This window comes from Serratia sp. Je.1.23.a (assembly GCF_051129805.1).
Lineage (GTDB): Bacteria > Pseudomonadota > Gammaproteobacteria > Enterobacterales > Enterobacteriaceae > Serratia > Serratia liquefaciens.
In genome coordinates, this window is record NZ_JBCPSR010000005.1 from 344,679 (window position 1) to 392,984 (window position 48,306).

The 48,306-nt window shown below is 57.0% G+C and carries 33 protein-coding genes, 1 tRNA gene, 2 rRNA genes and 1 riboswitch (1 of these 37 cut by a window edge); of the genes, 16 read left to right on the top strand and 20 right to left on the bottom strand.

Annotation, left to right across the window (positions count from 1 at the left end; all coding sequences use genetic code 11):
* Positions 1-229: the 3' portion of a nucleoside hydrolase gene (locus AAZT04_RS18960; RefSeq protein WP_116691094.1), read on the top strand. It extends 755 nt beyond the left edge of the window; 229 of the gene's 984 nt are visible here — the last part of the coding sequence; its start codon lies beyond the left edge, outside the window; the stop codon is at positions 227-229.
* Between the two features lie 55 nt (positions 230-284).
* On the opposite strand, the gene malM is transcribed toward AAZT04_RS18960, so the two are convergent.
* From malM to AAZT04_RS18980, 4 genes are all read right to left on the bottom strand, one after another.
* Positions 285-1,187: a maltose operon protein MalM gene (gene malM, locus AAZT04_RS18965; RefSeq protein WP_115060670.1), complete on the bottom strand. Its 903-nt coding sequence runs from the start codon at positions 1,185-1,187 to the stop codon at positions 285-287.
* A 95-nt stretch (positions 1,188-1,282) separates the two neighbouring features.
* Positions 1,283-2,575 carry a maltoporin gene (locus AAZT04_RS18970; RefSeq protein ID WP_046372520.1) on the bottom strand — a complete coding sequence of 431 codons (1,293 nt, stop codon included), beginning with the start codon at positions 2,573-2,575 and terminating at the stop codon, positions 1,283-1,285.
* A gap of 32 nt (positions 2,576-2,607) precedes the next feature.
* Entirely contained in the window at positions 2,608-3,717 is a 1,110-nt protein-coding gene (gene malK, locus AAZT04_RS18975) for a maltose/maltodextrin ABC transporter ATP-binding protein MalK (RefSeq protein WP_020837178.1), read from the bottom strand.
* Positions 3,710-4,681 (bottom strand): alpha-amylase family glycosyl hydrolase, encoded by a 972-nt coding sequence (locus AAZT04_RS18980; RefSeq protein ID WP_434681335.1) that lies wholly within the window; start codon positions 4,679-4,681, stop codon positions 3,710-3,712. The genes malK and AAZT04_RS18980 overlap by 8 nt, the downstream gene beginning before the upstream one ends.
* A gap of 358 nt (positions 4,682-5,039) precedes the next feature.
* Here AAZT04_RS18980 and malE point away from each other — a divergent pair, with 358 nt between their 5' ends.
* The 3 genes from malE to malG all read left to right on the top strand — a co-directional run bounded on the left by malE (position 5,040) and on the right by malG (position 8,776).
* Positions 5,040-6,233 carry a maltose/maltodextrin ABC transporter substrate-binding protein MalE gene (malE, locus tag AAZT04_RS18985; protein WP_020837180.1) on the top strand — a complete coding sequence of 398 codons (1,194 nt, stop codon included), beginning with the start codon at positions 5,040-5,042 and terminating at the stop codon, positions 6,231-6,233.
* 63 nt (positions 6,234-6,296) lie between these two features.
* Positions 6,297-7,874: a maltose ABC transporter permease MalF gene (gene malF / locus AAZT04_RS18990; protein ID WP_115060674.1), complete on the top strand. Its 1,578-nt coding sequence runs from the start codon at positions 6,297-6,299 to the stop codon at positions 7,872-7,874.
* An 11-nt stretch (positions 7,875-7,885) separates the two neighbouring features.
* On the top strand, positions 7,886-8,776 hold the full coding sequence (gene malG, locus AAZT04_RS18995) for a maltose ABC transporter permease MalG (protein WP_020837182.1): 891 nt from the start codon (positions 7,886-7,888) through the stop codon (positions 8,774-8,776).
* A 114-nt stretch (positions 8,777-8,890) separates the two neighbouring features.
* Here malG and psiE read toward each other — a convergent pair whose 3' ends face one another.
* Positions 8,891-9,298 carry a phosphate-starvation-inducible protein PsiE gene (psiE, locus tag AAZT04_RS19000; RefSeq protein WP_020837183.1) on the bottom strand — a complete coding sequence of 136 codons (408 nt, stop codon included), beginning with the start codon at positions 9,296-9,298 and terminating at the stop codon, positions 8,891-8,893.
* 221 nt (positions 9,299-9,519) lie between these two features.
* Between psiE and AAZT04_RS19005 the strand changes: the two genes are divergently transcribed.
* A complete protein-coding gene (locus tag AAZT04_RS19005; RefSeq protein WP_434681339.1) occupies positions 9,520-10,953 on the top strand; it encodes a capsule assembly Wzi family protein in 1,434 nt (477 codons plus the stop codon).
* 63 nt (positions 10,954-11,016) lie between these two features.
* Here the strand turns inward: AAZT04_RS19005 and pgi are convergent, their stop codons facing one another.
* Complete coding sequence (gene pgi, locus AAZT04_RS19010; RefSeq protein WP_046372516.1) at positions 11,017-12,663, bottom strand: glucose-6-phosphate isomerase; 1,647 nt, start codon at positions 12,661-12,663, stop codon at positions 11,017-11,019.
* Positions 12,664-12,936: 273 nt separating this feature from the next.
* Between pgi and AAZT04_RS19015 the strand changes: the two genes are divergently transcribed.
* The 5 genes from AAZT04_RS19015 (at position 12,937) to AAZT04_RS19035 (ending at position 24,513) form a co-directional block, all read left to right on the top strand.
* Entirely contained in the window at positions 12,937-14,745 is a 1,809-nt protein-coding gene (locus AAZT04_RS19015) for a cation:proton antiporter (protein ID WP_046372515.1), read from the top strand.
* A 52-nt stretch (positions 14,746-14,797) separates the two neighbouring features.
* Positions 14,798-14,990, top strand: a riboswitch (Lysine riboswitch).
* A 108-nt stretch (positions 14,991-15,098) separates the two neighbouring features.
* Positions 15,099-16,466 (top strand): lysine-sensitive aspartokinase 3, encoded by a 1,368-nt coding sequence (lysC, locus tag AAZT04_RS19020; RefSeq protein ID WP_129984041.1) that lies wholly within the window; start codon positions 15,099-15,101, stop codon positions 16,464-16,466.
* A gap of 144 nt (positions 16,467-16,610) precedes the next feature.
* On the top strand, positions 16,611-17,528 hold the full coding sequence (gene panS / locus AAZT04_RS19025) for a ketopantoate/pantoate/pantothenate transporter PanS (protein ID WP_020837188.1): 918 nt from the start codon (positions 16,611-16,613) through the stop codon (positions 17,526-17,528).
* A gap of 415 nt (positions 17,529-17,943) precedes the next feature.
* Positions 17,944-19,620, top strand: coding sequence for a ShlB/FhaC/HecB family hemolysin secretion/activation protein (locus AAZT04_RS19030; RefSeq protein WP_434681343.1), 1,677 nt, complete (start codon positions 17,944-17,946; stop codon positions 19,618-19,620).
* A gap of 45 nt (positions 19,621-19,665) precedes the next feature.
* Entirely contained in the window at positions 19,666-24,513 is a 4,848-nt protein-coding gene (locus tag AAZT04_RS19035) for a hemagglutinin repeat-containing protein (protein ID WP_262033151.1), read from the top strand.
* 36 nt (positions 24,514-24,549) lie between these two features.
* Here the strand turns inward: AAZT04_RS19035 and AAZT04_RS19040 are convergent, their stop codons facing one another.
* From AAZT04_RS19040 to AAZT04_RS19065, 6 genes are all read right to left on the bottom strand, one after another.
* The gene (locus AAZT04_RS19040) at positions 24,550-26,199 is read right to left on the bottom strand and encodes a Na/Pi cotransporter family protein (protein WP_041415041.1); all 1,650 of its coding nucleotides are present in this window, start codon (positions 26,197-26,199) and stop codon (positions 24,550-24,552) included.
* Positions 26,200-26,360: 161 nt separating this feature from the next.
* Entirely contained in the window at positions 26,361-27,353 is a 993-nt protein-coding gene (locus AAZT04_RS19045; protein ID WP_129984044.1) for an ABC transporter ATP-binding protein, read from the bottom strand.
* A 4-nt stretch (positions 27,354-27,357) separates the two neighbouring features.
* Complete coding sequence (locus AAZT04_RS19050) at positions 27,358-28,143, bottom strand: ABC transporter permease (protein WP_129984045.1); 786 nt, start codon at positions 28,141-28,143, stop codon at positions 27,358-27,360.
* A 17-nt stretch (positions 28,144-28,160) separates the two neighbouring features.
* Positions 28,161-29,000, bottom strand: coding sequence for an ABC transporter permease (locus tag AAZT04_RS19055; RefSeq protein WP_020837194.1), 840 nt, complete (start codon positions 28,998-29,000; stop codon positions 28,161-28,163).
* Positions 29,001-29,009: 9 nt separating this feature from the next.
* Positions 29,010-29,807, bottom strand: coding sequence for an alkaline phosphatase family protein (locus tag AAZT04_RS19060; protein ID WP_044553841.1), 798 nt, complete (start codon positions 29,805-29,807; stop codon positions 29,010-29,012).
* 11 nt (positions 29,808-29,818) lie between these two features.
* A complete protein-coding gene (locus AAZT04_RS19065) occupies positions 29,819-30,880 on the bottom strand; it encodes an ABC transporter substrate-binding protein (protein ID WP_020837196.1) in 1,062 nt (353 codons plus the stop codon).
* A 193-nt stretch (positions 30,881-31,073) separates the two neighbouring features.
* Here AAZT04_RS19065 and AAZT04_RS19070 point away from each other — a divergent pair, with 193 nt between their 5' ends.
* Positions 31,074-31,784 (top strand): UTRA domain-containing protein, encoded by a 711-nt coding sequence (locus AAZT04_RS19070; protein WP_129984046.1) that lies wholly within the window; start codon positions 31,074-31,076, stop codon positions 31,782-31,784.
* Between the two features lie 36 nt (positions 31,785-31,820).
* Here AAZT04_RS19070 and metH read toward each other — a convergent pair whose 3' ends face one another.
* Positions 31,821-35,501: a methionine synthase gene (gene metH, locus AAZT04_RS19075; RefSeq protein ID WP_129984047.1), complete on the bottom strand. Its 3,681-nt coding sequence runs from the start codon at positions 35,499-35,501 to the stop codon at positions 31,821-31,823.
* A gap of 363 nt (positions 35,502-35,864) precedes the next feature.
* Here metH and iclR point away from each other — a divergent pair, with 363 nt between their 5' ends.
* The 5 genes from iclR (at position 35,865) to AAZT04_RS19100 (ending at position 41,428) form a co-directional block, all read left to right on the top strand.
* Positions 35,865-36,695, top strand: a complete 831-nt coding sequence (gene iclR, locus AAZT04_RS19080) for a glyoxylate bypass operon transcriptional repressor IclR (protein WP_046372508.1) — start codon at positions 35,865-35,867, stop codon at positions 36,693-36,695.
* 235 nt (positions 36,696-36,930) lie between these two features.
* A complete protein-coding gene (gntK, locus tag AAZT04_RS19085; RefSeq protein WP_020837209.1) occupies positions 36,931-37,470 on the top strand; it encodes a gluconokinase in 540 nt (179 codons plus the stop codon).
* Positions 37,467-38,804, top strand: coding sequence for a gluconate transporter (gene gntU, locus AAZT04_RS19090; protein ID WP_020837210.1), 1,338 nt, complete (start codon positions 37,467-37,469; stop codon positions 38,802-38,804). Before gntK ends, gntU begins: the two co-directional genes overlap by 4 nt.
* A gap of 111 nt (positions 38,805-38,915) precedes the next feature.
* Positions 38,916-40,730 carry a phosphogluconate dehydratase gene (edd, locus tag AAZT04_RS19095; protein ID WP_308530070.1) on the top strand — a complete coding sequence of 605 codons (1,815 nt, stop codon included), beginning with the start codon at positions 38,916-38,918 and terminating at the stop codon, positions 40,728-40,730.
* 56 nt (positions 40,731-40,786) lie between these two features.
* The gene (locus AAZT04_RS19100) at positions 40,787-41,428 is read left to right on the top strand and encodes a bifunctional 4-hydroxy-2-oxoglutarate aldolase/2-dehydro-3-deoxy-phosphogluconate aldolase (RefSeq protein WP_434681350.1); all 642 of its coding nucleotides are present in this window, start codon (positions 40,787-40,789) and stop codon (positions 41,426-41,428) included.
* A gap of 27 nt (positions 41,429-41,455) precedes the next feature.
* Here AAZT04_RS19100 and aceK read toward each other — a convergent pair whose 3' ends face one another.
* The 7 genes from aceK to rrf (AAZT04_RS19135) all read right to left on the bottom strand — a co-directional run bounded on the left by aceK (position 41,456) and on the right by rrf (AAZT04_RS19135) (position 48,300).
* Positions 41,456-43,210, bottom strand: a complete 1,755-nt coding sequence (gene aceK, locus AAZT04_RS19105; RefSeq protein WP_434681352.1) for a bifunctional isocitrate dehydrogenase kinase/phosphatase — start codon at positions 43,208-43,210, stop codon at positions 41,456-41,458.
* A gap of 70 nt (positions 43,211-43,280) precedes the next feature.
* Complete coding sequence (gene aceA, locus AAZT04_RS19110; protein ID WP_020837214.1) at positions 43,281-44,588, bottom strand: isocitrate lyase; 1,308 nt, start codon at positions 44,586-44,588, stop codon at positions 43,281-43,283.
* 47 nt (positions 44,589-44,635) lie between these two features.
* The gene (gene aceB / locus AAZT04_RS19115) at positions 44,636-46,234 is read right to left on the bottom strand and encodes a malate synthase A (RefSeq protein WP_187961994.1); all 1,599 of its coding nucleotides are present in this window, start codon (positions 46,232-46,234) and stop codon (positions 44,636-44,638) included.
* 387 nt (positions 46,235-46,621) lie between these two features.
* On the bottom strand, positions 46,622-47,551 hold the full coding sequence (gene metA / locus AAZT04_RS19120; protein WP_041415044.1) for a homoserine O-acetyltransferase MetA: 930 nt from the start codon (positions 47,549-47,551) through the stop codon (positions 46,622-46,624).
* Between the two features lie 376 nt (positions 47,552-47,927).
* A 5S ribosomal RNA gene (gene rrf, locus AAZT04_RS19125) occupies positions 47,928-48,043 on the bottom strand.
* Positions 48,044-48,095: 52 nt separating this feature from the next.
* Positions 48,096-48,171 (bottom strand) — tRNA-Thr (locus AAZT04_RS19130).
* Between the two features lie 13 nt (positions 48,172-48,184).
* Positions 48,185-48,300, bottom strand: a 5S ribosomal RNA gene (rrf, locus tag AAZT04_RS19135).
* Between the last annotated feature and the right edge of the window lie 6 nt (positions 48,301-48,306).

The following is a 48,306-nucleotide window of genomic DNA, read 5'->3' on the forward strand; positions in this document are numbered from 1 at the left end:
GGTGATTGCCTGGTTGCTTGAGCCACAGTTGGTGACCACGGAGGAATATTATGTGGATGTCGCACTGGAAGGCGCTATGACGCGCGGCAGTTCTCGCCGCTGGCGTCCCGGAGGCCTGCGTCTGACGGTCGGCATGCCGGAGCCCGAAGGCAAGCCGTTGCGGGTGATGCAGCAGGTGGATAATGCCCGCCTGCTGGCGTTGATCGGCACCACCCTGGCCCGCGGATGAAAAAAGGTGCGCCGGGGCGCACCAATCATCGAGCCAGCATCGACAGCGTCGGGTACTACCCCTTGCCTTTCACGCTACCAATAAAGGTTTCACGTGCTGTGGTGGAACCCAGTTTTTCAGCCTCATTCATCAGTTTCAGCGCTTTATCGATATCGCCCGCCTTCACCGCCTGTTTGATGCCGTTGTTAAAGTAAGCTTCGGTGTCATTCAACATGGGTTCCGCCGGTTGAGTCGGCGCCGGAGCCGGTGCTGCTGCGACGGCGGCCGTTGATCCCACCACCACTGGCGTCGCCGCCGGTGCCGGCTGCAGCATGCCGATCATGATGTTGCCGCTGCCCTGCTCTGCCGTGACCTTCAGTTTGATAGTGCCGCTGGTGCTATGCCGGGCGATCGGATCCGGAATATCCGGCACCGCGTTGCCCACGCCCTGCGCATAAGCCTTGGCCGGGTTGGTCAGTTGCGTGGTTTTCGCCAGATCCTGACGGGTGGTGTACACCAGCAGATAAATTTGTTTCTGACCCAGCGCCGGGGTCAGTTTCAGCGTGCCCTCCAGCCGATCGGATGACATCGCACCCGGTGGTTGATACGGGAAGTAGCTGCTCGGGTAATAGGCCGCAGGGCGCAGGTGCTCATCCAGCACCAACACGCTCGGCGCGTAAAGTGAGTTGTTCTTGCTGATGCTGCTCAGCGTGACTTCCAGCGAACCGCGATCGGCTGGCAGCGTATAAGCGGCGATAGCGCCCTGAATGTCACCCTGATTGATTTGTGGGCTGACATTATCCAGTTTGATGTCCTGGCTGACCGGCGGCATCAGCGGTTGCCACGGTAGGCTTTGCAGCGTGCTGGCGCTAATGGCCGGCGCGATGGAAACATTGGCCGGCGTATCGGCATTGACCACCAGCGGTGCGCCAAGGGTCAGAGCCAGTGACAGGCAAAGTGACAGCAGATTCTTTTTCATTGTTATACCCCATGATATCCGGCGCGGCTCAGGCAAGAGAGACGACGCCGGCGAATACAGGCTGGGGAGAGCACCTGGCCCTCCCCGTTATCTCATTACCACCAGATTTCCATCTGGGCGCCGAAGGTGACTTCGTCGTCATTGCCGCGGCTGAAGGTATGTAAGCTGGTGTCGTTGTACGCGGTGCCCGAGGTGTAACCGGCGCCGGAGTCGTTATTGGCGTAGCCCCACTTCTCATCCCACTTGGCGTAGGTCGCGAATACGCGGATAGCCGGACGTGACCAGATGCTGTTGCCCGCCTGCCACTGTTGCGCCAGGGTCACTTTGTACTGACCGTTGCGATCGCCGGTGCGCTGGGATTTCACGTTGTCGTAACCGGCTTCCAGCAGGGTGCTCATGATTGGCGTCCATTTGTACATTGGACGCACGCCCACGGTGTACCAGGTGGTGCCGTTATTGTTGTCACGATCGACATCCTGGAACATACCGACGTACATCAGCGCCCATTGATCGTTGAAGTCGATGGCACCGTGGTCCAGCACGCGGATCATCTTGCCGTTGTTGTCGATGGTTGAGCCCTGGTTGCGGCCGTTGTTCTGCGAAGTCATGGAGTCGGTGGCGTACTGCACCACAAACTTGTTGTAGCCGGTCAGGATGCTCTGGGTATGTTCCGCGGTGAACATCCAGCCGTCTTTGCTGGCGCCGTCAGCCAAATGGTATCCGTCCTGAGTATTGGCGCGACCGTAGTCCACGCCCAACTCCAGGGTACCGCCCGGGTTCAACTCCAGGCCGGCCAAACGCACGTCGAAGGTGTCGTTGACGGTAGGACGTTGATCCCACTCGTTATCCAGGTAACCGTAAGAGCCGCCGGATTCTGAGTTGCGGGTCACGGCGGCAGACAGCTTGCCGAAGCCCAGATCGATATTTTCCAGACCGGCACCTGGGCCAGAGATATCCCAGTAGTAGAAGTCAATCATGTGAACATCATGACGCTGATAGAAACGCTTACCGGCCCACATGTTGGCACCCGGCAACCATTCAATCAGGTTTTTACCCTGCACATTCACTTCACGGAAGCCTGGCGTCACGTCTTCCCAGTCGGAACGTTGTGAAACGGAGTAAGCCAGGTTGGTATCGAAGTAGAAGCTTTTATCGCCTTCTTTCCACACTTCCTGTCCCAGTTTCAGCTCGGCGTAGGTCTCGCATTCGTTGCCGAGACGGTACTTGCTGCCGGCACCGGTAGCCTGGAAGCACTGTTGCTCGCCACCACTGCCGGTCCAGCCGATGCCGGAACGGGCGTAGCCTTTAAAATCAACGGCCATCGCCTGAGTGGTAAGCACACCAGCGGCGATTGCCAGTGCCAGAGGAAGTTTGCGCAGAGTAGTCATCATTATTCTCCTGTTATACAGACTGTGATGCTTTAAACGCCCGGCTCCTGGTGCAGCCGTTTACATGCCGTACCGTCCTCACGGAACAGATGGCAACGGTGAGGCGGCAAGCCTATGGCGAATGTTGCACCTTCTTCTACCAGCACCACGTCGTTCTGGCGGTAAACCAGGTTTTGACGAATTGCCGGGATTTGGATGTGGATTTGCGTCTCGTTACCGAGTTGCTCCACCACCTGTACGTCACCCGTAAGCAGTACTTCAGAGGCATCACTGGGCAGCAGATGCTCCGGGCGAATGCCCAGAGACATGTTGGTACCGGGCTGAACGTCGGTGCCTTCCACCGGCAACCACACCAACTGGCGGTTAGGCAGCTCGACCTGGACCTGTTGCGGTTCTGCGGCGGTCACTTTGACCGGCAGGAAGTTCATTTTCGGCGAGCCGATAAAGCCGGCGACAAAGCGGTTGGCCGGATAGTGATACAGCTCCAGCGGCTTGCCGACCTGGGCGACACGCCCGGCGTCCAACACCACGATCTTGTCGGCCAGCGTCATCGCTTCCACCTGATCGTGCGTCACGTAAATCATGGTGCGCTGCAGGCGCTTGTGCAGACGCGAAATCTCAATGCGCATCTGCACCCGCAGCGCGGCGTCGAGGTTCGACAACGGTTCATCGAGCAAGAACACGTCCGGTTCCGCCACCAGCGTACGGCCGATCGCCACCCGCTGACGCTGCCCGCCGGACAGCGCTTTTGGCCGCCTGTCGAGCAGGTGAGCCAGTTGCAGCACTTCCGACACCTGATTGACCCGCTGGCTGATTTCCGCTTTCTTGGCACCGGCCAGCTTCAGGCCGAACGACATGTTGTCGGCCACCGACAGGTGCGGATACAGCGCATAGGACTGAAACACCATGCCAATGCCGCGCTCGGAAGGCGGCACCTCATTCATGCGTTTATCGCCGATCATCAGGTCGCCAGAGGTGATGTCCTCCAGCCCGGCAATCATGCGCAGCAGTGTCGATTTGCCGCAGCCCGACGGCCCGACAAACACCACAAACTCACCGTCATCTATCGTCAGATTGACGTCTTTGGAAATCACAGCTTCGCCGAAGGCCTTATAAACGCTGCGCAATGTGACGCTAGCCATGCGTTACTCCCCTGCTTTCGCAGTTAACATTTCGTGTAAAAATGGCGGACGCAAAACCCGCCAAAACCCATTGATGACCCTCTTGCTGCGCACCGTGCTGCCATGCCAGTGGCAAGGTCGCCTCAGACGGCGCGGCCGCCTGAGTATAAGGCTGCAGGTTAATCAGCGCTTCAAGGCATTGATCCTGATGGGTAATAAGTAAACGAACCACGCCGTTATGCTGGCTGACCACGCTCAGTTCGCCCTGCTGGATCACCGGCAAGCGGCGCAGCGCCAACAGAGATTGGCAGTAACGCAAGGTGGATTGGTTGTCCTGCTGCTGGCGGCTGATGGCCAGCGCGCGATGTTCGATGGCCACCTGTTGGTACCAGTGGATCTCACCGTTGGTCACCTGTTCCGGCGCTTCATGCCAGGGCATCGGCGTTTGCGCACCCAGCGGATCCTGCAGGCCGGCGGCGTGTGGCAGACCCAATTCTTCGCCCTGATACAGGCAGATGGGCGCAGGCAACATCGCCAGCAGCGTCAAAAAGGCATCAGCCGAACGCAGATTACCCTGGCCCCAATGGCTAACGACTCGCGGCTGATCCGCATCACCGGTGCTCCACAGGCTGTCTGCCAGAGTGGCGCGGCGAGCATTCAACACCTCAATCAGTTTCTCTACGCTGAAGGGCACGACCTCCAGCGCCAATGGGCTACGAAGGTACTGCTGCGACACGGCGGCGCGACGAATGTGATGCGGCCCGTCGCAATACCACAGCGCCAGACCCTGCGCGGCGACCGCCGCCCCCTCTTGCTCCGCCAATGGCTGCGGCAGGACCAGGCCGTCTATCGACAGCTGGTTCAGGTAGGGCAGCGCCGCAATCATGCCGTGAGCATCACCCACGCCATCCCCGTTTCCATCACGGAAACTGACCGGGTGGATCCGGTACAGGGTTGGCTGAGTGACGGTAGGCATTGGCGACATAAATCCGGTTCCCTGCTGCACGTGGCGATAAAATCAATGTGGCCGATAGTGCGGTAAACCCCACAAAGGGTAATCATCCGTAACAGGATTTTTCATGGGGGAGGAGATGGGAGGATGAGAGAACGACCGCGGGGACGAGAAGTTCCACGCTTAAGACAAATCTGTGATCTGCCTGGCAAAAATCGTCCCCCTATTTTGTGTCTGACACCACAGAATAGGGAGCAATGTTAACTGGATCACACTACGCAGGCGTGGGGCGTAGAGGGGGGGAGGATGAGAATGTGTCGCTTTGTGACCCACTATTACCGCGAAACCTCTCTCCTTGACTTACGTGCCCACAAAAAAGAAGGATTGGATTATGACTCGCAGCTTTACCACCGCCCGCACACTGGTGCTTTCGGCTCTGACCACCCTGGTGCTTTCCTCTTCCGCCTTCGCCAAGATCGAGGAAGGGAAACTGGTTATCTGGATTAACGGCGATAAAGGCTATAACGGCCTGGCCGAGGTCGGCAAAAAGTTTGAGAAAGACACCGGCATCAAAGTGACCATCGAACACCCGGACAAGCTGGAAGAGAAGTACCCGCAGGTTGCCGCCACCGGCGACGGCCCGGACATCATCTTCTGGGCCCATGACCGCTTTGGCGGCTACGCGCAGTCCGGCCTGCTGGCGGAAATCCATCCTTCCAAAGCCTTCCAGGACAAGCTGTTCCCGTTCACCTGGGACGCAGTGCGCTACGACGGCAAGCTGATCGGCTACCCGATCGCCGTGGAAGCGCTGTCGCTGATTTACAATAAAGACCTGATCAAACAGGCGCCAAAAACCTGGGAAGAGATCCCGGCGCTGGACAAAGAACTGCGCGCCAAAGGCAAAAGCGCCATCATGTGGAACCTGCAAGAACCCTACTTCACCTGGCCGATTATCGCCGCCGATGGCGGTTATGCCTTCAAGTATGAAAATGGCAAATACAACATCAAGGACGTTGGCGTCGCCAACGCCGGTTCGCAGGCCGGTCTGCAGTTCATCGTCGATCTGGTGAAAAACAAGCAGATCAACGCCGATACCGATTACTCCATTGCCGAAGCCGCCTTCAATAAGGGCCAAACCGCCATGACCATCAACGGTCCGTGGGCCTGGTCAAACATCGAGCAAAGCAAAATCAACTACGGCGTAACCCTGCTGCCGACCTTTAAAGGCAAGCCGTCCAAACCTTTCGTTGGCGTGCTGACCGCCGGGATCAACGCCGCCAGCCCGAACAAAGAGCTGGCTACCGAATTCCTGGAAAACTATCTGTTGACCAACGAAGGCCTGGCCGACGTCAACAAGGACAAACCGCTCGGTGCGGTGGCCCTGAAGTCCTACCAGGAGCAACTGGCGAAGGATCCGAAAATCGCCGCCACCATGGAAAACTCACAAAACGGCGAAATCATGCCTAATATCCCGCAGATGAGCGCCTTCTGGTACGCCGAACGCAGCGCGGTAATCAACGCCGTCAGCGGCCGCCAGACGGTGAAAGCCGCGTTGGATGATGTGCAGACCCGTATCACCAAGTAACACACAACGTTGTGCGGGGTGCGGATCAGCGCCCCGCTGTGGCTTCACAGAAAGGAACGCCCTATGCAATTAGCTCACGCCGGGTCGCCTGCGCGCAAAAAGTCGAAGTGGTGGCAGAGTGACGTACTGAAATGGCTGGTCATCGGCCTGTTCAGCCTGGTTACCTGCTATCTGATTGTGTTGATGTATGCACAGGGTGAATACCTGTTTGCCATTCTGACGCTGATACTGGTCAGCGCCGGGCTTTACGTCTTCGCCAATCGCCGGGCTTACGCCTGGCGCTACGTTTATCCGGGCATCGCCGGCATGGGGCTGTTTGTCCTGTTTCCGCTGATTTGCACCATTGCCATCGCCTTTACCAACTACAGCAGCACCAACCAGCTCACCTTTGAACGCGCTCAGTCGGTGCTGATGCAGCGCCAGTTCCAAACCGGCAAAACCTTCACCTTCGGGCTGTATCCGGCAGAAAATCAACGTTGGCGCCTGCAGTTAACCCACCCTGACAGTGACCAAAAACTGATTTCCGAACCGTTCAGCTTTGACGCCAGTGCACCGCAAACGCTGAAACTGACGGAGGAAAGCGCAGAACCGGCCGGCGAACGCGCCACGCTGCGAGTGATCACGCAAAATCGTCAGGCGCTGAGCCAACTGGTGGCATTACTTCCGGACGGCGGCGAGCTGCGCATGAGTTCCCTGCGCCAATTCTCCGGCACCACCCCGCTCTACGCGCTGGACAAGGAAAGCAATACGCTGACCGACCAACAGACCCATACTCAATACCGGCCGAACCCGGACATAGGCTTCTATCAGGCGGTGAATGCCGAGGGCAACTGGGCCAAAGAGACCCTGAGCCCAGGCTATACCGTCACCATCGGATGGAAAAACTTCCTGCGCGTACTGCAGGACGAAGGCATCAAGAAGCCGTTCGTGTCGATTTTTATCTGGACCATCGTGTTCTCGGTCATGACCGTGATCCTCACCGTGGCGGTGGGTATGGTGCTGGCCTGCGTAGTGCAGTGGGAAGCGCTGAAAGGCAAAGCGGTTTATCGCGTGATGCTGATACTGCCCTACGCGGTACCGTCGTTTATTTCGATACTGATTTTCAAAGGGTTGTTCAACCAAAGCTTCGGTGAAATCAACATGATGCTTAGCCATCTGTTTGGCATCAAACCGGCCTGGTTCAGCGACCCTATCACCGCCAAAAGCATGATTTTGATCGTCAACACCTGGTTGGGTTATCCCTACATGATGATCCTGTGCATGGGGCTGCTGAAGGCAATACCCGACGATTTGTACGAGGCCTCGGCAATGGACGGCGCCACCCCGATGCAGAACTTCTTCCGCATCACGCTGCCGCTGCTGATCAAACCGCTGACGCCGCTGATGATCGCCAGCTTCGCCTTCAACTTTAATAACTTTGTCTTGATTCAGCTGCTGACCAACGGCGGGCCTGACATGATTGGCACCACCACGCCGGCCGGTTATACCGACCTGCTGGTCAGCTATACCTACCGCATTGCCTTCGAGGGCGGCGGCGGGCAGGACTTCGGACTGGCAGCCGCCATTGCCACGCTGATCTTCCTGCTGGTAGGCGCCCTGGCGATCCTGAATCTGAAAGCCAGCAAGATGAACTTCGACTAGGGAGAAAAATAATGGCCATGGTCCAACCCAAATCCCAGCGCCTGCGCCTGTGGATGACCCATATTCTGATGCTGTGCTTTATCGCCCTGATCATGTTCCCGCTGCTGATGGTGGTGACCATCTCGCTGCGTTCCGGCAACTTCGCCACCGGCAGCCTGATACCGGAACAGATTTCCTGGGATCACTGGCGGCTGGCGCTCGGCATGAGCGTGACCCACGCCGACGGCAGCGTTACCCCGCCGCCGTTCCCGGTGCTGCTGTGGCTGTGGAACTCAATCAAGATCGCGGTGATCACTGCGATCGGCATCGTCACGCTGTCCACCACCTGCGCCTACGCCTTTGCCCGCATGCGTTTTCGCGGCAAGAGCACGCTGCTGAAAAGCATGCTGATTTTCCAGATGTTCCCGGCGGTGCTGTCGCTGGTGGCGTTGTACGCCTTGTTCGATCGTCTGGGCCAATACATTCCGTTTATCGGCCTGAACACCCACGGCGGCGTGATCTTCGCTTACATGGGCGGGATCGCACTGCACGTCTGGACGATCAAAGGCTATTTCGAAACCATCGATAACTCGCTGGAGGAGGCGGCGGCATTGGACGGTGCCAGCCCTTGGCAGGCGTTCCGCCTGGTGCTGTTGCCGCTGTCGGTACCGATCCTGGCGGTAGTGTTTATTCTGTCGTTTATCGCGGCCATCACCGAAGTGCCGGTCGCCTCGCTGTTGCTGCGTGACGTTAACAGCTACACGTTGGCAGTGGGCATGCAGCAATACCTGAATCCACAAAACTATCTGTGGGGCGACTTTGCCGCTGCGGCGGTGCTGTCGGCAATCCCGATTACCGCCGTATTCTTGCTGGCGCAGCGCTGGCTGGTAGGAGGCCTGACGGCTGGTGGGGTGAAAGGTTAGGTTTTCTCGGGCTTCACTCAAGGGTGAGGCCCTACTGCGCTTGATGTACTTCAGTTATTTCCGATCAATACCTGTGTCTTCGGCGGCCCTATCGGGCCGCCATTTTTATTTCTGCTATTCCCGTTTTAAGCGGTCGGTATTGGCCAGGTAGAGCGTCACTACCAGTAACAATATCGCGGCGGAATAAATTAGCGTATCGATTGGGTTTTCATGATCCACAATGATCAATCGGATAATTGCGGTGATGCCGATATAAATAAAGTAGCGCAGCGGAAAGTGATAGCCAGACTCAAAATATTTAACAATCAACGCGATAAACTCAAAGTAGAGAAAGTAAATCACAATCCCTTCAATCAAGAGATAAGACGTAGACTCCTCGTTATTTACAAACAAAACTTTCGCCAAATGAATGGTTTCTTTCACCAAAAAAACGATCAGGATTGCTGCCAACAACAACAGCCCAACGTTCAGCACCCGTTGTAGCCCTTTGGCCACCATCACTGAGCGGGAGGTTTTTGCCATAATTATTCCCCATAAATACCACTGTAATTATCTACGCATCCTAACATAGGCATTATCTTAAAAATTAACATCTGTATGCCGATTGAAAAAAACGATTACCATTCAAACGGTTAAATTTAAATGTTTCATGTGGATATATTTGTAGCAAATTGAAATGTCAACTATGATGGGTCATAGATCTTTACATAAAACAAACACCTCGAATTAACAAGGGAATATTTATGCGCGCTAAGCTTAACGGACTGGTCGCCGCAGGCCTGTTTACCTGTGCATTAACCGGCCATGCCAGCGGATTGGTAACCCCTGATAATGACCTGCGCAACGACCTCGCCTGGTTGTCCGATCGCGGCGTAATCAACGTTAGCCTGTCCACCTGGCCACTAAGCCAGGAAGAGATCAGTTCGGTCATTTCACAGGCCAAACCGGTAACCAATACCGAGAAAAACGTCATCGACCGTGTTCAACGCCGCGTCGACGAACTGAAAGCCAATATTCGCGTCAGCGGCTACGCCGCTACCGATAAGCCCGGCACGCCACAGGGTTTCGGGCAGAACCAATATGCTGACCAAAGCCTCACCGTCGGTGCCGGTGCCAACGGCGAATTCTGGGACGTGCGACTCCAGGGTTCAGTCGAAGGCGATCAGCGCGTCAGCGACGGTTCCAAATTCAACCTCAACGGCTCCTACGGTGCAGTGAAAATCTGGAACCAGTGGCTGTCCTTCGGTGAGGTATCCCAGTGGTGGGGCCCTGGTTACGACGGCAGCCTGATCCGTTCCGACGCCGCACGCCCGGTCGCCGGCTTTATGCTGCAGCGCGCCGACCAATCGCCGTTTGAAACCCCTTGGCTGTCCTGGATTGGCCGTTGGCAGTACCAACTGACGGCGGGTCAGCTGTCGCAGTATACTTCCGTACCCGATACCAAACTGATTGGCGGCCGCTTTACCATGATGCCGACCAACTTCCTCGAATTGGGCGCTTCGCGCATCATGATGTGGGGGGGAGATGGCCGCCCGCATTCCTTGAGTTCATTCTGGGACGGGGTTATTGGTAAAGACAACACCGGTGATATAAAAAATGATCCCGGTAACCAACTGGGCGGATTCGACTTCAAAATGAAGCTGCAACCGTTAATCGGCCTACCTGTTAGTTTTTACGGACAAATAATTGGTGAAGATGAAGCTGGCATGCTGCCTTCACACAATGGGTACTTGCTTGGGCTAGAAGGTCATCCTGAATGGGGTCCAACAACTATCAACTGGCACATTGAAGGGGCTGATTCTCGTTCAAATGGCAAAAATGATTACATCATGTATAACCATTATGTTTATAAAGGCGGTTATTACCAACAAGGCTACCCACTAGGGCATCCGATGGGGGCAAATGGTCAAATGCTTTCCGGTCGCGTAGAGATGGTGCTAGATGACGGGCAACGCTGGAGTACCCGTTTGGTATACGCAAAAGTTAATCCTAAAAGTCAGAATGTTAACCAGGCCTTCCCGAAATCCGATACGCTGAAAGGCATTCAGTTAGGCTGGGGTTACAACTTCGACTCTCAGGTCAAGTTTGATACCAGCCTGTGGTACACCGATAACAACGCCAGCACCGCCGATGACGTAGGCGCAGGCATCAGTTTCGAAGTGCCTATCAATCTGTAATTCCTTCAGACGTAAAAAAACCCGCCAAGGCGGGTTTTTTATTGGCATTCATTCAGACGCTAATTAACGCCATTCTTTGAAGCGATTGATCAGTGCATTGGTTGAACTGTCGTGGCTGCTGACCGCTTCGTCACCGGCCAGTTCAGGCAGGATACGGTTAGCCAGCTGTTTACCCAGTTCCACACCCCACTGGTCGAAGGTGAAGATGTTGAGGATCGCGCCCTGGGTGAAGATCTTGTGTTCATACAGGGCAATCAGGCTACCCAGGCTGAACGGCGTAATCTCACGCAGTAGGATGGAGTTGGTTGGGCGGTTGCCTTCAAATACCTTGAACGGCGCTACGTGCTTAACCTCGTCCGGCGTTTTGCCCTGGGCTGCGAATTCTTGTTCTACCACTTCCAGTGATTTACCGAACGCCAGGGCTTCGGTCTGCGCGAAGAAGTTCGACAGCAGTTTGGCATGGTGGTCGCTCAGCGGATTATGGCTGATGGCCGGCGCGATAAAGTCACAAGGCACCAGTTTGGTCCCCTGGTGGATCAGTTGGTAAAACGCGTGCTGCCCGTTGGTGCCCGGCTCGCCCCAGATGATTGGGCCGGTCTGGTAGTCCACCGGATTGCCGTTGCGATCGACATATTTACCGTTGGATTCCATGTTGCCCTGCTGGAAGTAAGCGGCAAAACGGTGCATGTACTGGTCGTACGGCAGGATAGCTTCGGTTTCTGCACCGAAGAAGTTGTTGTACCAGATACCGATCAACGCCAGCAGCACCGGCAAGTTTTGCTCTGCCGGCGTTTGCGCGAAGTGTTTGTCCATCGCGTGCGCGCCGCTCAGCAACTGTTCAAAATTCTCGTAACCCACTGACAGGGCGATAGACAGGCCAATCGCCGACCACAGGGAATAACGGCCGCCAACCCAGTCCCAAAATTCGAACATGTTAGCGGTGTCGATGCCGAACTCGCCGACGGCCTTGCCGTTGGTGGACAGCGCCGCGAAGTGTTTCGCCACGTGTTTTTGGTCACCGGCGGTGCTCAGGAACCAGTCGCGCGCGCTATGGGCGTTGGTCATGGTTTCCTGGGTGGTGAAGGTTTTGGACGCCACCAGGAACAGAGTGGTTTCCGGGTTCAGCGGTTTGAGCGTTTCGGCGATATGGGTGCCGTCAACGTTGGAGACGAAGTGCATGTTCAGGTGATTTTTGTACGGGCGCAGTGCCTCGGTAGCCATATAAGGGCCGAGGTCTGAACCGCCAATACCGATATTTACCACGTCAGTAATCGCTTTGCCGGTGTAGCCTTTCCAGTCACCGCCAATCACGCGGTCACAGAACTGTTTCATTTTGGCCAGCACCGCATTCACTTCCGGCATCACATCTTTGCCATCAACGATGATTGGGCTGTTGCTGCGGTTACGCAGGGCAATATGCAGCACCGCACGGTCTTCAGTACGGTTGATTTTCTCGCCGGCGAACATGGATTTGATCGCGCTTTGCAGATCGGTTTCTTTCGCCAGTGCCTGCAGCTTCTCCAGGGTTTCCGCGGTGATGCGGTTTTTAGAGTAGTCCACCAGCATCTGATCGTTGAAGGTGGCGGAAAACTTGGAGAAACGCTCTTTGTCCTGAGCAAACAGATCGCTGATCTGTACGTCTTTCATCTGTTCAAAATGTTGCTGCAGGGCTTGCCAAGCAGCGGTTTGACTAGGATTGATATTTTTCATAGCAACACTCTTAGGCTTGAGAATAAATGTGACGTGGTTGACCGATTGTAGCCTGTTCGACCGTGATTATGATCTCTTTTCTTGCGATAGGCGCTAACTGTCAATTGCCGCCGCATCGTTTCAGCACTTCCCCTATACTTTTGGATAACAGCCTGTTATCAGGGTTGCTTAACTGTCACTAAACTGTGTCAGGTTATCACCACGTCAATGACGTAATTAGGCTAAGGATGCGCGGCCAGCCAGGCTGCGGTGTGAACGACGAAGGACATGACTATGGAATTATCTGCCCCATTGATGTTGGTGGTTATTGGCTTGAGCTCATTGCTGGCGCAGTGGCTAGCCTGGGTGTTACGCCTGCCGGCCATTCTGCCGTTGCTGGTGTTTGGCATCGTGCTGGGGCCTGTGGTGCATTGGGTTCAGCCGGACGCGTTGTTCGGCGATTTGCTGTTCCCGCTGGTGTCGCTGTCGGTCGCCATTATTCTGTTTGAAGGGGCGCTAACGCTACGGGTCGAGGAAATACGTGGCCTCGGCGGCGTGGTGCGCAATCTGGTAACCATCGGCATGCTGATGACCTTCCTGGTGATCGGCGTGGCCTGCTGGTGGTTGCTGGACTTTCCACCGGAGTTGGCGGCGCTGATCGGCGCGGTCACAGTGGTCACCGGCCCTACGGTGATCGCCCCGTTGATGCGGGTGGTGCGACCGAATGCCAATATCAACCAGGTACTGCGCTGGGAAGGCATCGTCATCGATCCGGTCGGCGCCATTTTTACCCTGCTGGTGTTCGAATTTATCGTACTGAAACAGCATTCAGAATCTTACACCCATCTGTTCTGGACGCTGGGCATTACCGCCGCCGTCGGCCTGGTGGCTGGCGCACTGTTCGGCTATTTGCTGGGCCTGGCGCTGCGCCGCGTCTGGCTACCGCGTTACCTGCAAAACCTGGCGGTACTGGCCATCATGCTCACCGCCTTTGGCGTGTCCAACGCCATTGCCGATGAATCCGGCCTGCTGACCGTTACCGTGATGGGCATTTGGCTGGCCAATATGCGCGATGTGGATACCAGCGACATTCTGGCGTTCAAGGAAGAGCTGTCGGCGATCCTGATTTCAGCGCTGTTTATCATTTTGGCGGCACGGCTCGACGTTCAGGCCTTGTGGAACATGGGCTGGCCATTATTGGGCCTGTTGCTGGTGGTGCAGTTCGTCGCCCGCCCGCTGTGTATTGCGGTATCAACCTGGCGCTCTTCCCTGCACTGGCGCGATCGCCTGCTGCTATGCTGGATCGCTCCGCGTGGCATCGTCGCCGCGGCGGTCAGTTCGCTGTTTGCCCTGACGCTGCAGCGCAGCGGTTATCCGGGAGCCGATCGGCTGGTGACCGTGGTGTTCGCCGTGATCATCGGCACCGTGGTACTGCAAAGCCTGACCAGCGGCATGATGGCGCGTTGGCTGCGGGTACAGCAGCAAAAACCGCGTGGGGTGCTGATTGTCGGCGCCAATAGCGTCGCACGTATGCTGGCACAGGCGCTGATGAAGTTGAATATTCCGGTGCTCGTCACCGACAGCAGTTGGGAATATTATCGCCAGGCGCGTATGGACGGCATCCCCGCCTATTATGGCCATGCTTACTCTGAGCATGCCGAAAACTATCTCGATCTCAGCGACACCGCGCAAGTACTGGCGCTCTCTCCAAACCGCCACCAAAATGCGTTGGCGGTCTATCACTTCGGCCATATTTTTGGCGAAGGACAGGTGTTCGCCATCCGCTCCGGCGCCCCGCTGAAAGGCCGCGGCAACAGTGCGGAAAGTTCGCGCTTCCGCCGGCATGAGATCCTGTTCAATCAAGAGGCCACCTACGGTCGGCTAAGCAGCCTGATTGCCCAGGGCGCCACCATCAAAGCCACCAAGCTGAACGAGAACTTTGGCTGGTTGGAATATATAGAGAAAAATCACGGCGTTATTCCGCTTTTCAGCCAGCGGGAAGACGGCACGCTGCAGCCGATCGGCGCCGGTTTTGTCCCGGCAATGCCCTGTACGCTGATTGCACTGGTACAAGATGAAAATCCCTCAACTTCCGGACGTTGACAGCGGCACGATATCGGGCTATTCCTAACAGCCTACTTGCGCACCCGGTGTGCAAGCCAGAAGAGGCGCGTCGCCCAGGTAGAGTGTCAGAGGAGCCGTTTTCCAATGACGACGCTTGAGGGGGAGCGACGCCGAGGTAAGGTGATGCGCGGCATTCATCGTATCGACTACAGGGGCTGAATCCCCTGGGTTGTCACCAGAATTGTCCGTAAGGGCAATCAACAAGGTGGGGCGCTTCTGGGTGTATCGTAGCTTTCACTTCTACGTCTGCTCCCGTTTATCGCTCCCCCCTTGTGCCAAGGCTATGAAAAAAGTGTTCTCTGAAGAGGGCCACCCTGACACGAGGTTTTTACATGAACCAAGCAGCACCCCAGAATGCCACCGTTGTCGCCAAATTCGGCGGCACCAGCGTTGCCGACTATGAAGCCATGAACCGCAGCGCCGACGTCGTTCTCGCCAATCCGAACGTACGTCTGGTGGTATTGTCCGCTTCTGCGGGCGTCACCAACCTGCTGGTGGCTCTGGCCGAAGGCAGCGACGCCGACAAGCGTCACTATCAGCTCGACGAAATCCGCCGCATTCAATACGCCATTCTCGATCGCCTCGATAATCCGGCGGTAGTGCGCGACGAAATCGACCGCATGCTGGAAAATATTGCCATGCTGTCCGAAGCAGCCTCCTTGGCCACCTCCACGGCGCTGACCGACGAACTGGTCAGCCACGGCGAACTGATGTCTACCCTGCTGTTCGTTGAGATCCTGCGCAGTCGTAATGTGCAGGCGGAGTGGTTTGACGTACGTAAAGTGATGCACACCGACGATCATTTCGGTCGCGCAACGCCGGACAGCGTAGCGCTGAACCAACTGGCCCAGTCGCTGCTCAAGCCACGCCTGCAGGAAGCCCTGGTGGTTACCCAGGGCTTTATCGGCAGCGAGCCGAAAGGCCGCACCACCACGCTGGGTCGCGGCGGCAGCGATTACACCGCCGCCCTGCTGGGTGAAGCGCTGAGCGTCAGCCGGGTCGATATCTGGACCGACGTGCCGGGCATCTACACCACCGACCCACGCGTGGTTCCGGCGGCAAAACGCATCGATAAAATCGCCTTCGAAGAAGCAGCTGAAATGGCCACCTTTGGCGCAAAAGTCTTGCACCCGGCCACCCTGTTACCGGCCGTTCGCAGCGATATCCCGGTGTTCGTCGGCTCCAGCAAAGATCCGTCCGCCGGCGGTACCCTGGTGTGCAACACCACCGAGAACCCGCCGCTATTCCGTGCGCTGGCGCTGCGCCGCAAACAAACCCTGCTGACGCTACACAGCCTCAACATGCTGCACGCACGCGGTTTCCTGGCCGAGGTGTTCAGCATTTTGGCGCGCCACAATATCTCGGTGGACTTGATCACGACCTCCGAAGTTAGCGTAGCGCTGACCATGGATACCACGGGTTCAACCTCCACCGGCGGCAGCCTGCTGACCACTTCATTGCTGACCGAACTGTCGTCACTGTGCCGGGTAGAAGTGGAAGAAAACCTGGCGTTGGTCGCCTTGATCGGCAACAAGCTTTCCCAGGCCTGCGGCGTGGGCAAAGAAGTGTTCGGCGTGCTCGACCCGTTCAATATCCGCATGATCTGTTACGGCGCCAGCAGCTACAACCTGTGCTTCCTGGTACCGGGCGATGACGCCGAACAAGTCGTTCGCACCCTGCACCACAACCTGTTCGAATAAGCTACCGTCACCTTTGCAGGCGCGGCACGCCGCGCCTCTACCTCTAAAAAAGCAGTCCATAACCGTAGGGGTTCAGTTCACCGAACCCGCAAAAAACACAACACCACCCCCATCGTTGTTATTTGGCTAAGGAAAACCTCACTCATGCTGGCAAAATTTACCCGATTATTCCCTCTGTGGGCGGTGCTGCTCGCCGTCGCCGCCTACAGCACGCCCACCACCTTTACCGGGATCGGCCCCTACGTCAGCCCGCTGCTGATGCTGATCATGTTCGCCATGGGCGTCACGCTGCGGCTCGATGACTTTAAACGCGTACTGTCCCGCCCAGGCCCGGTTGCCGCGGGGATCTTTTTGCATTACCTGATCATGCCGCTGGCGGCCTGGCTGCTGGCAATGCTGTTCCATATGCCCCCGGATCTTTCCGCCGGCATGGTGCTGGTTGGCAGCGTTGCCAGCGGTACCGCGTCCAACGTCATGATCTATCTGGCCAAAGGGGATGTGGCGCTGTCAGTGACCATTTCGGCAGTCTCCACGCTGGTGGGCGTCTTCGCGACGCCGCTGCTGACCCGCCTGTACGTCGATACCGAGATCAGCGTCGACGTCATGGGGATGTTGCTGAGCATTCTGCAGATCGTGGTGATCCCTATTGGTCTGGGTTTGATCGTCCATCACACCTTTACCAAAACCGTCAAACGCATTGAGCCGATCCTGCCGGCGTTGTCGATGATCTGCATTTTGGCGATCATCAGCGCCGTGGTTGCCGGCAGCCAGAGCCATATCGCCTCGGTCGGGCTGGTGGTGATCGTGGCGGTGATCCTGCACAACGGCATCGGGTTGCTGAGTGGTTACTGGGGCGGCAAGCTGTTCGGCTTCGACGAATCGACCTGCCGTACGCTGGCAATTGAAGTCGGCATGCAGAACTCCGGGCTGGCCGCGACGCTGGGTAAAATCTACTTCTCACCGCTGGCCGCGTTGCCGGGTGCCCTGTTCTCAGTGTGGCATAACCTGTCCGGATCCCTGTTGGCGGGTTACTGGTCCGGCCGACCAATCACTAAAAAATAATTTCACCTCGGGGTGCAGTTCACATTTGCGCCCCGGACTCTCCTACGAAATTTCGTATTTCCCACTGGTCGGATTGTCAGAATTATCCCCATCCTCTATTATCCCCGCACAAAATAAAAATTCAGATTTTTCCCAGAGCTGCCGATAACCGCCTATAACGACGAGAGCGGAAAAGTCCAATTAATTTACTTTTTTAATTACCTCGTTATGAGTAATTGAAAGGTAATTATTAAAAAGATAAACAAGCAGCCTAATTATTATTTAGAAAAATAAAACCCACCTTCTTATTTTCCACTGGCGAATAAGAACCCCGCAATGTGATTGTCGCTCGCGATTCCGGGCCGGCCGTTGGCCGTCCGTTTATTGACCTCATGGATTGAGCAGGCCGCCCCGCGGCTTCTCATAATGGATTACAATGATCAGAAAAACCGCCGCCCTGGCGCTGCTGTTTAGCACCGCACTCCCCGCCGCCACCCTGCCGGAAATGGGGGGGTTCTCACCGATGAGCGAATCGCGTCGCGCTTTGCAAGACGGTACGCGTGAAGTGAATCAACAAATAGAGCAGCGGCGCTATCAGCAGCTTAAACAGCAGCAGTTGCTGGAAGACCCCGAACCCGCTGCACCGGCACTGCCACTTTCGGCTCAATGCCTGCCGATCGGCGGCGTGTATCTGCAGGGGATAACGCTGCTGTCGGCGAAAGATTTGGCAACGCTGAGTGCACTGCCAGAGCACTGCATCAGCAGCAACGACATCAATCGCCTGACGCGTGAATTGACCCGCTTATACCTGGATAAAGGTTATATCACCGCACGCGTGCAATTTATTCGCCCCAATGCCGAGGGGGAATTAGGCCTGCGTGTCACAGAAGGATTTATCGAAAAAATAGAGGGGGGCGATCGTTGGGTTAACAGCCAATTATTATTCCCTGGATTGGAAGGTCAGCCATTAAAATTAACCCAGCTCGATCAGGGATTAGATCAGGCCAATCGTTTGCAATCGAATAAAACCCGATTGGATATATTACCGGGCAGCAAAGTTGGTGGATCTATTATTCGGTTGCATAATCAACACACTAAACCCTGGTTGCTGTCCACTACGCTGGATAATTACGGTCAGAAAAATACCGGCCAGTGGCTGGCGCGGAGCACGGCAACGCTGGACAGCCCTTTCGGCCTGTCGGACTTCGCCAGCCTGAACGTTGCCGGCACGCTGGACAACCCGGCGCAACGCTATAATCGCGCCTATACCTTGCTCTATTCCCTGCCCTACGGCGCTTTCACCTTCAGCGGCTTTGCCAGCTACTCGCAATACCTCAACCACCAGCAGTTGGTGTTCAACAGCTACAAACTGCACGGCCAGACCCAACAGTACGGTCTGCGCGGCGACTATGTGTTTTATCGCGATCGCGACCAGATTAACGCCCTGAGCGGCCAGCTGACCCATAAGCGCATCACTAACTATTTCGAAACCGTACGTATTGGCCTCGGCAGCCCCACGCTCAGCTTGTTTGAGCTGGGCGTTAACCACCTGCAGATCCTGCCTACCGGGCTGATCAGCGCCAACCTCAGCGTAGAGCAAGGGTTGCCCTGGTTTGGCGCCGACCGTCAAGGGGGGGCCGGGCTGCCCGATCCCCAATTCACCAAGGGCAAGCTGTTCGCCAATCTCAACCAACGCCTCCAGCTTGCCGGTGCCACTTACCAGTTGAGCAACTTGCTGTACGGGCAATACAGCCGCGATCGCCTGCCTGGCGTGGAATGGCTCAGCTTGACGGACCGCAGCGCGATCCGTGGTTTCAGCCGCAGCACGCTGTCCGGTGATAACGGCTGGTATCTGCAAAACACCCTTTCCCGCAGCTTCACCTTGGGCCAGAGCAGCCTCACTCCACGTATCGGCGGCGACGTCGGCCGGGTGCTGCCTCGCGATAACCGACCTTCCGGTTGGCAAAGCAGCGCGGGGTTGAGCGCCGGTGTCACCCTGCGTTACCAACGCGCCATGTTCGACGTTGAAGCCAGCCGCGGTTGGCTACTGTCCAGCCACTCAATGCCCGACGATCCGATACAGGTACTGGCACGCTTTTCGTACACCTTTTAGTTTGCGTTTTTTTGCACTACCACAGCGATATATGGAGATACATGGATGAAAAATAATAACTTCAGGCTCTCGGGAGCGGGCAAGTTAGCCGCTTCACTGGCGATCATTCTCGCCTCCCTCGGCAGCGCGTACGCCGGCGAGATCGTAGCGGCCAACGGCGCTAACGGGCCCGGTGTTTCAACTGCCGGTAACGGCGCACAGGTGGTCAATATCGTGACGCCTAACGACCACGGGCTGTCACATAACCAGTATCAGGATTTCAACGTCAACCAACCCGGCGCGGTGCTGAATAACTCGCTCGATGCTGGGCGGTCTCAGTTGGCCGGCCAACTGGCTGCCAACCCAAACCTGAACAACCAGGCGGCCAGCGTGATCCTCAATGAAGTGATCAGCCGCAACCCGTCGCTGTTGCACGGACAGCAAGAAATCTTCGGCATGGCGGCCGACTACGTGCTGGCTAACCCGAACGGCATCAGTTGCGACGGCTGCGGCTTTATCAATACCAGCCGCTCGTCGCTGGTGGTGGGTAACCCCCTGGTGGAAAACGGCATGCTGCAGGGCTACAGCACGTTGGGCAATCGCAACACCCTGAGCCTTGATGGCCGGCTGAACGCCAGCGGCGTGCTGGATTTGATCGCGCCGAGAATCAACAGCCGCGGCGAGGTCATCGTCGCACCGCTGTACGATAAAAAAAGCGATAAAATGATCTCGGCGATCAACGCCATCAGCGGCAACAACCGCGTATCGCGCGATGCACAGGTGCTCAGCAGCGAACAACCTGAGCTCACAGTCTGGGACCAGTTATTAGGCACCACGGACAGCTACTATCTTGGCAGCATGCAGGCAGGGCGCATCAATATCATCCATACCGTCACCGGCAGCGGCGTAAAGCTGGCGGGCAAGCTGGATGGCAGCGACGAAATCCGGGTGAAAGCTTACAACATCCGCACCGACAGCCAGGTCAACGACAGCAGCAGCAACCGCAATAGCGGCGAGAATTACCAAAACTACCGCGGCGGGATCTACATCAACGACCGCAGCACCGGTCAGCAACTGGCCCGCACCGAACTGAAAGGCAAGAATATCAGCCTGGTGGCCGATAACAGCAACCACCTGACCGCCACCGACGTTCGTGGCGAAGAGATCACGCTGCAAGGCGCCAGCCTGACGCTCGACGGTCGGCAACTGAAGCAGACTCAGGGCCATACCGATGAGCGGTGGTTCTACAGTTGGAAATACAACGTCACCCGTGAGAATGAGCAGCTTCAACAGGCCACCAGCAACATTGAGGCCACGAAGAATGCCACGCTGACCGCCACCGAGCAGGATGTGACGCTGCGCGGCGCCAAGGTTTCTGCGGGCAATGCATTGAGCATCGACGCCAAGCGCGACGTGCAGCTCAGCGGATTGATCGAGCGAGAAAAAACCAGCGAACGCGGTAATCAACGCAACCATACCCCCAGCCTGCGTACCGGCAGTTGGAGCAACAGCAATGAAACCGAAAGCCTGAAGTCCAGCAGCGTCTTCTCCGGCGGTGATTTGGCGATAAAAGCCGGTAATCGCGTCGTAGGCCAGGGTACCAAAGTGTACGCGTCAGGCGATCTCAAGGTGGATGCCAACGACCAAATCAATATCGGCGTACAAAAAACCGCCAATGAGAAAACCGTTCGCGACAATAAAACCTCATGGGGCGGTATCGGCGGCGGCAACAACCAGGACAACAGCAACCGTCGCGAAGTCAGCAACGCTTCTCAGGTGACGGCCGACGGCACCCTGTGGCTGAACGGCAAACAGGGCGTGACCATTACCGGCAGCACCGTGAAGGGCGCCAAAGGCGGTTTTGTCGCCGCCACCGACGGCGGTCTGCGCATCGATAACGCCCTCAGCACCACGGTTGACAAGGTGGATGCCCGTACCGGCACCGTCTTCAATATCACCAGCAGCTCGCAAAAGTCCAATAACAGCCACCAACAGTCCACCGCCAGCGAATTGGTTTCCGATACCAACCTGCAGTTGGTCAGCAAAAAGGATACCGACGTGGTGGGCAGCAAGGTGACCAGCACCGGTAAGCTGGAAGTCAATGCCGGCGGTAATATCAATGTCAGCAGCGGAGAACAGCAGCAGCACATTGATGAGCAAAAAACTGCCCTTGCCATCAACGGCTATGCCAACGAGAAAAGCGACAAGCAATACCGTGCCGGTTTACGTATTGAGCATACCAGTGACAGCGAGAAAACCACCCGCAGCGAACAACAGTCATCAACGCTGAGCGGCGGCAGCGTCGCGCTGAAAGCAGACAAGGACGTGACCTTCAGCGGATCCAAACTGGTGACCACCCAAGGTGACGCCAGCATCAGCGGCGACAACGTGGCCTTCCTGGCAGCCGACAACAAGACCACCAGCGATACCGAAAAAACTAAAATCGGCGGCGGAGTCTACTACACCGGCGGCATAGATAAAGTTGGCTCCGGCATCGAAGGCGGTTACGAGAACAGCAAGACACACTCACAAAGCAGCAAGGCGGTGACTTCCGGCAGCGATATCGCGGGCAATCTGACGATTAATGCCAAAGACAAACTGACCCAGCAAGGTGCGCAGCACCAGGTTGGCGGCAAATATCAGGAGAATGCCAACAGCGTTGATCACCTGGCCGCCGTCAACAGCGAAAGCAGCAACACCACTAAAACCGACGTCGGCGTAGACATCGGTGCCAACGTCGATTACAGCGCCGTCACCCGCCCGGTAGAACGTGCGGTAGGGAAAGTCGCCAAGCTGGACGCCAACGGCGTGATTAACGAGATCGGCGGCATCGGCGCACCGAATATCGGGCTGGATATTGGCGCCAATGGCGGCAGCAGCGAAAAGAGCAATAGCAGCTCCCAAGCCGTAGTCAGCAAGATTACCGCCGGATCCATCGACGTAAAAGCCAGCGGGAAATTGCAGGATACTGGAACACAGTATCAGGCGACTCAAGGGAACGTAGCGCTGACAGCCGATAGCCACCACAGTGAAGCGGCGAAAAACAGCCAGCAGGAAAGCAGCAGCGAAACCCGCGGCGGCGCCAGCGTGCGCGTTTATACCACCACCGGCAGCGATCTGACCGTCGATGCCAAAGGCGAAGGCGGCAATAAGCACAGCGAAAGCACCGGCAGCCAGGCCGTGACCGGTAGCATCACCGCCGCCAATGGCATCGACATCAAGGTCAAGCAAGACGCGGTGTATCAGGGTACTTCGTTGGAGGCCGGCGACGGCAAGGCGAAGGTAAAAGCGGAAGACGGCAACATCCGTTTCGACCAGGCCACCGATACCAGCCATGAAAGCCACAACGGCTTCAATGTCAAAGTGTCGGCCAAAGGCGGTACCACACCGGAAACCAAAAGCTTCGGCCTTGGGCTGGGTGGCGGCTACAGCAACGGGAAGAGTGACGGCAGCAGCGCGCAAGTCAGCAACATCGGCGGCAAACAGGGCGTAGAACTGGATGCCGGCCGTGGGCTGACGCTGCAAGGCAGTAATGTCACCAGCCAGGGCGACGTTTCGCTGAAAGCGGGAGACAAGGTCGCGCTTCAGGCAGCCCAATCGCAGCAGACCCGCAAGGACGATACGCTCTCCGGCAATATCGATATCGGCGGCAACAGCACCGATAACGACAAAAAGAGCGCGGGCGGCCTTTCTCTCGGCGGCGCGTTTGACATTGCCAAGGTAGATGAGACCTCGACGACCCAGCAAGGTGGCAAAATCACCAGCGGCGGCGCAGTGACCATTACCGCCAAAGGCAACGACGCGCATGCCCTGCATCTGCAGGGAACCGAGGTCAAGGGCAGCAGCGTTGGCCTGAACGCCGAGAACGGCGGCGTGGTGCTGGAGTCGGTACAAAACCAGGAGCAGAAAAACAACTGGAACCTGGGGCTGAAGGCTAACGCCAAAGGCGGCCAATCCTTCAATAAGGACGCCAACGGCAAGGTGGATACCACCAGCGGCAGCGACACCCATACCCTGGGCGCCGGTGTGAAAGTCGGTGTGGATAACCTGCAAAAAACCACTCAGGGCAACAGCCTGATTAGCGCAGGAGAAGTCACGATCAACAGTGGTAAAGACACCCAGTTGGCCGGCGCCCGAATCGATGCCGACAGCGTGCAAGGCAACATCGGTGGCGATCTGCGCGTCGAAAGTCGCAAAGACAGCGAAAGCAGCGTGAAGGTCGATGTGGATGTCGGTCTGAGCCACACCAACGACCCGGCCAGCAGCATAACCAGCAAACTGTCGAAAGTGGGTACCCCGCACTACGCGGGTAAGGTGAAGGAGAAGCTGGAGGGCGGCATCAACAAGGTCGCTGACGCCACCACCGACAAGTACAACAGCGTAGCTCGTCGCCTCGATCCGAAGCAGGACACCACCGGCGCGGTCAGCTTCAGCAAGGCCGAAGGTAAGGTCACCCTGCCGGAAACGCTGGTCGGCGAAAAAGAAAAGGGGCCACTGTGGGATCGCGGCGCTCGCTTCCTGGGCAACAAATCCAAAGAGAGCCTGACCGGTCCTGCCGGGCTGCAAGGTCAGTTCAAGGTCAAGGCCGACGTAGTCAATAACGATGCAGTAGGCGTGCAGTCGGCCATCAATGGGAAAAATGACGTTGCGCTCAACGTTCAGGGCACCACTCGTCTCACTGGCGGCGAGATCCGCAGCCAGCAAGGTGAAGTGACGCTGGGTAACGGTAAACTGGAACAGCAGGACGTGGCCGGCAACCGCTATCAGGGTGGTGGTCATCTTGATGCCGCTGCCTCGGCAGGCGCACTGCTGGGCATCGCCGGTAAAAGCGTGGTGAACCTGGAGACACCGGTCGGCGGTTATATCAATAACCAGGCCGCCGATGCCAAAGCGGGGGTCTTTTCGGGTAAATAATTGAGGTACTGCCCCCGGCCACGCCGGGGGCATGACTTACAGCGTGCTGGGCGTATCCTCCCACTCGCGCTCATCATCCTTTTCATCTTGATCCAGCACGTTATATGCCACCGCACAGAACAGTGAGTTCAGGCGTTTCATATCCCCCAACAGCCCCAGGTGCAGCGAGCTGGTTTCAATACTTTGAACGTTCTGCTGATGCAAGCGATCAACGTGCGCATGGGCGTAACGACGATCCAAAATCCGGAACCGATGCTTGGAGCGCCGCAGCCGTTTGGCGCTGGTAAGGTCACCGGACAAGAACACCGACAGTCCCAGACGCAGATTGCCTATCAGCCGCTCATGCAACGCATCCAGTTCGGCCAGCCCTTCGGTGGAGAATGCTCGCCGCGCCGCGTGTGATTTCGCCCCCACGTCCCCGGCCATGCGCTCGATAATGTCACCCGCCTGTTCCAGATTCAGCGCCATCTCGATGATTTCCGCCCAGCGCCGAGAGTCTTCCTCGCCTAAATCCTCTTTCTGGATCTGCGCCAGATACAGCTTGATGGCGGTATAAAGCACGTCGACGTCATCATCCAGCCGGCGAACCTCTTTATCCTGCCCCTGCTTACCGTGCAGCACTTCGCGCTGCAGAATCATCATGTGCTCCACCACGTCGCCCATACGTAGGGTTTCACGTGCCGCGTTGGCCAATGCCAGCGTCGGGGTATCCAGTGCACTGGCATCAAGGTGCCGCGGTCGCAATCGGGGATCGTCCGCCGCCACGTCGGCAATCAGCGTTTCACACAGGCGCGCCATCGGCCCGGCCAACGGGATCAGCACCAGGCAACGGATCAGGTTGTAGAACACGTGGAAGTAGATAACCAACTCTTCGTTGCCGCCAGGCAACCGAGTCATCACGTCCGCCAGATAAGAGACAAACGGCAGCACCAGCACACAACCCATCAGCTTGAACAACAGGCTGCCGAGCGCCACCCGACGACCGGCGGCATTCTGGCCGCTGGTGTTGATCATCGCCAACAGACCGCTGCCAAGATTGGCACCGATCACCAGGCACAGCGCCACCTTCAGCGAGATCACCCCGGAGGCCGTCAGAGTGGCAGTCAACAGTACGGCCGCCAGGCTGGAATAGCTGACAATGGCGAACAGCGCACCGGTCAGGGCATCCAGCATCACATCACCGGTCAGTGATGAGAACAACACTTTCACACCCGCCGCCTGGGTGATTGGCGTCGCGGCGGCAACAATCAGCTCCAGCGCCAGTACGATCAGCCCGAGGCCGATACACACGCGCCCCATTTGCCCTACACGGGTTTGCTTGCGGCTGAGAAACAGGAAGACGCCGACCAGGATCAGCAGCGGTGACAGCCAGGAGAGGTCAAAGGTCAGTATTCGCGCCATCAGCGCGGTACCGACATCGGCGCCGAGCATGATCACCAGTGCGGGCGTCAGTCCCACCAGCCCTTGCGCGACGAAAGAGGTCACCAGCAACGCCGTGGCGTTACTGCTTTGCACCAGCGCGGTCACGCCGATACCAGAGACGAACGCCAGCGGTTTTTTCTCTACGCTGTCGCTCAATACCCGGCGCAAATTAGCGCCGTAAACCCGCATAATTCCGGTGCGCACGATGTGGGTACCCCACACCAAAAGGGCAACGGAAGAAAGCAGATGAAGAAGGGTCAACACGGAAGGAACGCTCCCTTCACGCCCGGCAAGACACAGCAGGCTATCCTGCCTGCCAGGCGTGCATAAAGGCAGGACAGCGGCAACAGGCTGCAGACCGCTATTGGAGGGTTAACGCAACGGCAGGAATTACCCTGGAGTTATCATTGAATGCCGCAGCGATGTCATGCAACTTCCCGTAATGTAACAGTTTCTAAGTGTAGTCCAATTTCACTGCCGTCGGGCCGCAAATCTTCGACCGAACGGTTGAGCACGTCGACCAGCAGCTCCACACCGCGGGCCAGTACCCGATAGCGCACCACGTTGCCCAACAGGCTGTGGTTAAGGATCACCGCGGCAATCCCCTGCCCGGCAGGCACCAGGGTAATGGACTCTGGTCGAACAGCTACCTTACCGTGGTAAGGGCTGCCGGTCAAAGTCGTCGCCTGTTCCGCACTCAACAGGTTGTAGTTGCCGATGAACCCGGCTGCGAAAACGTCGGCCGGCTGGGTATACAGAGTTTCCGCGTCACCGCTTTGTACGATTTGTCCTTTGTTCATCAAGACAATGCGATCCGACAGCGTCAGCGCTTCTTCCTGATCGTGGGTAACGAAGATGGCCGTCAGGTTCAGTTCACGCTGGATCCGACGGATCTGTTCGCGCAGGTGCTTACGGATACGCGCGTCCAGTGCCGAAAGGGGCTCGTCGAGCAACAGCAGCCGCGGACGGGTCACCAGCGAACGTGCCAGCGCCACCCGTTGGCACTGTCCACCGGACAGCTGATGCGGATAGCGTTTCGCCAGCTCAGTCAGCTCCACCAACGCCAGCACCTCTTGCACCCGTTGCTGGATCTGACCGGCCGCCAGCTTTTGCATTTTCAGCCCGAACGCGACGTTGCCCTCAACGGTCATGTTCGGGAATAACGCATAGCTCTGGAACACCATACCGATACCGCGCTTTTGCGGGGGGAGCGGCACCAGATCCTGGCCCTGCAGCAGGATCTGTCCGCTGTCGACCGAGGTCAGCCCCGCCAGACAGCGCAGCAACGTCGATTTACCGCAGCCGCTCGGCCCGAGCAGCGTGACAAACTCGCCCTCCTCGGCGGTGAAGTCGATATCCTGAAACACCTGGGTCTGGCCATAGTGTTTATTGAGGCGGGTGACATTGAGGTAAGCCATGCGGTTAGCCCTTATTTTTGTTCAGCAAATTCGCCAACCAGGTGACAATCAGCACCACGGCGAAATAAGAAATGACCAGTGCGCTGGTGAAATGGCCGCTGCCGTTACGCATGTTGTAGAGGTAAACCTGCAGCGTTTCGTATTGGCTGCCCACCAACAGGTTGGCGAAGACGAATTCGCCAATCAGGAAAGAGAACGACAGCAGTACCGCAATCATCCCGCCCTTACGCAGGTTCGGCAGCACCACCAGCAGCGCCGCCTGCCAGGTACTGGCGCCCAGCAGATGTGCGGCGTCCATCAGGTCGCGCAGGTTGATCGCCTGCAGGTTGTTGCTGATGGCACGGTAAATAAACGGCAGCGTAATGGAAAAATAGCAGCCGATCAGGATCCACGGCGTGCCCAGCAGCGGCAGCGGATCGGCGGCGAACAGCTGCATCAACCCGACCGCCGACACTACCGGCGGCACGGCAAATGGCAGCAGGATCAGCACGTTCATTACCGCATCCAGTTTGGGAAAATAGTAAGCAATCACAAACATCGTTGGCAAAATCACCACCACCGCCAGCACCAGGGTGCCAAAGCAGATCAGCAGCGAGTGCCACAGCGCCAGCAGGAAGCGGGGATCGCTCCATAAGGCCACCAACCATTTCAGGGTAAAGCCGTCCGGCAGAATAGTCGCGCCCCACTGGGTGGCCAGCGCATAAATCAGCGTCGCCGCCAGCGGCAACAGCAGGATCAGCAACAACAGCCCACTTACTACGCGGTGATAGCCGGTTTCAAAGCGCGACATGGCCGCCCTCCGCAACATTATGAGCGCGCATTGAGGTAGCTCCTGCGCAACAGCCATTGATGGATCAGAGTAATAAACGCCATCATCACCACCAGCAGCATAGCCAGCGCGCTGGCCAGGTTAGGGTCGAGTGAGATATCCCCCGCGACCAGCGCCGATATGCGGATCGGTATCACGTTGAAATTGCCAGTGGTCAACGCATACACCGTGGCATAAGCCCCCAGTGCGTTGGCCAGCAGGATGACAAAGGTGCCCATCAACGCCGGCGCCAGCACCGGCAAGCCAATATGCCGCCAGTAGCGCCACGGACTGGCGCCAAGCAGCGATGCCGATTCGCGCCAGTCCTCGCGCAGCGCGTCAAACGCCGGGTACAGCAGCAGCACGCCCAGCGGGATCTGGAAGTAGGTATAAAGTACGATCAGTCCGGTTTTGGAATACAGGTTGAAGCTTTCCATCAGGCCATATTTGCGCAGCAGCAGCGTCAGGCAGCCGTTCAATCCCAGCAGAATGACAAAGGCAAACGCCAAGGGGACCCCGGCGAAATTGCTGGTCATGTTGGTAAACGACATCACAAAATCATGAAACCGCGTCTGACCGAGTCTGCGCAGTGAGTAACTGCCTACTAACGCAATCAGCAGCCCATAAACGCTCGACCAAAGAGAGATCTCCAGCGAGAACTGAAACGCCTGCAAATAGAACGGCGAGGTCAGTACGTCAACATAGTTGCCCAGCCCCCAGCCGCTGGTCTGGCTGAAAAAGCTGCTGACGGCAATCCACACCAGCGGCGCAATTTGAAACGCGCCGAACAGCAGGATAAACGGCAGCAGGCACAGCGCGGCAATCCACTTAGCTTTCATGGCTCACCCTTAGGCCAACAGCGCACGGCAACGCGGCTTGTCGTGCGGTATCTGCAGCACTTCGCACAGGGTGCCACACAGGTCGGTTTGCTGCGGATTAGCGTCGCTCTGGCTGAAGGCGTCACCGAAGACAAACAGCGGCACCTGTCGCTCTTCCGGCAACACGCCGCCGTGGCTGCGATCGTCATTCATGCCGTGATCGGCGGTGACCATCACCTGATAACCCGCATTCAGCCAGTCGGCCAAATAGCGCGACAGTACGCCGTCGGCGTTGCGCGCCGCATTGCGGTACTGCGGCGATGACAGGCCAAAGCGGTGCCCGGTGTCGTCAATGTTCATCGGGTGGATCAGCAAGAAATCGGGTTGATGACGGCGGCGCAAGCTTTCCGCATCGTCAAACAGGTGAGAATCCGGGTAACGGTCGTCGTAATAAAAATGGCCGTGCTGGATCGGCAGCTCGGCATCGTCGGTATGGCGATCGCGCGCGGCGTCGAACGGGGTACGATTGTACAGCTCACTGAACCAGTGATAGGCCGCTGCCGCGGTAGTCAAGCCCGCGGCACGAGCGTAGTGAAACACGCTTTGCTGATGCGAGAGGCGTGACACCTGGTTATGCACCACGCCACTCTCCACCGGCGGCACACCGGTGAGGATGCATTCGTACAGCGGTCTGGAGAGCGAGGGCAACTCGCTCTCCAACTGATACAACCGTCCGCGCCCTGCCGCACATTCGGCCTGCAGATAGCCCATGGCGTCGTGTGCCACCTGATAGTTCAGACCGTCCAGCAGCACGAGGATAGTTTTCATGATGGTTTAACTCACTGCTGCATAAACATAATGACGTTTTCCTGCCACTGGCGCGGCAGCGTTTTGGCACTTTGCTCCCAGGCCGCCGGATCGGCGATCGGGTGAGCATTCTTATACTGTTCTGCCGGCAGCAGCTTGGCTTTGACATCGTCTGGCAACGTCAGGTGTTCCGCTCGGATTGGACGCGCATAGCCGCGCGCCAGGTTGATTTGGCCTGCGTCTGAGAAGATGTATTCGCGTGCCAGCTTGGCGGCATTCGGGTGTTTGGCGTATTTGTTGATAATGGTGGTGTAACCGGAAGTGATAGATCCGTCAGAGGGGATCAGCACTTCAAAGCGGGTTTTGTCGATCTGATCGCGGTAGTTCAAACCGTTAAAGTCCCAAACCACCCCCACCTGCACTTCGCCCTTTTCCAGCGAGGCGATCACCGGGTTGCTCAGGCTCAGGCGCCCGGCCTTGGCCAGCTTGCCGAAGAATTCCAGGCCCGGCTTCAGGTTCTTTTCGTTCCCGCCCATCGCGTAGGTTGCCGCCAGCACGCCGCTGGCCGCCTGTGAAGCGGTGCCGACGTCACCAATAGTGACCTGATAAGTGCCCTTCAACAGATCCGCCCAGCTGTGAGGGATCTCTTTCACCTGTTTTTTATTGATAATGAAGGCGATGGTGCCGGTATAGGCCAGTGCCCAGTGGCCGTCCTTGTCTTTGGCCCAGTCAGGTACCTGTTCCCAGGTGGAAGGTTTATACGGCTGGGTCACCCCTTTTTGTACCGCGATAGGGCCGAATGCCGCGCCCACGTCACCAATATCCGCCGTAGCATTGCTCTTTTCCGCATCAAACTTGGCAATTTCCTGCGCCGAACTCATGTCGGTATCGACATGCTTCAGGCCGTATTTGCTCAGCAGATCCTGCCAGGTATCTTTCCAGTTAGCCCAGCTGTCCGGCATGCCGACGCTGTTGACTTCCCCTTCCTTCTTGGCAGCCTGTTCCAGCGCCGCCAGATCGGAATCGGCTGCCCAGCTCATTTGACTGGTCAGGACAATGGCACTGGTTAACACAGAAGCGCACAAACGTTTCATAACTGATGCTCCGGGTGGTAGTGTGGGAGTGGCTGGACTAGTCCAGCAAGAACCAAGCCAATCTAACGGACGAATGTGATAATTATATGTCAGTCTAAAAAAGCAGCGGTTTTATCGCATTTGGCGTGTTCGTCAGCCCTTCGCTGGTCTACCTTTAGCGGGGATAAACGCACTAAAATGGGGCATCTGTTGCATGAGTGAAGTATCGACAACCGTGGCGGCCATCTGCCAGACGCTGAACGCCCGGATCGCCCTGGGGGAGTTCAGCGCCGACGGCAAATTGCCTTCGGAACGTGCTCTGAGCGAACAGTTTTCCACCACCCGTATTACGCTGCAGGAAGCGCTCGGTCAGTTGGAGGCGCAGGGTGTGATCTACCGTCAGGTGAGGCGCGGCTGGTTTATCTCGCCGCCGCGGCTGATTTACAACCCTCTGCAGCGCAGCCACTTCCACGCCATGGCGCAACAGCAAGGGCGTGATGCCCATACCGAAGTGATCGACAGCGCCACCGTGCCGCTGCGCGAAGATCTGAGCCAAAAACTGGCTTTACCGTCCGGTAGCGAGGTCTATCGCATTCGTCGGTTGCGCTACATCGATAGCCGCGCGGTGCTGTATTGCGAGCACTACCTCAACCCGGCCTACTTTGCCGGCATTCTGGAGGAAGATTTAACCCAGTCGCTGACCGGGCTGTATGCCGAACGCTACGGCATTCGCTACGGGCGGGTACGTTTCGATATGCTGCCAACCCTGCTGTCGCAGGAAGCGGCAGCCATGCTGAAGGTCACCTACGGCAGCCCGGCATTGTTCATTACTCGGGTTAACCGCGATCAGCACGATCGGGTGATTGACTGCGATTTGGAATACTGGCGATACGACGCGCTGCACATTGACGTCGAAGCGTTGTAATGACATGGGCGCATTGCTGCGCCCATCAAGAGAGGATCAGTCGGCGTCGTAACCGAGATTAGGTGCTAACCAGCGCTCAACCTCGCCGACGCTCATGCCTTTGCGCGCCGCATAATCTTCAACCTGATCGCGCTGGATCTGCGCCACCGCGAAATATTTGCTTTGCGGGTGGCTGAAGTACCAACCGGATACCGCCGCCCCCGGCCACATGGCGAAGGACTCGGTCAATTCCATGCCGGTATGACGGTTAACGTCCAGCAGCCGCCAGATCTCCGCTTTCTCGGTGTGCTCCGGACAGGCCGGATACCCCGGCGCCGGACGAATGCCCTGGTAATTTTCGCGGATCAGCTCTTCGTTACTCAGGTTCTCGTCGCTGGCAAAGCCCCAGTGCACCTTGCGCACCTGTTCATGCAGGTACTCGGCGAAAGCCTCCGCCAAACGGTCGGACAGCGCCTTCACCATGATTTTATTGTAATCATCGTGCTGCGCGTCATAGGCCGCCGCCAGTTCATCCTCTTCCAACCCACCGGTCACTGCGAAAGCCCCGAAGTAGTCGGCCTTGCCGCTGCTTTTCGGCGCGACGAAGTCGGCCAGGCAGTAGTTCGGGAAGTCGGTTTTTTCGGTCTGCTGGCGCAGATGACGACTGACCACCAGCACCTCATCGCGATTTTCGTCGCGATAAACTTCGACATCGTCACCGACCCGGTTAGCCGGGAACAGGCCATAAACGCCGCGCGGGTTGAGGCTGCCGTTAGCGGCCAGCATATCCAGCATCTGGTTGGCGTCAGCAAACAGCCGCTTGGCTTCTTCCCCCACCACTTCATCTTCCAGAATGCGCGGGTATTTGCCCGCCAGCGACCAGGTCATAAAGAACGGCGTCCAGTCGATGTAATGCCGCAGCGTCTCGATACTGGCTTCGACCGGGTAAACGCCCAGTTGCTTCGGTACCGGTGGCTGATAATTTTCCCAGTCCAGCACCATGGCATTCGCGCGCGCTTTCTGCAGGTCAACCGGCGGAGTTCGCGGTTTCTTGCGTGCGTGCTGAATGCGGACGGTTTCGTATTCTTTACGGGTTCGCGCCACAAAATCGTCGCGCTGAGCGTCGGAAAGCAATGCCGACACCACGCCCACGGTACGCGAGGCATTTTGTACGTAGGTGGTTGAGCCGCTGTAATTCTGCTCAATCTTCACCGCAGTATGGGCCTTGGAGGTGGTAGCGCCGCCGATCAGCAGCGGCAGGGTAAAGCCCTGACGCTCCATCTCTTTCGCCACGTTGACCATCTCGTCCAACGACGGGGTGATCAGTCCGGACAGGCCGATAATATCCACATTTTGGTCGCGCGCGGTTTTCAGGATTTTCTCCGTCGGCACCATCACGCCCAGATCGACAATTTCATAGTTGTTGCACTGCAGCACCACGCCAACGATATTCTTGCCAATGTCGTGCACGTCGCCCTTCACCGTCGCCAGCAGGATTTTGCCTGCCGTTGAGCCCTTTTGCTTGCTGGCCTCAATGTACGGCTCCAGATAGGCCACCGCCTGTTTCATCACGCGGGCGGATTTCACCACCTGCGGCAGGAACATCTTGCCTTCGCCGAACAGATCGCCGACGACGTTCATGCCCGCCATCAGTGGCCCTTCGATCACTTCGATCGGGCGATCCGCCCTCTGTCGGGCCTCTTCGGTATCGAGCTCGATAAACTCGGTGATGCCTTTTACCAGCGAGTATTCCAGCCGTTTTTCGACCGGCCAGCCGCGCCATTCCGCCTGCTGTACCGCCACTTCGTTGTCTTTGCTGCCGCGGTATTTCTCCGCCAGTTCCAGCAGCCGTTCGGTCCCGTCGTCACGACGGTTGAGGATCACGTCTTCCACCGCATCGCGCAGCTCAGCCGTCAGATCGTCGTAGATCGCCAACTGCCCGGCGTTAACGATCCCCATGTCCATGCCGTTGCGGATCGCGTGATACAGGAACACCGCGTGGATCGCTTCGCGTACAGGATCGTTGCCGCGGAATGAAAACGACACGTTGGACACGCCGCCGGAAATCATCGCGTGCGGCAGGTGAGTTTTGATGTCGGCGCAGGCTTCGATAAAGTCGACGGCGTAGTTGTTATGCTCTTCAATACCGGTAGCAACGGCGAAAATATTCGGGTCGAAAATAATGTCTTCCGGCGGGAAGCCGACGCGCTCGGTCAGAATTTTATAGGCACGGCGGCAAATCTCGAATTTGCGCTCGCGCGTATCGGCCTGGCCCACTTCGTCAAACGCCATCACCACCACCGCGGCACCGTAACGACGCACCAGCTTGGCATGATGAATAAAGGCCTCTTCGCCCTCTTTCATCGAGATGGAGTTAACGATGCCTTTGCCCTGAATGCACTTCAGGCCTTTTTCGATCACCGACCATTTGGAGGAGTCGATCATGATCGGCACCCGGGCGATATCCGGCTCACCGGCGATCAGGTTGAGAAAACGCACCATCGCCGCTTCCGCGTCGAGCATCCCCTCATCCATGTTGATGTCGATAATCTGGGCGCCGCTTTCCACCTGCTGGCGAGCAACCGCCAGCGCTTCACTGTATTTCTCTTCTTTGATCAGCCGCTTAAAACGTGCCGAGCCGGTCACGTTGGTACGCTCACCCACGTTGACGAACAACGTTTTGGCATCGATGTTTAGCGGTTCCAGCCCCGCCAGACGGCAGGCCACCGGGATCGCCGGCAATTGGCGCGGTGGCACGCCCGCCACGGCCTTGGCCATGGCGGCAATGTGCTCCGGCGTGGTACCGCAGCAGCCACCGATGATATTCAGGAAGCCGGCTTGCGCCCACTCCCCAACCTGCCTCGCCATCTCTTGCGCATCCAGATCGTATTCACCGAACGCATTAGGTAAACCGGCATTGGGGTGTGCAGTGACGTAGCTTTCCGATATACGCGACAGTTCGGCAACGTATTGACGCAGTTCATCCGGCCCCAGCGCACAGTTCAGGCCAAAGCTCAGCGGTTTGACGTGGCGCATCGAGTTATAGAAGGCTTCGGTGGTTTGACCGGACAGAGTTCGGCCGGAAGCATCGGTGATGGTACCGGAAATCATGATCGGCAGCGAAACGCCCAAGGCTTCGAATTCGGTTTCCACCGCGAAGGCGGCGGCCTTGGCGTTCAGGGTATCGAAGATGGTTTCGATCATGATCAGATCGACACCGCCCTCCACCAGCGCACGCGTCGACTCGCGGTAGGCTTCCACCAGTTCGTCGAAAGAAACGTTACGAAAAGCCGGATCGTTGACGTTCGGCGAAATAGAGGCGGTGCGGTTGGTCGGCCCCAGCACCCCGGCCACGTAGCGCGGCTGCTCTGGGGTACGCGCAGTCCATTCGTCTGCGCAGGCACGTGCCAGGCAGGCGGCCTGATAGTTAATCTCGGCGGACAGCGACTCCATATGGTAGTCGGCCATGGCGATGGAGGTGGAGTTGAAGGTATTGGTTTCGAGGATGTCGGCTCCCGCTTCCAGATAGCCGTAGTGAATGGCGGTAATGACCTCGGGCTTGGTCAGCACCAGCAGGTCGTTATTGCCTTTCAGATCGCTTTGCCAGTCGGCAAAACGCTCACCGCGAAAATCGCTCTCTTCCAGACGGTAGCTTTGGATCATGGTGCCCATGCCGCCGTCCAACACTAAAATTCGCTGCGCTAACTGCCGGCGCAGTTGTTCAACTCGATTCACCACCCCTTATCCCCTTTATCTTTCAAGCCACTGCTATATTGACCCCTATGTAAAATTACCGGGTCACTATGTCACCATCACCCATACCCTAGGGATTTCAAGTTGCGGCTAGGCGCCCAGCCTGTTCATCCCCTGGAGCTTACTAAGGTAAGTGACTGGGGTGAACACGTGCAGGCAACAACGCTGCGGCTTGAAAGACGACGGGTATCGGTCATCCTAGCACAGGTTGTGCCGCTAAAGGGGTGAGCGGTTATTGAGAGTTTTTCAGGTTGTCTGGCAACACATCCGATGAGCTGATTGACGGCTTGCATTTCACACGTAAAAAACGAAAATGAATTCCATCATACGGAAAAAGGAATGTGAATCATGGCCACCCCCGTTCCCGCCAAACGTGGCAAGAAGCCCCGCGCTGCATCTCCAAGCGCCAGTGCGGCAACCGGTCAGGTACAGTCGCTGACCCGTGGCCTGAAATTATTGGAATACATTGCCGAAGCCCAGGGTAACGTGGCGCTGACCGACCTGGCCCAACAGGCGGGGTTACCGAACTCCACCACTCACCGTCTGCTTTCCACCATGCAACAACAAGGGTTCGTGCGTCAGGTCGGCGATCTGGGTCTGTGGACTATAGGTTCACACGCCTTTGTGGTGGGCAGCAGTTTTCTGCAAAGCCGTAATCTGTTGGCGATGGTGCACCCAACGCTGCGTCGCCTGATGGAAGAGTCTGGCGAAACGGTTAACCTGGCGGTGCTGGATACCAGCGAGTACCAGGCGATTATTATCGACCAGGTGCAATGCACCGCGCTGATGCGCATGTCTGCGCCCATCGGCGGCAAACTGCCGATGCACGCCTCCGGTGCCGGCAAAGCCTTTCTGTCCACCCTGCCGGACGATCAGGTCACCAAATTGCTGCATAAAAAGGGCATGCAAACCTATACCCAGCATACGCTGACGCCGCACAACCTGAAGGAAGGGCTGGCGCAGATCCGCAAGCAGGGTTTCTCGTTTGACGATGAAGAGCATGCGCTGGGTCTGCGCTGCGTGGCGGCCTGCATTTTTGACGAGCACCGCGAAGCCTTCGCTGCCATTTCGATTTCCGGCCCCGTATCGCGCATCACCGACAACCGCGTGATTGAGCTGGGCGCCTTGGTGATCCATGCCGCAAAAGAGATCAGCCTGGAATACGGTGGCGTACGTTAAATTTGTTGTTGGGGTGCCCCCGTGGCGCCTCGCTCCCCTTCTGTTGTCAGTATGTGAAACGCTGTAGGTAGAGTGTTTCGACGCCTGAAAAAAACTTGAAGCCGATCACAGTTAACGATCCTGCCTGCTAAAGCCCATTGCAACTGGTTAAACTTCCTTCGACAATGTTACCGATAACATGTTACCGGTAACAAATAATGCAAGGTAACGCCACTTGTCGTTTTGGAGCTAAGCCATGACCAATAATCAAAACCGTATTTACGTCATTATGGGCGTTTCCGGCAGCGGCAAGTCTGCCGTGGCCGCCGCAGCGGCCCGCCAACTGTCTGCCGGGTTCCTTGACGGTGACTTTCTGCACCCGCGCAGCAATATCCTGAAAATGGCCGCCGGTGAACCGCTGAACGATGACGATCGCGCCCCATGGCTGGCCGCCCTCAACGATGCTGCCTTTGCGATGCAACGCACCAATACTGTTTCGGTCATTGTCTGTTCGGCGCTGAAAAAGCACTACCGCGATCGCCTGCGCGCCGGTAACGGCAACCTGTCGTTCATCTACCTGCACGGCGATTTTCCGGTGATCGAAGCCCGCCTGGCTGCGCGTAACGGCCACTTCTTCAAGCCACAGATGCTGGTAACGCAGTTCGCGGCGCTGGAGCAACCGGGCGCGGACGAAAGCGACGTTATGTCTGTAGATATCAACCAGCCGCTGGAAGCCGTCATCGCCGATACCGTGCGACATATCCAGAGTTTCCTGCCACAGGACGTGTGCGCGTGAATACTGTAACGCTGGTCGGTACCGCAGTCGGCTCGGTTCTATTACTGCTGTTTCTGGTGATGAAGGCACGCATGCATGCCTTCGTCGCGTTAATGTTGGTGTCTATCGCTGCCGGTATTTTTTCCGGCATGCCGTTGGACCGCATCGCCGATACCATGCAAAAAGGCATGGGCGATACGCTGGGTTTTCTGGCGATCGTCGTGGCGCTGGGCGCCATGTTCGGCAAGATACTGCATGAGGTCGGCGCACTCGATCAAATTGCGGCACATTTGCTGAAACGTTTCGGCCAAAGTAAAGCCCATTACGCGCTCGGTATCGCCGGGTTGATCTGCGCCCTGCCGCTGTTCTTTGACGTGGCGGTGGTACTGCTGATCGGCATCGTGTTTGCCGTCGCACGTCGCACCGACGGCAATATCGTCAAGCTGGCCATTCCCTTGTTCGCCGGCGTCGCCGCTGCGGCTTCCTTCCTGCTGCCGGGGCCGGTCCCAATGCTGCTGGCGGCGCAAATGAAAGCCGACTTCGGCTGGATGATCGCCATCGGCCTGGTCGCCGCCGTCCTCGGCATGCTGATTGCAGGCCCATTGTACGGCAGCTTTATTAGCCGCTTCGTTAACTGGCCAATGCCGGCAGACGAAAACGAACCGACACTCAACAAAGGCAACCTGCCGTCATTTGGCTTTAGCCTGGCGTTGGTACTCTGCCCACTGGTGCTGGTCGGCATGAAAACCATTGGTGCGCGTCTGGTCACGCCAGGTTCTCAGTTGCAGCAGTGGCTGGAGTTTATTGGCCATCCGTTCACCGCCATTTTAATCGCCTGTCTGATCGTGATTTATGGGCTGGCAAAACCGCGCGGCATGACCAACGAACAAACGCTGGCCATCTGTTCGGCTGCAGTGCAGCCCGCCGGGATCATCCTGCTGATGACCGGTGCCGGCGGCGTATTCAAACAAATCCTGGTGGATTCCGGCGTAGGTCCGGCACTGGGTGACGCCATGATTGGCACCGGTTTGCCGATCGCCGTAGCCGCCTTTGCATTATCCGCTATGGTACGCGTGATCCAAGGCTCCGCCACCGTTGCCTGCCTGACCACCGTTGGCCTGGTGCTGCCGGTGACCAGCCAGTTGGGGCTCGGCGGTGGGCAGCTGGCCGCGCTGGCTATCTGTATTGCCGGGGGGTCTATCGTGCTCAGCCACGTCAACGATGCCGGTTTCTGGCTGTTCGGCAAGTTTACCGGCGCCAATGAGCTGCAAACGCTAAAAACCTGGACGGTGATGGAAACCATCCTTGGCAGCGTGGGTGGCATCATCGGCATGATCGCTTTCACCCTGTTTTAAATCACGATAACGACATAACACCGCCCCCGGCCTTTGCACATCAGGGCCGCAATATTCCACCGGGGGCACCGCCACAGGCGGCGTCTATAACAATAGCCATGTGAGGAAGGTATGCTTAATCCCACCCTATCCCGTGTCACGCAACGCATCATCGACCGTTCCAAACAGAGCCGCGCCGCCTATCTGGCACGCATTGAAGCGGCGCGTTCCCAAACCGTGCACCGTGCACAGCTGGCCTGCGGTAATCTGGCGCACGGTTTTGCCGCCTGTCAGCCGGACGACAAAACCGCACTGAAAAACATGGTGCGCAGTGATATCGCCATCATCACCGCTTATAACGATATGTTGTCTGCCCACCAGCCCTACGAAAACTATCCCCAACGGCTGAAACAGGCGCTGCATGCCGTGGGCGCGGTCGGTCAGGTAGCCGGAGGCGTACCGGCGATGTGTGACGGTGTGACCCAGGGGCAGGATGGTATGGAGCTGTCGCTGATGAGCCGCGACGTGATCGCCATGTCCTCAGCCATCGGCCTGTCGCACAATATGTTCGACGGCGCGCTGTTCCTCGGCATCTGCGACAAAATCGTGCCGGGTCTGGTGATGTCCGCCCTGTCATTTGGCCATTTGCCGTCGCTGTTTGTGCCTGCTGGCCCGATGAGCAGCGGCTTACCGAACAAAGAGAAAGTGCGCGTGCGTCAGCTGTACGCCGAAGGCAAAGCCGATCGACTGGCGCTGTTGGAGGCCGAAGCCGCTTCTTATCACGGCATCGGCACCTGCACCTTCTACGGCACCGCCAACACCAACCAGATGGTAATGGAAGTGATGGGGTTGCACCTGCCGGGATCCTCCTTCGTTCACCCGGACACCCCTTTGCGCGATGCGTTGACCGACGCTGCCGCACGCCAGGTCACTCGCCTGACCGAAACCGCCGGCAACTATCTGCCAATCGGCAAACTGGTGGATGAAAAGGTGGTGGTTAACGGCATCGTTGCGCTGCTGGCCACCGGCGGCTCCACCAATCTGACCATGCATATGGTGGCGATGGCGCGCGCCGCCGGCATCATCATCAACTGGGACGACTTCTCCGAACTGTCGGACGCCGTACCGCTGCTGTGCCGTATCTACCCGAACGGCCCGGCGGACATCAATCAGTTCCAGGCATCTGGCGGCGTCGCCCTGGTGGTGCGCGAACTGCTAAAGCACGGCCTGCTGCACGAAGACGTACACACCGTGGCCGGTTTTGGCCTGACGCGTTATACCCAGGAGCCGTGGCTGGATAACGGTCAGTTGGCCTGGCGTGAGGGCGCGGAAAGCTCGCTCGATACCCAGGTTATCGCCAGCGTGGCGGAGCCTTTCGAACATCACGGTGGCACCAAGGTTTTGGCAGGCAACCTCGGTCGCGCGGTGATGAAAACCTCGGCGGTGCCGGCCGACAATCAGATTATCGAAGCGCCGGCGGTGATATTTGACAGCCAGCATGACATCGTGCCGGCATTTGAAGCCGGCAAGCTGGATCGCGATTGCGTGGTGGTGGTTCGCTTCCAGGGGCCGCAGGCCAATGGCATGCCCGAACTGCACAAGCTGATGCCACCGCTGGGCGTGCTGATGGACCGCGGATTTAAAGTCGCGCTGGTCACCGATGGCCGCCTGTCAGGCGCCTCCGGCAAGGTGCCTTCCGCTATCCACGTGACCCCTGAAGCCTATACCGGCGGCATGCTGGCCAAGGTGCAGGACGGCGATGTGATCCGCGTAAACGGCCGCACCGGTGAATTGGCATTACTGGTCGATGCCGACATTCTGGCCCAGCGAGCGCCTTACCAACCGGACCTGAGCGCCGAACATACCGGCTGCGGCCGTGAACTGTTCGGCGCATTACGCAGCCAGCTTTCCGGTGCCGAACAGGGCGCCTGCTGCATTAAATTTTAACCGATAGCATGGCCGGGCAGCCCGAAGGCGACGGCCATAACTGGAGAGAACCCTTAATGAACAATTGGAAAACCAGCGCAGAGCAGATCCTGATGGCCGGCCCGGTAGTCCCGGTGATCGTCATCAACAAATTGGAACACGCGATCCCGCTGGCGAAAGCCCTGGTAGCCGGTGGCGTCCGGGTATTGGAAGTCACCCTGCGCACCGCCTGCGCAATGGACGCGATCCGTGCTATTGCCAAAGAAGTGCCTGATGCCATCATCGGCGCCGGTACCGTCATCAACCCGCAGCAGCTGCAGGAAGTGACCGATGCCGGGGCGCAATTCGCCATCAGCCCTGGCCTGACTGCCGATCTGCTGCAAGCGGCCATGGCCGGTTCAATCCCGTTAATTCCGGGTATCAGCACCGTGTCTGAACTGATGTTGGGCATGGATCATGGGCTGCGTGAGTTTAAATTCTTCCCGGCGGAAGCCAACGGCGGCGTGAAAGCACTGCAGGCGATCGGCGGCCCGTTCCCGCAGGTACGTTTCTGCCCGACCGGCGGTATTTCACCGAGCAACTACCGTGACTATCTGGCGCTGAAAAGCGTGCTGTGCATCGGCGGCTCCTGGCTGGTGCCGGCGGATGCGCTGGAAAGCGGCGACTACGCACGCATCACCGAATTGGCGCGTGCCGCCGTTGCGGGTGCAAAAGCTTAATGCTATCGGGCGCGGCGTGCCGCGCCCTTACGTCGCTGCCGAGGTAGCAGGCAGTGCCACCCCGCTGCGCTGGCTAAAACGCCGTTTCTTGCGGTAAGCGAAGACATCTTCCACATGCCCGTCACGAATGCGCTGCTGCAGCCCGCGCCAGTAATCGGCTTCGAACAGGTCGCTGTGCAACTCTTCAAACACCTGCCGAATGCGCCGATCGCCACACAGAAAATGCCTGAACTCCTCCGGGAATACATCGTTCGCCGACACGCTGTACCACGGCTCGCTGGCCAGTTCATCTTCCGGGTAACGCGGCGGTGGAATATCGCGGAAGTTCACCTCGGTCATATAGCAAATTTCATCGTAATCGTAGAACACCACCCGCCCGTGCCGGGTCACGCCGAAGTTCTTGAATAGCATGTCGCCAGGGAAGATATTAGCGGCAGCCAGTTGTTTGATCGCATTGCCATACTCTTCGATGGCGTCGCGCATCTGCTGCTCATTGGCCTGCTCCAGATACAGGTTCAGCGGCGTCATGCGCCGTTCCATATACAGGTGCTTGATCACGATGCGATCGCCCAGATCCTCCAGCTTGTCCGGCACTTCACGCTGCAATTCAGCCAAAAGCTCCGGGCTGAGGCGCGCCTTGTCGACGACAAAATTCTCGTACTCTTGGGTATCCGCCATGCGCCCCACGCGGTCGTGTTCTTTCACCAACTGGTAACAGGCCATCACCTGTGCCTGCGTCACCTCTTTTTGCGGTGCGAACTCGTCTTTGATCACCTTGAACACCCGATCGAACGACGGCAGGGTAAACACCAGCATCACCATGCCTTTCACCCCCGGCGCGATGATGAACTGCTCCTGCGAGCCGGCCATAAACGTCAGGTATTCACGGTAACATTCCGTTTTACCGTGCTTCTGGCAGCCAATCGCCATATACAGTTCGGCGGTGGTTTTGCCCGGCAGTATTTCTCGCAGCCACTCGACCATCGCTGCCGGAAGCGGTGCGTAAACCATAAAGTAAGAACGTGCGAAACCGAAGACGATACTGGCCTCGGCCTTACTGGTCAGGCAGGTATCGATAAACAAGGCACCGGAATCGCTGTGATGGATCGGCAGCAGGAAAGGATAGACCGTATCCGCCACCCGCAGCTTACCGACCAGCCAGGCAGCCTTGTTACGGTAAAAGAGCTCATTGGCAATCTGGAACGTCGCCCCCGCCAACTGCTGCGCGCTAAAGCTCTGTTGCAACGCCAACGTGATGTAATCAATATCACGCGACAAGTTTTCCCAAGGTAGCCGCAGAGGTAAATCGGTCAGCAGGTTGTACAGCATCGCCGATACATCACCGCCAGCAGTGAAATTGCGCGACAGCGGACGCGGGATATCGCGAAAGCGTCCCTCGGGCTGGGAGCTGAAAACAAACAGCTTTTCCGGCGTTAGATCCCGGTGTTTGAACAGGCGGCAGTAAACCGAATTGAAGAAGCTTTCGGCGATCTCAAAGCGTGGATACTCCGGCAACAGCTCGGTGTACACCGCCTTCACCCGGCTGGGGAAATCCGTATCAAAGGACTTTTGCCCCGTGATGCACTTCAGTTGCTCCACCACCAAACCGACGTGATGGTCATACAGGTGAATACGCTTTTTCATCGCCTGTTGCACCGCCGGCCAGTCTGCTCGCTCAAAACGCTGCTGCGCACCGGCAGTCACCTCAAGGAAGCGGCCATATTGCGCATCAAAACCCTGCAGTATCGTCTGTGCGATCAACAGCTCCAGTTTCGCCGCCATCCTTACCTCCCGCCAGAAAATAGAGCCCGCATATGCAGGCTCTGGGTTAGGTTTTTTCAGCGTTGCCGCCTCAGAACTGCTGTTCTTCCGTCGAACCGGTCAGCGCCGTTACCGAAGAAGCACCGCCCTGAATGATGGTAGTAACCTTGTCGAAATAGCCGGTACCCACTTCCTGCTGGTGCGATGCAAAGGTGTAACCGCGTGAAACGGCATCGAATTCCGGTTTCTGTACCTTCTCGACGTAGTGCTTCATGCCCTCGCCCTGTGCATAAGCGTGCGCCAGGTCAAACATGTTGAACCACATGCTATGGATGCCCGCCAGCGTGATGAACTGGTACTTGTATCCCATCGCCGACAGTTCTTCCTGGAAGCGGGCAATCGTCTGATCGTCCAGGTTCTTTTTCCAGTTGAACGACGGTGAACAGTTGTATGCCAGCAGTTTGCCTGGGAATTTGGCGTGAATGGCATCAGCGAAACGCTTGGCTGCCTGCAGATCCGGCGTGGAGGTTTCGCACCACACCAGGTCAGCGTAAGGGCAATACGCCAGACCACGGCTGATCGCTTGCTCAATGCCGGCATGGGTACGGAAGAAACCTTCCGCTGTACGTTCGCCGGAGACAAACTCGCTGTCGTATGGATCGCAGTCTGACGTCAGCAAATCGGCCGCATCGGCGTCGGTACGTGCGATGACCAGCGTTGGCACACCGAGCACGTCTGCAGCCAAACGGGCGGCTACCAGCTTCTGAATCGCCTCCTGGGTTGGCACCAGCACTTTACCGCCCATATGGCCGCACTTTTTCACCGCCGCCAATTGGTCTTCGAAATGCACCCCGGCAGCGCCGGCCTCAATCATGGCTTTCATCAGCTCAAAGGCATTCAGCACGCCGCCAAAACCGGCTTCGGCATCGGCGACAATCGGCAGGAAGTAGTCGGTGTAACCCTTACTGCCCGGTTCAATTTTATTGGCCCACTGGATCTGATCGGCACGGCGGAAAGTATTGTTGATACGTTTAACCACCGCCGGCACGGAATCAACCGGGTACAGCGACTGGTCCGGGTACATGGCCGACGCGGTGTTGGCATCCGCAGCGACCTGCCAGCCAGACAGATAAATCGCCTCAATGCCGGCTTTGGCCTGCTGCAATGCCTGCCCGCCAGTCAGCGCACCCAGGCTGTTGACATAGCCTTTGCGTGATTTACCGTGCAGCAGTTCCCACAGCTTGGCGGCACCGTTTTGTGCCAGCGTGCAGACCGGATTGACCGAGCCGCGCAAATTAATCACGTCTTCAGCGCTGTATGGGCGCGTGATGCCTTCCCAGCGAGCCGATTTCCATTCCTGTTCCAGTTGTTGAATCTGTTGAGCACGAGAGGTAGACATAATTTTTATCCTTTTCAATAATGTAGGGTTAATGGTCAGGAACAGGTTCAGGCCAGAAGCTCATAGCCGGGTAAGGTCAGAAAATCGATTAATTCGTCTTGCGTAGTGATACGTTCCATCAGGCGCGCAGCTTCTTCGAAACGGCCAGCGTTAAAGCGCGCCTCACCCAATTCTTCACGTACCACCAACATCTCTTCTTTCAGCATCTGGCGGAACAGCGCCTTGGTGACCAACTGGCCATCACTCAGGCTCTTTTGGTGATGGATCCACTGCCAGATTGAGGTACGGGATATTTCCGCCGTCGCCGCATCTTCCATCAAGCCGTAAATCGGTACGCAGCCATTGCCGGAGATCCAGGCCTCGATGTATTGCACCGCCACGCGAATATTGGCGCGCATGCCAGCTTCGGTCCGTTCGCCATCGCAGGGTTCCAGCAGTTGCGCGGCGCTGATCGGCGCATCGTTTTCACGCAGGACTTCCAGCTGATTTCGACGTTCGCCGAGCACTTTGCTGAACACTTCCATGACGGTATCCGCCAACCCCGGATGCGCCACCCAGGTGCCGTCATGGCCGTTATTGGCCTCCAGCTCTTTATCCGCCCGTACCTTGTTCAATACCCAGGCATTTTTCTCGGCATCTTTGCTAGGGATAAACGCGGCCATGCCCCCCATGGCAAAAGCGCCTCGCTTGTGGCAGGTCTTGATCAGCAAGCGGGAGTAAGCACTGAGGAACGACTTGTCCATCGTGACCGACTGGCGATCTGGCAGGACCCGGTCAGCGTGGTTTTTCAGCGTTTTGATATAGCTGAAGATGTAATCCCAACGGCCACAGTTCAACCCGACGATATGATCGCGCAGGTGGTAAAGGATCTCGTCCATCTGGAATACCGCCGGCAGCGTTTCGATCAATACCGTGGCCTTGATGGTGCCGCGCGGCAGGGAGAAACGATCCTCGGCAAAGCTGAATACTTCACTCCACCAGGCCGCCTCCTGCCAGGATTGGGTTTTCGGCAGGTAGAAATAAGGGCCGCTGCCTTTTGCCAGCAATTGACGGTAGTTGTGGAAGAAATACAGTGCGAAATCGAACAGACCGCCAGGGATCGCTTCGCCCTGCCACTGCACGTGTTTCTCCGGCAAATGCAGGCCACGTACGCGCGCTATCAATACCGCTGGATTAGGCTTCAACTGATAAATCTTGCCGGCTTCATTGGTGTAAGAAATGGTGCCATTCACTGCATCATGCAGGTTGATTTGCCCATCGATCACTTTGTCCCAGCTCGGCGCCAGTGAATCTTCGAAATCCGCCATAAACACCTTCACATTGGCATTCAGGGCATTGATCACCATTTTGCGTTCAACCGGCCCGGTGATTTCGACCCGACGGTCGCGCAGATCCTCGGGTATGCCGCGGATCTTCCACTCTCCATTTCGAATGGAATCAGTTTCCGAAATAAAGTCCGGGAGTTCGCCCTGATCGATCTTCTGCTGCCAACAGGCACGCGCAGCCAAAAGCTTATTGCGCTGCGGAGTAAATTTACTCACCAGATCCGCCAGGAATTCGACCGCGTCATCCGTCAACACCTGCCGTTCAGCAGCGGTAAAACCCTGCGTAAACGTTAACTCCGTGCCTGCTATCTGTTGCGTCATTGTCTTGCTCCTTCGCATCATTGTGCACCGCAGCTGCAAGTCAGGCGGGCACATCTTCATCAGAAATCAGTGCGGATCAGGATGAATAAAATGATCCTCAACTGGTCAGATCTCATCTCGCTGGATCTAAGAATACTCAACTAAAAATAAAAATCAAAAACGATTTCCATTTTATTATTAAATATTTTATTAACCTTTTATTATCAATTGGTTATTAAAAATAACAATACCAGAGGGTAAGGAAACCGGTTCCATTCCCTGCCGATGGTTATATCAAGTGTTTGTTAGATAATGAGTTTTAGTAAGAATGGCAGATAAATAAGGAGAAACGCGCTGGGAGAGGAGTGCCGGCGGCCTCGATTCAGCCGCCGGTTAAAGCAAAAAATGTTATTCCAGGGTCGGGTTCATATGACGCAGATCGTAAGGTGTGATCTGGTAAACGTAGTAGTTAAGCCAGTTGGCGAACAACAGGTGGCCATGGCTGCGCCAGGTCGCTTTGGGGGTAAGTTCGGGGTTATCGTCGGGGAAGTAATTGAGCGGCACTACCGGGTTGAGACCTGCTTCGTTATCGCGACAGTACTCACCGGCGAGCGTCAGCGCATCATACTCTGGGTGCCCAGTCACGAACGCCAGCCGTTTATCCTTGCTGGCGAACAAATAGGCCCCGGTTTGCTCCGACTCGGCCAGGATATCCAGATCCGTGTACTGCCGAATAATCTCGGTAGGGAAATCCGCATAGCGTGAATGGGGTGCTAGGAAGGTCTCATCAAAACCACGCGTCAGCAAGGCATGCTGCTGCAAGGTTTGGTGCTGGTAAACGCCAGAGAGTTTCACTTCACGCGTCATCTTCGGGATGCCATACAAAATATTCAAAGCGGCCTGCACGGCCCAACAGACAAATAGCGTGGAGGTCACGTGATTCTTGGCCCAATCTATTACGCGTTCAATCTGCGGCCAGTAAGCAACGTCGCAGAAATCAACCAACCCTAGCGGGGCCCCCGTCACGATCAGACCATCAAAGTTCTGATCCTGGATGTCTTCAAAATCACAGTAAAAGTTGTTCAGATGCTCCGCCGGCGTGTTCTTTGACTCGCGGCTGTCGATACGCAGCAACTGGATATCGATTTGCAAAGACGAGTTAGAAAGCAGACGTAAAAACTGATTTTCCGTCTCGATCTTCTTTGGCATCAGGTTAAGGATCAGCACTTTCAACGGCCTGATTTCCTGTGTTTTTGCCCGTGAGGATGTCATCACAAAGACATTCTCATTGCGCAAGAAACTTACTGCAGGTAACTCATCAGGAACACGAATCGGCATTGCTTAATCCCCACACATCCGTTTAAACGTTTAGACTTCTAGATGCCCGAAGATAGCGGTTTTTTACCGTAATGTCGAGTGTTCAACGGAAAGGTGAAAATGTTTCATCGCGGCGATGACGGGAGGTTAAACGTATTTTTGGACGCTAAAAAGCAAAAAGGCCATCCTTACGGATGGCCTCTTGGCATAATTGATGCCTGGCAGTGTCCTACACGATTCGTCTCATCCTGAGACTCACCCCTTCGGGGCCGCCGCAAGCGGCGTTAAAGCCCGTTCCCGACGGGCTTTTCGCATGCCCATGCTCGAGCAGAACGACATACAGCAGATAAAACAAAAAGCCCTACGCTTTCACGTAGGGCTTGTTGCTTTATTTGATGCTTGGCAGTGTCCTACTCTCGCATGGGGAGACCCCACACTACCATCGGCGCTACGGCGTTTCACTTCTGAGTTCGGCATGGGGTCAGGTGGGACCACCGCGCTATTGCCGCCAAGCAAATTCTTTTAATTCTTTTTTGCCGAACTTCTAAACCCACTTTAAATAAAGTGGTGCTGATACCCAGAGTCGAACTGGGGACCTCACCCTTACCAAGGGTGCGCTCTACCAACTGAGCCATATCAGCACACTAATTTGATGCCTGGCAGTGTCCTACTCTCGCATGGGGAGACCCCACACTACCATCGGCGCTACGGCGTTTCACTTCTGAGTTCGGCATGGGGTCAGGTGGGACCACCGCGCTATTGCCGCCAGGCAAATT

What these genes read in the sequence shown, in the direction of transcription:
- malM (WP_115060670.1), bottom strand. Translation starts at nt 1,187, where the DNA reads ATGAAAAAGAATCTGCTGTCACTTTGCCTGTCACTGGCTCTGACCCTT.
- AAZT04_RS18970 (WP_046372520.1), bottom strand. Translation starts at nt 2,575, where the DNA reads ATGACTACTCTGCGCAAACTTCCTCTGGCACTGGCAATCGCCGCTGGT.
- malK (WP_020837178.1), bottom strand. Translation starts at nt 3,717, where the DNA reads ATGGCTAGCGTCACATTGCGCAGCGTTTATAAGGCCTTCGGCGAAGCT.
- AAZT04_RS18980 (WP_434681335.1), bottom strand. Translation starts at nt 4,681, where the DNA reads ATGTCGCCAATGCCTACCGTCACTCAGCCAACCCTGTACCGGATCCAC.
- malE (WP_020837180.1), top strand. Translation starts at nt 5,040, where the DNA reads ATGACTCGCAGCTTTACCACCGCCCGCACACTGGTGCTTTCGGCTCTG.
- malF (WP_115060674.1), top strand. Translation starts at nt 6,297, where the DNA reads ATGCAATTAGCTCACGCCGGGTCGCCTGCGCGCAAAAAGTCGAAGTGG.
- malG (WP_020837182.1), top strand. Translation starts at nt 7,886, where the DNA reads ATGGCCATGGTCCAACCCAAATCCCAGCGCCTGCGCCTGTGGATGACC.
- psiE (WP_020837183.1), bottom strand. Translation starts at nt 9,298, where the DNA reads ATGGCAAAAACCTCCCGCTCAGTGATGGTGGCCAAAGGGCTACAACGG.
- AAZT04_RS19005 (WP_434681339.1), top strand. Translation starts at nt 9,520, where the DNA reads ATGCGCGCTAAGCTTAACGGACTGGTCGCCGCAGGCCTGTTTACCTGT.
- pgi (WP_046372516.1), bottom strand. Translation starts at nt 12,663, where the DNA reads ATGAAAAATATCAATCCTAGTCAAACCGCTGCTTGGCAAGCCCTGCAG.
- AAZT04_RS19015 (WP_046372515.1), top strand. Translation starts at nt 12,937, where the DNA reads ATGGAATTATCTGCCCCATTGATGTTGGTGGTTATTGGCTTGAGCTCA.
- lysC (WP_129984041.1), top strand. Translation starts at nt 15,099, where the DNA reads ATGAACCAAGCAGCACCCCAGAATGCCACCGTTGTCGCCAAATTCGGC.
- panS (WP_020837188.1), top strand. Translation starts at nt 16,611, where the DNA reads ATGCTGGCAAAATTTACCCGATTATTCCCTCTGTGGGCGGTGCTGCTC.
- AAZT04_RS19030 (WP_434681343.1), top strand. Translation starts at nt 17,944, where the DNA reads ATGATCAGAAAAACCGCCGCCCTGGCGCTGCTGTTTAGCACCGCACTC.
- AAZT04_RS19035 (WP_262033151.1), top strand. Translation starts at nt 19,666, where the DNA reads ATGAAAAATAATAACTTCAGGCTCTCGGGAGCGGGCAAGTTAGCCGCT.
- AAZT04_RS19045 (WP_129984044.1), bottom strand. Translation starts at nt 27,353, where the DNA reads ATGGCTTACCTCAATGTCACCCGCCTCAATAAACACTATGGCCAGACC.
- AAZT04_RS19050 (WP_129984045.1), bottom strand. Translation starts at nt 28,143, where the DNA reads ATGTCGCGCTTTGAAACCGGCTATCACCGCGTAGTAAGTGGGCTGTTG.
- AAZT04_RS19055 (WP_020837194.1), bottom strand. Translation starts at nt 29,000, where the DNA reads ATGAAAGCTAAGTGGATTGCCGCGCTGTGCCTGCTGCCGTTTATCCTG.
- AAZT04_RS19060 (WP_044553841.1), bottom strand. Translation starts at nt 29,807, where the DNA reads ATGAAAACTATCCTCGTGCTGCTGGACGGTCTGAACTATCAGGTGGCA.
- AAZT04_RS19065 (WP_020837196.1), bottom strand. Translation starts at nt 30,880, where the DNA reads ATGAAACGTTTGTGCGCTTCTGTGTTAACCAGTGCCATTGTCCTGACC.
- AAZT04_RS19070 (WP_129984046.1), top strand. Translation starts at nt 31,074, where the DNA reads ATGAGTGAAGTATCGACAACCGTGGCGGCCATCTGCCAGACGCTGAAC.
- iclR (WP_046372508.1), top strand. Translation starts at nt 35,865, where the DNA reads ATGGCCACCCCCGTTCCCGCCAAACGTGGCAAGAAGCCCCGCGCTGCA.
- gntK (WP_020837209.1), top strand. Translation starts at nt 36,931, where the DNA reads ATGACCAATAATCAAAACCGTATTTACGTCATTATGGGCGTTTCCGGC.
- edd (WP_308530070.1), top strand. Translation starts at nt 38,916, where the DNA reads ATGCTTAATCCCACCCTATCCCGTGTCACGCAACGCATCATCGACCGT.
- AAZT04_RS19100 (WP_434681350.1), top strand. Translation starts at nt 40,787, where the DNA reads ATGAACAATTGGAAAACCAGCGCAGAGCAGATCCTGATGGCCGGCCCG.
- aceK (WP_434681352.1), bottom strand. Translation starts at nt 43,210, where the DNA reads ATGGCGGCGAAACTGGAGCTGTTGATCGCACAGACGATACTGCAGGGT.
- aceA (WP_020837214.1), bottom strand. Translation starts at nt 44,588, where the DNA reads ATGTCTACCTCTCGTGCTCAACAGATTCAACAACTGGAACAGGAATGG.
- aceB (WP_187961994.1), bottom strand. Translation starts at nt 46,234, where the DNA reads ATGACGCAACAGATAGCAGGCACGGAGTTAACGTTTACGCAGGGTTTT.
- metA (WP_041415044.1), bottom strand. Translation starts at nt 47,551, where the DNA reads ATGCCGATTCGTGTTCCTGATGAGTTACCTGCAGTAAGTTTCTTGCGC.